Source organism: Arthrobacter sp. P1_B3 (genome assembly GCF_056406615.1).
In genome coordinates this window covers 226,973-283,053 of the sequence record NZ_JBFTZV010000001.1, presented here as the reverse complement: position 1 = coordinate 283,053, position 56,081 = coordinate 226,973, and the positions used below count along the sequence as shown (strand labels likewise).

Sequence of the window (56,081 nt, the reverse complement as noted above, 5' to 3'; positions counted from 1 at the left end):
CTGGCTGATCCGGGTGGTGCCGCCGGAGCGGCCGGAGAGCACGTAGGAGACGGTGGTCAGGGAGACCCCGGCCGTCTCCGCGACGTCGCGGATGGTGGGCTTGGATCCATGCCGCACGAATTGCTCCCGGGTACTTCGGCGCCGCGAATGCGCGGCGGTTGAGGCGATACTGGCACGGCGCGGAAGTCGCGCCGGCCTGTTCTGCACTCTATCGCCGGGATGGCCCCCGGCGTGACCCTACGGGCAGGTCCTTGGTGAATGCCAGCGGTCCGATGGTTTCCGGGTCCGCGGAGAGATCAAACTGTGCCTCGTAGCCGGTGTTCAGGTAAAGGTGTTTCGCCTCCGGCTGGCGGGGGCCGGTGGTCAGGTAGACCTTCCGGTAGCCGCGGCGGGCGGCCAACGCCTCCAGTTCGGCGAGGACAAACCGGGCCAGTCCGCGGCGGCGATGTGCCGAATGCGTCCAGATCCGCTTGAACTCGGCGGTCTGCGGGCTATGCCGGCGGAAGGCACCGCCCGCCACGGACTCGCCGTTCTCGCGCACAATCAACAGGGCCCCGCCCGGGGCGGCGAATTCCTCGGCCGGGTAGCGGTTGAGTTCCTCCGCGGCGGCTCCCCTGCCGAAGAGGTTGCCGTAGCGGGTGTCATATTCGAGCGCGAGCTCATCCAGGAGCGGCCGGACCCTGGGATCGCTCATGGGGAGATTGAGGACCGTCAGCGCGGCGTTGTCCACGGGCGGGGTTTCCACGGGCGGGGTGTGTAGTGGTGACGGGGTCATGACTGGTCCTTTCCGCCGGCGGCGGCCTCGGGCACCGCCTGGCCGCTGTTGGTCTGGCCGGTGTTGGTCTCGGCCAGGAGGTTCAGGATGCGCCGGGCCAGGGCGTCGTTTTCGCGGAACGCCGCGGCGTTGGTGCCGGGCCGGGCGAAGGCGCCGGCGCCCCAGCCCGAGGTACCGGGCCCGACGCCGAACAGCCGCTCGCGCCGCTCCCCGACCGGACTGATCAGCTCGTTGTGGGCGGACACCAGGAGCCGCCCCGTCGCGTGCGTGCCGTCCGCGGTGAGGAGCTGCTGTTCGGTGCCGAGCCCGGAGCTGTGCAGCTGGCGCAGCAGCGGGTTCGCGGAGCGGGCCACCGACGGCGCCGGGAGCCGGGCCTCGATCAGCGCAGCCGCTGACACGGTGATCCCGGCCTGGGCCGAGCGGGCGACGAACCGGCCCGAGTACTCCGCGGCCTCGATCTCCAGCCCCGGGCCAATGAACTGCAGCAGCCCGGCCCGGTGGATGGCCAGCATCTCCCGCAGCCTGCGCGGCGGCGGCCCGGAATCGACGAAGCTAAAGAAGCCGTGCCACCAGCCCTGGACATCGCGCTGTGAGCGCACGTTGAGCCGCTCGGACGGCACCAGCCGGCCCAGGTCCATATAGGACTTGAGCAGCGAGATGAACAGGGCCAGGGTCTCCGAATGGTCCGGCCCGGTGCGCAGCTCAAGGTCGCGGCCGATGTACGCCGCCACCGCGGCCTGGGCGTCCGCGTGGCCGGCGAAAACCCGGCCCGCGAAGGGATGGTCCAGCCGTTCGAGGTCCAGGTGGAGCTCTGCGTCTGGGACGGACTCAGTGACCAGCCGCTGGCGCTCCTGGCTGTACCACTGGGCGGCGGAGAACCGCTCGGCGAATTCCTGCCAGCCAATCCGGACCCGGCCCGGGTAGCCGGTGAACAGCTCGCGGTAGTACGCGTAGCCTGCATCCTTGGCAATCAGGGGCCAAAGCTGGGCGCGGAAGTCCAGCTCGCCGGGCCCGTCCAGCAGCGCCGCGACGGCGTCTGCGGTAAAGAACGCCGGTTCCCCCGCTGCGTCACCGCGCAGGGTGGACGTGATCTTGGAGTGGTAGGGCACGCCGCGGCGGGAGCCGGCCCACAGCCGCGGCTCAGCACCGGAGGGCCGGTAGCGCAGGCCGCCGTCGGGCAGCTCCTCGAACCTGCCGCCGCGGCCCTCCATGAGCAGGACCAGCAGGTCCACGAAGGCCAGGCCCATGCCGGAGACAATCACGTCCTGGCCGGCGGCGAGCGGTGAGTAGTCGACGTCGGTCGTGTAGCTCGGCGCCGCGTGGAATGCGCCGTGCCGGGCGGCAAAACCGGCCCACGCGGCAGACTCCGGTTCGGGCAGCGAATCGGTGTGCCCCAGGGAGGCGATCACGACGTCGGCGCGCAGCATCGCGCCGCTGGCCAGCCGGACGCGGTAGCTTTCGGCGCCGGGTTCCGGTTCGCCCTCTTCGAGTTCGACGGCGGACGCGGTGTCCCGGTGCACCGTGACGGTGACGTCCTGTCCGAGCGCGGCGACGGCGCGGCGGAAGAACCATTCCAGGTGGACACTCTGCAGCTGCCGGGTGGGAAAAGTGGAGCCGGTGAGGGCAGCCAGCTGGCGCCGGAGTTCCTGCGGCAGCTCCGGAACATCCACGATTGAGCCGTCCAGGACCCCGGCGGCCCAGTCCGCCAGGCCGGGGCCTTCGATGGCCGGTCCCTCGCATTGGACGGAGGCATCGGTGAACATCGTGACATCCGCCGCGGCGGAGTTGAGCATCAGCCCGGGATGCTGCTCGTAGCGCCAGATCCTGCCCGCACCCGGAGCGTGCGGCTCCACCACGTGGACCTGGAGCGTACCGGCGAACAGTTCCGGCCGGTTTGCGGCGAGGCGTTCCAGCAACCCGGCCGTGCGCGGGCCGCCGCCGATGAGGACCACGGATGGGGCATTCACTTGCATGACGGTCTCCTGGCTCTGGTGCGGAGCCCTCATGCTAGGCACCCGAAACGGGGCCGGTCGAGGCGCCGGTCACAGCCGTTCACCCCCCGTAATGCGGCGTAAATCGAGGCAAGAAAACGTCGTGTGACGCCGTGCGAACCTGCGTGAACGTATGCAACTTGCCGCCTTGCCGCGCGTTTTCGCACGCCCCTAGATTGGCAGCCAACCGTACCCCCACAGCAACTGGAAGAAGCGAGGTGGCGCATGAGTTCAACAGCAACCCCGGTGGCACAGTCCGCCCCGGAGCCGGCGTCCGCCAGCATCGAATCCGCACCCGACACTGCACCGGCCGGAGCTGCCGGCTCCGGTTCAGCGGGCCGCAAGGCCGCCACCGACTATGCCGACTACCGGCTGGTCCCGGCCCGCCACCCGTGGCGCTGGGTGGGCACCGCCGTCGTCGCCCTGGGCGTGGCCGGCATTGTCTGGTCCCTTGCCACCAACCCGCGCTGGGAATGGGGCGTGGTGGCGCAATGGTTCACCGCCCAGTCAATTGTGAATGGCCTGCTCGAGACGCTCAAGCTGACGGCGATCTCCGGGGCGCTCGGGTTCATCCTGGGGTTCATCCTGGCACTGATGCGGCTCTCCGCGTCCCCGCTGCTGGTCTCGGTCTCCTGGACCTTCTCCTGGATCTTCCGCTCCACGCCGCTGCTGGTGCAGATGCTGCTCTGGTACAACCTGGGCTACCTCTACGAGAAAATCAGCTTAGGGCTCCCGTTCACGGACGTGCGCTTCTTCGAGGCGCAGACCACCACCCTGATCAGCCAGTTCGCCGCGGCCGTCCTCGGCCTGACCCTGAATCAGGCCGCCTACTCCGCCGAGATCATCCGCGGCGGCATCCTCTCCGTGGACCAGGGCCAGCTCGAGGCCGCAACCGCCCTGGGCATCCCGGCATGGCGGCGCTCCACCCGGATCGTCCTGCCCCAGGCCATGCGGGCCATCCTGCCCACCGCCTTCAACGAGGTGATCGGCCTGGTCAAGGGCACCTCGATTGTCTACGTCCTGGCCTATTCCGAGCTGTTCTACACCGTCCAGGTCATCTACAACCGGACCCAGCAGGTCCTGCCGCTGCTGCTCGTGGCCACCCTCTGGTACGTCGTGATCACCTCGGTGCTGAGCGTCTTTCAGTACTACATCGAGCGGCACTACTCCAAGGGCGCCGTCCGCACGCTGCCCCTGACCCCGTTGCAGAAGGCCCGCAAATTCCTCGCCACGCATGCGCCCGCTACCGGGGAAACTACCCAGGAAAGAGGCACCCGATGAGCGCTCTTGCCACTAACACCCCCGCGGCGCCTGCCGCCACGGACGCCGAAACCACCCGCGGCCTTGTCGAGATCACCAAGGTCCGCAAGTCCTTCGGGGCCACGGAGGTTCTCAAGGGCATCACGCTGACTGTCGAGCCAGGCGGCGTCGCCGTGATTGTCGGCCCATCCGGGTCCGGCAAATCCACCCTCCTGCGCACCATCAACCACCTGGAAAAGGTCGACGCCGGGTTCATCGCGATCGACGGCACGCTGGTGGGCTACGAGGTCCGGGGCCGCCGGCTCCACGAACTGCGCGAAAAGGAAATCCTGAAGCAACGCACCGAGATTGGCATGGTGTTCCAGAACTTCAACCTCTTCCCGCACCTGACCGCGCTGGAAAACGTCACCGAGGCGCCCGTCGTCGCGCCGCGGGCAGGAAGACCCCGCTCTTCGCAGGCCGAGGCCCGCGCACGCGGGCTGGAGCTGCTGGACCGGGTGGGCCTTAAGGACCGCGCCGGCGCCTACCCGCGCCAGCTCTCCGGCGGCCAGCAGCAGCGCGTCGCGATTGCCCGGGCCCTGGCCCTGGACCCCAAGATCCTGCTCTTCGACGAACCCACCTCGGCCCTGGACCCGGAACTGGTCAACGAGGTCCTGGACGTCATCCGCGAGCTCGCCAAGTCCGGCACGACACTGATCATCGTCACGCATGAGATGGGATTCGCCCGCGACGTCGCCGACACGGTCGTGTTCATGGACCAGGGCCAGATCGTCGAGCAAGGCACACCCCAGGAGATTTTCACCAACCCGCGCGAAGAACGCACCCGGAGCTTTTTCTCCAAAGTGATCGAACCCGCCTTCAACATCTAAGGAACACCCCCATGGCAAGCAGCCCCACCCTCCGCACCGCCCTTCCCAATACTGGTCCCCGGCGGAAGCCTGCGGCGTTCCCCGCCGTCGTCCTCATCGGCACCCTGTCCGGCACGCTGGCGCTGAGTGCTTGCGCAGATCCCGGCGCCTCAGCGGCTGCCGGCGGGCAAGCGGCCACGACGGCGGCACGCAACGGCGTCGTCTACAACACCTCGCCGGACCAGCAGCGCATCAGGACCGAGAAGGACGCGGCCCTGGCCGCGAAGGTCCCTGCGCTGATCGGCAAGGACGGCAAGCTGACCGTGGCCACGACGGCGGGCGCGATTCCGCTGTCCTTCCATGCCACAGACGACAAGTCCCCGATCGGCGTCGAGGTGGACCTGGCCCAGCTGGCCGCCGACAAGCTGGGCCTGGACCTGGATGTCCAGGTGACCTCCTGGGAGAACTGGCCCCTGAAGACGCAGTCCGGCGACTTCGAGGCCGTGTTCTCCAATGTGGGCATCAACGCCGCCCGCGTGAAGCTCTTCGACTTCTCCACCTACCGCGCCGCGTACATGGGCTTCGAGGCGAAGAAGAGCTCCAGCTACAACATCAAGGACTCCGCCGACATCTCCGGCCTGAAGATCTCGGTGGGCTCGGGCACCAACCAGGAGAAGATCCTGCTCGCCTGGAACAAGGAACTGGAGGCCAAGGGCAAGACACCGGCGGTGCTGCAGTACTACTCCTCCGACGCCGACACCATCCTGGCGCTGTCCTCCGGCCGCACCGACCTGAACCTCGCGCCCTACCCGTCCGTCACGTACCGGGAAAACACCCGCGACGACCTCAAAGTGGTGGGCAAGGTCAACGCCGGATGGCCCTCCGAGACCTTGGTCGCGGCCACCACGCTCAAGGGCAACGGCCTGGCCCCGGCCATCACGGACGCACTGAACTCCGCGATCAAGGACGGCTCCTATGCCAAGGTCCTGGACCGCTGGGGACTCTCCGAAGAAGCCCTGCCCGAGTCCACGACCGTCACGGAGGCCAACTTCGGTACCGCCCCCGCAGGGAAAACAGAGGCAGGAAAAACACCGTGAAGTTCCAGGTCCTCGACATCATCCCGCACCTGAAGAACCCCGTCACCGGGGCAATCGTCTCCACCGCGGACCGGCTCAACCAGGTGTTGGAAACCGCGCGCCGGGCGGAGGAACTCGGCTACGACAGCTTCTCGGTCGGGGAACGCCACGCGGGCGAGTTCATCTCCTCCTCCCCCACCACCGTGCTCGCCGCCATCGCCGCAGTGACCACCAGGATCCGGCTGCAGAGCGGCGTGACGGTACTGTCCGTGCTGGACCCGGTGCGGGTCGCGGAGGACTACGCCACGATCGACCAGCTGAGCCGCGGCCGGCTGGAACTGGTGATCGGCAAGGGCAATGAGGTGCTGCAGTACCCGCTGTTCGGCCTTGACCTGGCGGATCAGTGGGAGCTCCTCGCGGAGAAATACGGCCTGCTCCGCCGGCTCTGGACCGAAGAGAACCTCACCTGGTCCGGGACGTTCCGCACCGCGCTGACAGAGCCCACCACCACCATGCCCCGGCCCTTCTCCGGCGCGCCGCGCGTCTGGCACGGTTCCGCCACGAGCCTGGCCTCGGCGGCCCTCGCGGCGCAGTGGGGCGATCCGCTGTTCACGGCCAACGCGATCCAGCCGCGGGAAAACTACAAGGTCCTCATCGACCACTACCGCGAGGAATATGCACGCCACGGCCACGATCCCCGGCACCAGTACCTTGGCTCCGGATCGGGCGCCGGCGGGGTGTTTATCGCGGACACCACGCAGGAGGCCAAGCGGCAGTTCGGCCCGGTCTACGAGGCCCTCACGACCGGCAGGAATGTTCCCGGCAACAACTCCCGGTACCGGGACATCGACCACGCCGTCGCCGAAGGCCCTGCCCTGGTGGGCAGCGCGGAGCAGGTGATCGACAAGATCCTCAGCTACCACGCGCTCTACGGCCACGACCTGCAGTCCATCTCGCTGCCCACCACGCTGCCCTTCGACCAGCAGCTGGAAATCCTGGAGCGGTTCGCCCTCGAGGTCATTCCGGCCGTCCGCGCCGCCGCGCCCACCACCCTCTGGGCCGACGGCGACCCCTATGCCGGCCGCCCGCAGGCCAGCCTCGCCGGCAACACCGGCGGCGCCACCGAACCCGACGCCGCCGCCCGCGTCACAGCCGACCGCACCAACCACAGGAGCTCCCATGTCTACACCCACTGACACCGACGGCCGCTCCGACCCGGAATTCCTGGCCGCCGGCAGCCAGGACCGCCGGACCAGTCCGGGTCGCAGTCCGGGCCGCAGTCCCGACCCGGAGTTCCAGGCCGCATGGGCGGACTGGCATGCCGCGCACGAACGCCACCGCGCCGACCCCCACGGCTTCCTCGCCGTCACCCACCTGCACTGGCTCGCTTCCTCGCCCGCCCGCCTGGACGGCGCGCCGGGCACGTGGAGCGTGGAGGACGGCATTGTTCGCCTGGATTTGCGGGCAGGCGAACGCGTCCTGCGCGACGGGCAGGAACTGAACGCCGACGGGATCGGAGCCACGGTGTTCCTGGGCCCGATTCCCGAGCGCGAAGGCCTGAATCTGCGCGTGGAAGATGCCGGCGCCGGTCATACCGTGGTCGAGCTCGCCAAACGCGGCGGCCGCTATGTGGTGCGGCCGCGGCATCCCCTGAACCCGCTGCTCACCGGCTACCGCGGGACACCCGCCTACGCCCCAACCCCCGAATATGCCATTTCAGGAATATTCATCCCGTTCGCCGAACCGCGTCCCACCACCGTGGGCGCGGCGGTCGAAGGAATCCACCACGTCTACGAGGCCCCGGGGGAAATCCGTTTCCGGCTCCGCAGTAAGGACCTGAGCCTCACCGCCTTCAACGGCCACACGCCGGGCACGCTGACGGTGCTCTTCACGGACGCGACGTCGGGCAAGAGCACATACGCGGCCAACCGTTCCCTCACCGTGCCGGCTCCGGGCGCCGACGGCGCAGTCTGGCTCGACTTCAACCGGGCGGTGAACCTGCCGTGCGCCTACACGGATCTCGCCACTTGCCCGCTGCCGCCGGCCGAGAACCGCCTGCCGGTGGCCATCGAAGCCGGCGAACAGATCCCCTACGAACGACAGGACGCATCATGAGCACACCTCCCGCCCACGACGGGCCCCTGGGACACGGCCTGCTGCTGCTGGAGCTCGACGGCGCCGGCAGCCACCCGGCCGCGTGGCGGGTTTCCCGCACAGCACCCGCGTCCTTGCTGGCCCCGGAACACCTCCGCGGCGCCGTGCTCGCCGCCGAGTCTGCCGGGTTCCATGCGGTGACGTTTTCCGACCCCGGCCTGCCGGACCCCGATCACCCGCACCCCGATCCTTCGGGCCCGGACGCCGCGGCCCGGCTCAACGCCTTGCAGCGCGCGGCGTTCGCCGGTCCCGTGACGCGCTCCCTCGCCTTGATCCCGGAAGTGGACACCGTCTACACCGAGCCATTCCACGTCTCGACCCAGCTGGCCAGCCTGGACTACGTCTCCGGCGGACGGGCCGGCTGGCTGGTGGCCGCCTCACCAAGCGCAGCCGATGCCGCCGCCGTCGGACGGGACACCGCGCGCGGGGAGCGGCTTTCCCGGGAGGCCGCCGATTCGATCGAGGTCAGCCGCAGGCTCTGGGACTCCTGGGAGGACGACGCCGTAATCCGTGACGTCCCCACCGGTCGCTACCTCGACGTCGACAAGCTGCACTACATCGACGCCGAGACCGGAAGCTATTCCGTCAAGGGTCCGTCGATCATTCCGCGGCCACCCCAGGGCCAGCTCCCTGTGCTCGCCCCGGCCGGGCTCCTCCCCCCGGAGGCCGTCGCGGCCGGGGCGGCCGACGCGCTCCTGGTCTCGGCCCCGACCCCCGAGCTCCTGGCCGCCGAGCTCGGGGCGACGCGGGCAGACCTCGCCGCCGGCGGGACCGGGCCCGCGCTGATCGCCGAGCTCGACGTCGTGCTGGACTCCCGCGGCCAGGCCGCCGCGGAGCGGCTGGACCGGCTGAACGGCCACGCAGCGTGGCAGAGCCCGCGGGCGCGTTTCGTCGGGACGGCGGCTGAGCTGACCGAACTGCTCGCCGAAGTACTGGCCTGGGCCGACGGCGTCCGCCTGCACCCCGCGGTGCTGGAGACGGATCTGGAGGAACTGTCGCGGCTGGTGCTGCCGGAGCTGCGCCGCCGCGGACTCCTGGCGCCCACCACCCCGGACGCCACCTTCCGCGAGCAGCTGGGACTGGCGCGGCCAGCAAGCCGGTATGCCGCCGTAACAGCCGGAACAACTGCCCCCGGCACGGAAAACTAAGGAGTCCACCATGAGCCACATCAGCCACCCCGCCGCTGAATTCACCCCGTCAGGTCAGCTCCAGCTGGGCGTGTTCTTCCAGGGCGTCAACTCCGGAACTGTCTGGAAGAGCGCCGAGTCCGGCTCCCAGACTGATTTCGAATCGTTCCGGCGTATCGCCCAAACCGCCGAGCGCGGCCTGTTCGCGGCGTTTTTCCTCGGCGAAGGCCTGCGGCTGCGCGAGCACCTCGGCCGCCCGCACGCGCTCGACGTCGCCGGCCGCCCCGACGCACAGACCGCGCTGGCCGCCCTCGCGGCCGTGACCACGAACATCGGCCTGGTCGCAACCCAGAACACCACCTACAACGACCCCGCAGACCTGGCGCACCGGCTCTCCACCCTGGATCTGCTCTCCGGCGGCCGCGCGGCCTGGAACATCGTCACCACAGACAACGCCTGGACCGGCGCGAACTTCCGCCGCGGCGGCTACCTGGCCCACGCGGACAGGTACACCCACGCCGAGGCCTTCGTGGATACCGCCAAGCGCATCTGGGACGCGTGGGGCGACGCCGCCGTCGCGGGCTCAGCCTCCGCGGCCCGGTGGTCGGCGGAGGGGGCGGTCCGGCGGGTGCGCCACAGCGGCCAGCACTACTCCGTGGACGTCACTCCGCGGCTGCCGCGCAGCGCCCAGTACCGGCCGGTGCTGTTCCAGGCCGGGGATTCGCCCGAGGGCCGGGACTTCGCCGCCCGACAGGCGGACGTCATCTTTTCCGCGCACCCGCAGCTCGATAACGCGCTCGAATTCCGCCGCGACATCGTGGAGCGCACGCTCCGGGCCGGCCGGGGCGCCAACGACGTGAAGATCATGCCCGCCAGCGAGTTCATTCTCGCCGCCACACCGCGGGAGGCGCTCGAAAAGAAAGCCTGGGTCCGCAGCCTGCAGATCGGCCCGCAGCAGGCCATCGCGTACCTCGAGCAGTTCTGGGGCCGGGAGCTGCAGGGCTACGATCCCGACGGCCCTTTGCCGGACATCGACCCCGTGGTGGAAGAAACCTCCGAAACCCGCGGCAGCGGCTTCCATGGCGCCAAGGCCCGCCAACTGGCCGACCAGTGGCGGGCCGAGGCCAAGGAGAAGGGCCTGTCCATCCGCCAGTTCGTCTCGGCCAAGACCAGCCGGGGTGACTCCACCTTCACCGGCTCGTACGCCGAGGTCGCGGACCGGCTCACCGAGTATGCCCGGACCGGCGCCGTCGATGGGTTCAACATCTCACCGTGGCTCATCCCGTCCGGACTCGATGACATCGTCAACCACCTAGTGCCGGAACTGCAGGAGCGCGGCGTGTACCCCACGGAGTACGCGGGCAGCACGCTGCGGGAGAACCTCGGCCTGGCCACCCCGGTGCGCACAGCTGCCGGCGTCGAGGCGGACTCCGTCACCTCACAGGCCTAAGCAAGCACCATCGATTGCTCCGTAGCCGCCCTTTTCGAGACTCAGAAGGGCGGCTACGGAGCAATCGACGTTCCGGGCAATGGGCTACTTCTTTGGCAGGCCCGCCGGGTTCAGTTCCGACGTCGCTACGGCCTCCTCAGACAGCCCCCAGCGGTCCAGGATCTTGGCGTAGCTGCCGTCCTGGATCAGGTGGTTCAGTCCGGACTGGGCCGCGGCGGCGAAGCCGTTGTCCTTCTTGGTCGTGACGGCGATGCTGGCCTTCAGCGGCCAGCCGCCGTCCACCAGACCCACCAGCTTGGTCTTGGCGTCCGTGGCGGCCTTGTAGGCCGCCGTGGCGTTGGGGCCGAAGGTGAGGTCCGCGCGGCCGGACTGGACGGCCAGCTGGGAGGCGGAGTCGTCGTCGAAATACTGGAACTCCACAGGCTTGAGGCCGTTCTTCTTGTTCTCTTCATCCCAGCGCAGCAGGATCGCCTCCTGGTTGGTGCCGGAGCCGACGATCACGCGCTTACCGGCGACGTCCGGAGCCGATTCGACCCTGGTGACGCTGCTGTCCGCCTTGGCGTAGAAGCCGAGCTTGTCCTCGCGGTAGCTGGCGAAGTCGAACTTGAGCTTGCGCTCTTCCGTGACGGTGACGTTGGAGAGTACTGCCTCGTACTTGCCGGAGTCGACGCCGAGCGGCCAGTCGGCCCACGCGGTCGGGACAATATCGGCCTCCAGGCCCAGCGACTCGGCCAGTGCGACGGCGAGATCCACCTCATTGCCCACCGGGGTCTTGTTGTCCGTGGCGTATACGGCCAGCGGTGCTGCGAACGGACTCACCGCCACGGTCAGTTTCCCGTCCTTCTTGATGGCGTCCGGGACCAGCGCGGTGGCCGCGGCATCCACCGTGGCCTTGATGCGGTCCTGCTGCGGGGAGAGGTTGAACTGCTTGACGCCGGAGGAGGACGACGGCGCCGCCGACGTGCCGCCGTCCGCGGCGGCGCCGGGATCGGAGCAGGCCGCGAGACCTAGGGCAGTGGTGGCCGCCAACGCGACGGCGACGCCTGATTTGAACGAAAGACTCGACATGGTTTCTCCTTGAAAGTGGTGGTCTGCGGTGCTGGTGCCAGCAACTATCCGGGGCGCGCGAAAGCCGGTCAAAGCGCCGTGAAACCGGGTGAAACCAAGGGATACAGGCGGTAATACCCGTTCATCCGGCGTCCGCGGACGCGGCCTGCGGACGCCCAGTGTTACCGAAGATTGCCCTGCGTGACGTGGCGGGAAGGAATTGTTCACGGCGGGCCGCAACTGGCCTAGCCTGCATAGAAGACCTGCAGGGTGACAGCACGACACAGGAGGGGTGAACTTGTCAGTGAGCACGCACCAGAGCACGCACCGGACCACGCACCGGCTCGGCATCAACGCCCAGGCGGACCTTGTCTTCAGCATGCTGCGGGACGCCTCACACTGGCCCTACCTTGACGGCTTGACGGTGTACTCGGAGCGCGTCAGCGGCGACGACACCGCGCACGAGCTCCGCACGTCGGTGGTTTCCAACGGTTCGTTGAGTTCGAGCCACGGCTGGCGCGTCTTTGATGCCGCCAGCCACCGCGCCGAGTTCCACCAGTTGGACCTCGAACCCCCGCTCCGGGAGCTCGGCGGCGACTGGGAGATCCGGCCGGCGGACGGGCTCTCTCTGGTCACACTGACCCACGAGTTCGAGGTCGACGACGAGCACCTCGCCGAGCGCATCAACGCGATCATCGAGGACTACAGCCGGCGTGAACTGGAGGCGCTCAAGGTCAGCTGCGAACGGTTGTCACTCCTCCTGCAGCACCACGCCCCGCAGACGCACCCAGCACCGCATCCCACAGCAAAGGAGGCCTGAATGTCGGAGGCCAGGTTCACGACGGAACGGGACAGTTTCGGCCGGCTTCTCGCGGACCGCGAAGTCTGGCGGCAGGCCACCACCATCCCCGCGGCAGGCGAGCTGACCGCCCGCTGGCTGGAGGGCAACAGCGAATACCAACCGGGGGTTTTCTCGCCCGGGTTCGACGACGAGACCACGTCCATCGCCGGAGAGCTCGCCCGGCTCAACCGCAACGGGCTCTTCACCAAGGAATCGCAGCCGGGCGTTCAGGCCGGGGGCCTCGCGCAGCGCGCCTACGTGACGGCTTTCTGCAGCCCGGAAACAGCGTCGGCCCTCCTGGCGTTGTCCACCCGGACCGGACTGGTGACGGTCGCGCACGCCCCCGGTGAGACGAGCAGCGCCTCTATCCCGGCGACCGTCCAGGACGACGACGTCGTAACCGTGCTCGGAAGCAGCGAGGGGCCGGTCGGGGAAGACCAGCTCAGGGACTGGGCGGCCGAGACCAACGAGACATTGGCCCTCGTCCTGGCGGATGCCTGGTACGTGGAAATCTTCGATCCCGTCTGGGGTCGGAACGATGTCCTGCTGACTGCGGTATTTGAGGCGCTGCAGGCCGAATAGCATGTGTCGCCGGGCAGCCGGCGGCTACCCGGCTCCCGGAAAACTCACATATCGGTCGCGTCCCAGCCGATGCTGGCGGCCTCGTCCAGTGTGCGCGCCTCGAAATGCTCCAGCATGTCCTTCATTGCCTCGACGCCCTGCTTGAACAGGGCCGAATCCCGCCACTGCTCAATCTGTTCCAGGGATTCCCAGGGGCCGGTGCTGATGAACCGGTTCTTGACGTCGCGGTCGTGCATCAACACGGCTTTGGCGTTGGGAAAATCCTCCTTCGTTTTCCTGGCCAGGTCCCGCCAGGCCTGCACAAAATCGTTCTCGCGGCCGGGATGCACCAGCCAGATTCCGAGCGTGTAAACAGACACGTCGATCGCCTCCATTGTCCGTACGGGGTTGATAGGGCGATTATGTTCCAGTCCTCCGGCGGGCGGTAGGGCCGGATAGCCCGGCGGGCGCACTCGGGGCCCGCCAATAAACCGTTGTATGGGTGGAGCGGAAGGCCTAGCATGTGGGCAGGCCCCACTCTGGGACCAGCCCCGGACCTTCCATTATTGGGAGCGGGCACGCTTCGGAGGCCGATGTCCTGGGCGTCACAGGATAGGAAAAACGATGAGCAAATATCTGTTCGAAGCGAACTACGTTGGCGACGGGATCAAGGGCCTCATGCGTGAGGGCGGCACCAAGCGGCGTGATGCGGTCGTCGAGGCCCTCAAGTCCGTGGACGGTTCACTCGAAAGCTTCTACTACGCGTTCGGGGAGACGGACGTCGTGGGGGTCTTCGATATCCCCGACCAGGCCAACGCCGTCGCCCTGTCGCTGATGATCAATTCCACCGGCGCCGTGAACCTGCACCTGAAACCGCTCATGTCAGCCGAGGACCTCGACGCGGCAGCCAAGAAGACGCCGTCGTACCGGGCCCCGGGGCAATAGATCACGAACGCTGGGCGCGTTCTGACGGATCCCCGCCGCTGTGAACCATAGGACTAGACTCGTCCCAGCTACGTGAGAAGGGGGACTCGTGGGGTTGTCTGCGCAACAAACGCGCCAGGGCACGAACTATAACCGACTGGCCATTGTGTCGCTGGCCCTTGCTGCATTGGCCGTGATCGGCACCGCTGTCGCCAGTGTGGCGGTTCTCGCTGTCTTCGCCGTCGGAGCCGGCCATGCATCGCTCAGCCAGATCAAGGCACGCGGTGAGCGGGGACGCGGGCTGGCCCTCACCGCCCTCGTGATCGGCTACGGCGTCGCTGCCCTGGCCCTCGTATCCACGATCTACTTCGCTGCAGTCTTCGCTGTTCACCAATAGCCAGTTCACCAATAGCCGGTTCACCAGCAGCCCGTTCACCAGCAGCCGACGGCGGGCGCCGCTCGGGCGTGCCCGCTGCCTTGCCCGCGCGGCGCACCAGCGGCGACGCGTGAGTGCCCGCATGTCTGCCAGTAGGCTCAGGGCATGTCACTGAGCAAGTCACTCCACCGGGGAAGACATTGGATGCGCGGCACCGCGCTGCTGTTGGCTGTGGCCGGCGCGGCAGCAGGCCTGGCCGGGTGTGAATACACCGATGACCTGTCAGATCCGACGGCGGCGCCCACCAGGTCCGGACGGCCGGCACGTTCGCTGCCGCCACCGGTGGACCCGGGAGTCGCCACCGCGGAGAAGCGCAACCTGGATGACCTCGGAGCGGTCCTCGGCGCCCGGCCGGGCGGGATCGTCCTGGAAGGCGTCGGCGGGATCGGCGGCGGCGGATTGCGCAAGTCGGTCAAGGCCCTGGCGAAGGGGACCTACACGGTCACCGCCGCCTGCGTCGGTGCACCGACCAGCTACATTTCCATCTCCCAGGACGGCCTCCGGAACGGAGGGAAACTCGAACTGACACTCGACTGCGGCAAGGCCACCCAAGCACAGGTGGAGCTTGCGGCCGGCCCGGTCCAGGCCCAGGCCGACCGCCGTATGACCGGGCCCGGGGCCGGCGAAGTCGCCGGTTTCTGGATGGTCCCGGCCGCGCCCGGGTCCTAGCCGGGCACCGTTTCAGCGTCAAAACTTCGGGGTCAACGGCTTAACGGCAACCGCCAGAAGGCCGCCGGCAGCTGGCCCGCCAAGCGGGGCCCGTCCCCTCGCAGGCGGCAGGGCCCCGCACCGGCAGTACCGGAGGTTTTAGCGCAGCTGTGTTATTTGGTGCCGTTGTATTCCTCGTCGGTCACGAGGTCACCCCACTCGGACTCCGCGCCGCCCTCGGCGGGGGCTTCCCACATCGCAAGGTGGGTCATGAAATGGTCCGGCGCGGCACCGTGCCAGTGCCATTCGCCCGGCGGCGTGTAGATCGTGTCGCCGGGACGGATCTCCGTCACCTCTCCGCCGCGGGCCTGGACCAGGCCGACGCCTTCGGTGACGTGCAGGGTCTGCCCAACGGCATGCGAGTGCCAGGCCGTGCGTGCGCACGGGGCAAAGTGCACGGCGTTGACGCGCATGCGGGACGGTTCGGGCTGCGGGGCCGCGATGACGTCAAACCAGACGTCGCCGGTGAACATCTGCGCCGGTCCCTTGACGCTTGGCTTCTTTGCTTGGATTTCCACTGTCATTTCCTCACAGGGTGTTTGTCTGGGTGTTGACTGGCTGGCGCGACCGGAGGCCGCGTCCCGGGGCTCGGAGGCTGGTTCGGCGTCCTAGTTCAGGGTCGCGGTGTCAATCACGAAGCGGTAGCGGACGTCGGAGGCCAGGACGCGCTCGTAGGCGTCGTTGATCTTCGCGGCCGGGATGACCTCGATCTCGGCGCCCAGACCATGCTCAGCGCAGAAGTTGAGCATTTCCTGGGTTTCGCGGATGCCGCCGATGGCCGAGCCGGCGAAGGAGCGGCGCCCCATGATCAGGGAGAACACGTTCACCGGGAGCGGTTCCGCGGGCGCGCCGACGTTGACCAGGGCGCCGTCGAGGGACAGCAGCTGCAGGTAGGCGCTGATGTCGATCGCGGCACTGACCGTGTTGATGATCAGGTCAAAGGTGCCGGCGAGTTCCGCGAAGGTGTTTTCGTCGCTCGTGGCGTAGTAGTGGTCCGCGCCGAGGCGAAGACCGTCTTCCTGCTTCTTCAGCGACTGGGACAGGACGGTGACGTCGGCGCCCATGGCGTGGGCGATCTTGACTGCCATGTGGCCCAGGCCGCCCAGGCCGACGATCGCGACCTTTTTGCCAGGGCCTGCGCCCCAGTGGTTCAGCGGCGAGTAAGTGGTGATGCCGGCGCACAGCAGCGGCGCGGCGACGTCGAGCTCGATGCCCTCAGGAATGGTGACCACGAAGTCTTCGGCCACCACGACGTGGGTGGAATAGCCGCCCTGGGTGATGGTGCCGTCACGGTCGACGGCGCCGTAGGTGCCGGTCATGCCCTTGAGGCAGTACTGTTCCTCGCCGGCCAGGCAGTTAACGCACTCGCCGCAGGAGTTGACCATGCAGCCGACGCCGACGCGGTCGCCGACGGTGTGCTTGGTCACGGCGGAACCGACCTCGGTGACGATCCCGGCAATTTCATGGCCGGGGACCAGTGGATAGGTCTGCGGACCCCAGTCGCCGCGGACGGTGTGGATATCCGAATGGCAGATCCCGGCGAACTTGATCTCGATCAGGACATCGTGCGGGCCCACGTCGCGGCGCTCGATGGTGGTGGGGGCGAGCGGCTCGATCGCGGACGGTGATGCGTAAGCGTTGACGGTAAGCAATGAATCTCCTGCTTGTTGATCGTTGGGGTTGTTCAACGGAACACCATCCATCAAACCCGTCTTCGCAACGCTGAGGGAGTCCCTGCTGATAGGGGTACTGGCAGGGTCTCCCTCAGCGGGCCGTAAGGCCTAACGTTGATGGCATGGACAATCGAGACGCGACCCGCGAATTCCTTGCCTCGCGCCGGGCGAAGATCACCCCCGAGCAGTCAGGGCTGCCGGTCTACGGCGCCAAGCGCCGCGTGCCGGGGCTGCGCCGCGGGGAAGTCGCGATGCTGGCCGGCGTCAGCGTCGAGTATTACACCCGGCTCGAGCGGGGAAACCTGTCCGGCGTTTCGGAGGGTGTGCTGGATGCTGTGGCAAAGGCGCTGCAACTCGACGACGCCGAACGGGCCCACCTCTTCGATCTGGCCCGGGCGGCGGCCCCGGGCAGCCGGACCCGCCGTCGCCCCCGTCCCGCGGAGTCCGTCCGACGGAGCGTTCAGCTGACGCTGAACGCAATCACCAACGCGCCCGCATTTGTGCGGAACGGACGCATGGACATCGTTGCGGCCAACCCGCTGGGCTATGCCCTGTATTCGGACATGTATGTGGGTCCGGCCCGCCCGGCCAATCATGCCCGTTTCATCTTCCTGGATGGCCGCTCGCGCAGCTTCTATCCGGACTGGGAGCGTGCGGCGAACGACACCGTCGCGATCCTGCGCACCGAGGCCGGCCGCGACCCCTACGACCGCGGGCTGACCGACCTGGTGGGCGAACTATCGACCCGGAGCGAGGAATTCCGCACCCTGTGGGCCGCGCACAACGTGCGCCAGCACTACACCGGGCTCAAGCACCTCCACCACCCGGTGGTCGGGGATCTCCACCTGATGTACGAGGCCATGGATGTCTCGGCCGACGCCGGGCTATCCCTACTGGTCTACAACGCCGAGCCCGGCTCCGCGTCGGAGGATGCGCTGCGGCTGCTGGCCAGCTGGGCCGCGACCAACCGACAGGTCAAGGAGGCCAAGGCAGCTTCTACGGTGGACAAGGCCTAACCGCACGGAGCAGGCCGGAACGCTCACGCCAGGGCGGAAATGCCGTCCGCGTATCCATCGGGCTGGCCGCCGTTGGAGGTGAAGTTGTTCAGCCAGGCCATGGCGTCGTCCCTGGAAGTGAAGAACTCATGGGGGTACCGGGTGTGCCGGCTCATTGCCGCCGCAATCACGCGATCCACAGTGCTGGATCCAAGCACGGCGATCGCCAAAACCCCTGTTGTCTGCGCGAACTCGTACCTGGCGGCCGCGCTGATCTCCACATCCGTCATTTCGGAGAGCATCGGCATCGGTGTTCCGCCGCTGACCTGCGCTACGGCCCGCATGGCGTCCCTGGCGTCGTGGACATCAACAAACGAGCCGGGCTGCCAAACCGATCTGATGATGCCCGCGCTGACGCTCAGCACGTTCTTTCCATCAGCAGCTGCAATATGTCCTGGCATCATCGAAACCATTGTAGGTCCGGCCCTGCCAAGCCAGGGCTTTGGGCACGGTGTGCGTGGCGGAGCGCAAACGGTGGCCGGTTGCGGCTGCACTGGGCCCGGCTCCCCCCGGAATGGACATGCCCCACGGCGCGGAGGGCATGCCCCTTGGTCCGGCGCCACGCGCCAGCCCGGGACATGCTCTGTTGCTCTGTACGGTGCTGCCTTGCAATGAGCATGTCCCCAAAGGCCTGCGTTGACTGGACATGTCCCCCTCCGGCATTTGGACATGCCCCACGGTGCGGCCCAGGGATGGACATAGTGGGCTTATGTCCATCCCTGGGCGCCGGAACAGGGCATGTCCCCCGGAGAGAAACAGCGGAACCGGCCCAACCCCTGACCGGCTCCGGGATCAGGACTCCAGGACCAGCAGCTGGGCCTTGTCCGCGTCCCAGCCCACCCACAGCTCCTCATCCGGCAGGATCCGGGTGCCCCTGTCTGAGCTCAGCTCGCGGAGCTGGAGTTCGTGGCCGCCGGCCGTGAGGCGGTGGCGGACCGTGGCGCCCAGATTCGTGGAGGACACCAGGGTCGCGGCGCATCCGTTGCCGGCCGAAGCCCGCGTCCTGAACTTGAGGTGCTCCGGGCGGATCGAGACGGCGTAGCTCTCGCCGCTGGCCCCGCGGTCCCGGACCTTTGCCAGGCCAAGTCCGCCGAGGTCCACAACTGCCTCCTCGCCGTTTCGCTCCACGATGGTGCACGGGATGAGGTTCGTGTCGCCGAGGAAGCTGGCCACCCAGTCGGTCATGGGGTGGTTGTACACCTCCTCCGGCGGGCCGGACTGCACGATCTTCCCGTCCCTCATCACCACGATCCGGTCCGACATGGCCATGGCCTCGTCCTGGTCGTGCGTCACGAACAGCACGGAGATGCCCAAGCTCTTCTGCAGGGTCTTGATTTCCTCCTGCATCTGCTCGCGGAGGCGCTTGTCCAGGGCTGCCATCGGCTCATCCAGCAGCAGGGCCGCCGGGTTGAAAACCAGTGCCCGGGCCAGCGCCACCCGCTGCTGCTGCCCACCGGAGAGCTGGCGGGGCTTGCGGTCACCCATCTTGCCCAGTCCCACCCGGTCCAGAGCATCCGAGGCGCGCTGGCGCCGTTCCGCCCGCGGCACCTTCCTCATGCGGAGCGCAAACTCCACGTTTTCCAGCGCGCTCATGTGCGGGAACAGGGCATAGTTCTGAAACACCACACCAAGGTTGCGGTCCCGGGGCGGCAGCGAGTCCACAGGCCTGCCGTCAATGAGGACGGTTCCGGCGGTGTGTTCTTCAAACCCCGCAACCATCATCATGGTGGTCGTCTTGCCGGAGCCGCTGGGGCCCAGGAGGGTCACGAACTCTCCGGGCTGAACCGTCAGGTCCAGCCCGTCCACGGCAACGACGTCGCCGTAGTGCTTGCTGACCTGGCGGAGCTCAATGGCGCCCTGGGCGGCTCTCCCCGTCCCGGGAATTGACTCCGCGGAAATCACTGATGCGGTCATCGACTTTCCTTACGTTTGTGCGGACACGGCCAGCGGCAGCATCCGGGTTGAAGAACGGCGCTTGAGGACAAACAGGACCTGGAGCAGCAGCCCGATTGTGGCGACGCTGACCAGCAGCGCGGACGACACCGCGATCTTCGGGGTCAGGTTGAACTGCATATCCGTGAACATCTTGACGGGCAAGGTGGTGGCACCCGGGGACTGCATGAACAGGGACATCACCGTCTCATCGATGGAGACCGAGAACGCGAAGAGCGCCCCGGAAATCAGGCCGGGCAGGATGATGGGCAGATACACGTGCCGCAGGACGGAGAGCGGACCTGCCCCGAGGCTCTGCGCCGACCGGACCAGGGCCGGGTTGAGCCCGGCGAGGCTGGCACGGGTGGTCAGGTACACATAGGGGGTCGCGATGACTGCGTGCGCCAGGCCGATGGGAACGATGCTGCCCACCATGCCGATCGAGATGAAGAACTGGTAGAAGGCCAGCGCGAGCACCACGGTCGGCACGATCATCGGCGCGAGGATCAGACCCACTACTGCGGGCTGGCCGGGGAACTTGCGCCCGTGAAGGCCGATCGCCGCGGTGGCGCCCAGCAGCACACCGATCACGACAGCGATCGCCGCCGACTGCAGGCTGGCCGTCAGGGCGGAGGTCCAGGCCCGGTCGGCGAAGAATCCGGCCACGGCGGCGAAGGAGATCCCCTCCGGCGGGAAGGTGATGTAGCGGCTGTCGTTCAGCGCGACCGGCACCACAATCGCCGTCGGAATGACGAGGAAAAGGAAGGCCGGGATGGAAAGAAGCGCCAGCAGGCGGTGCTGCGGATTAGTTGTCTTCATGTTGGCCTCCTGCCTTGAGGACGCGCTGGTAGACGGCCACGAGGATGCTGACCATGACCGTCAGGATGACGGCCAGAGCAGCGGCCCCGGAGAAGTCCGTGAGCTGTCGGGCGTAGTAGTCGATCTGGTTGGCGATCATCATGTCGCCTGGTCCGCCCATCACCACGGGCGTGATGAAGAAGCCCGTGCTGATGATGAAGACCAGCAGCCCGGCGGCGGAAATGCCGGGCATGCTCAGCGGCAGCGTGATCCTGCGGAACACGGCTCCTTCCCGTGCGCCAAGCGAGCGGGCCGCCAGCCCCAGCCGGTCATCGATCGAGGCCAGCGAGGAGAAGATCGGGAACACCGCGTACGGCAGCAGGCAGTGCACCATGCCGACGATCACGGCGAACCGGTTGTGCAGCAACGGGATCGGCGCACCCGTAAGCCCGATTCCCTGCAGGAAGGCGTTCACCATGCCGTTGTCCTGGAGCAGGACCGCCCAGGCGAAGTTTTTCACCAGGATGCCGGTCCAGAACGGCAGGAGTACGACGGCGAACAGGATCACCCGGGTGACGGTTCCGGCCCGCCACAGGACCATGGCGATGATGTAGCCGAGCACCACAGTGACGACGGTGCTCGCCAGGCTGATGGTCAGGGTGTTGACCAGTGCGCGCACCACCAGCGGGTCCTCAAGGACGCGCTGGTAGGCGTTGTCGGCGAAGCTTGCGCCGACAAGTTTGCCCAACGGCGTCAGGAACAGCACGACGTCGAAAGCAAGGATCGGGGCCAGCAGCAGCCACCAGCCGCTGCGCCGCCGTCGGGGTGCGTCAGCAGAAGGTGGCGCACCGCGGCCGCGTGGCCGCGTCCGTTCGAGGGTTGCGTTGCTCATCTCAGCTGGCCTGCCAGAGCTTAAACTGCTGCTCGGTCTTCTTCAGGTTCTGCGACCACCATTTGTCGTCGCGGACCAGGATCTTGTCCGCGAGCCGGGGGCTGGTGGGAAGCGTGTCCGCGATTTCCTTCGGCAGCTTGGACAGCGCCGGGGTGTTGGCCAGGGTCAGGTTGGTGACCTTGTCGAACGCTGCGCCGGCCTCCGCGTCGTTGGACATGAAGTTCATCAACTTGAAGGCGGCTTCCTTGTTCTTGGCGCCCTTCGGCACCACGAAGTAGTCGCCGGCGAGGACGGCGTTTTCGGCGGAGAAGTTCAGCTTGGCGCCGTCATTGCGGGCTGCGTTAATGCGGTTGTTGAAGCTGGTGGAGAGGGAGACCTCGCCGGAGGTGAGCTGCTGGATGGGCTCCTGGTTGGCGGCGTGGTAGAGCAGCCGGTCCTTGCCCGGGTGCTGGCCCAGGACCCTCAGGGCCCGGTCGACGTCGAGAGGGTAGACCTGGTCGAACGGGACACCGTCGGCCAGCAGGGCGGCTTCCAGGACGGAGCTGTCGGACAGCTGGTTGTACACCGAGCGCTTGGTGTTGTACTTGCCCTGGTCGAAGAACTGGGCCCAGTCCTTCGGGGCCTGCGCGTCAGAAATGACCTTCTGGTCCCACGCCATGACGAACAGGAAGCTCAGGTACTTGATGCCGTATTCGGCCTTCGCGTATCCCGGCAGTCCCTTGTCACTGATGATGTCGTAGTCGAACTTCTCCAGCAGCCCCTCGGCCACGGCTACCTCATACTCCGGCGCCGTGATTTCCACGAGGTCCCACTGCACGTCGCCGGACTGGACCTGGGCCTTGAGCGCGGCCAGGCTGGTGTTGGCCAGCAGCGTCGTCTGGATCCCCGACTGCTTGGAGAACGGGTCCAGGATCGTCTGGGTCAGCTGGTCGTTGTAGGAGCCACCGTAGGACGTGACCGTCACCGTCTTGTTCGCGGCGGCACTTTCGGCGGGCTTGGCCGCGCAGCCGGAGAGCGCCAGACCCGCAAACGGCGTCAGTGCTGCCGCCTTGAGGAGCTGCCTGCGGTCAAAGGGAGTGGAACGGAATTCTGTCATGGGGGACAGTGCCTCTCATGTACGCGGGCACGCCGAAAGAAGGCGCGCCGGATTGCGGGCGTGGTGGGGTGCGGTGCGTGTGGTTGCGTGTAGCGCAGGGAAAAGAGGAAGGGACAGCGGCGGTTCGCGCGCGCCATCCATTCCACCTGGAGATCTCGAGTCCGCCTTCCGGCGGCTTTTCGGTTTCGCAACTCTAACTGTGAAGTTGCTCACTAGTCAACAGTTGTATTGCTTTAAGAAACAACGGGATTTCTGTCCCGCGCGCTCCCCTAACGCCGACTTCCGCTGCCCTCCCGGGCATCTCCAGATCCACGGACCGCCCCTGGCCGGATCATGAAGAATGCGCCTGAACCGGCCGGGGACGTGAAGACCACGCTCGATTCCTCGATCGGCGGCTTGGAACACCTCATGGTCCACCCGACACCCGCCGCGTGAGCCGCGGGGATCACTGAATGATGCGGCCGTCGTGGATAACAGTCCTCGGCCTGTCCTGGTCCCAGAGAACTGCCGGGTCCGCAAAGGGGTCGCCGTCCAGGATCACGGCATCGCCTGCCATCCCGGGTCCGATGCGCCCGATGCTTGGGTCCTGAAGAAGTTCCGCGTTGACCGAGGTCAGCGACCTCAGCGTCTCCAACACCCCCGCCGCCTCGATCTGCAGCCGAATGCCGACGAGCTGATCGTCCTCAAGGTCCCCCATCAGGTCAGACCCGAAGCCCACTTTGACTCCCGCCTGCAGGGCCAGTTCCACAGCGACCTTTCCAGCCTCAAGCACCTCGGCGTTCTTGGCCTGGGAAACGGGGTTCAGACCCAGCCCCGCTCCCCTTCGGCTCATGGCATCGTAGGCCGCAAGCGTCGGCACGAGGAAGCTTCCGTGCCCGGCCATCATCTGCGCCGTGTCCCGGTCCAGGAGGTTCCCGTGTTCTATGGAACGTACCCCGTTTTCCACGGAATGCCGGATTGCCTCGGGTGAATACGCATGGGCCGCAACGTAGCTGTTGCGCCGGGTGGCCTCGTCCACCACCGCCCGGACTTCTTCTGCTGAATACTGCGGTAGGCGGATGGGATCGGTCAGGGAGACGACGCCTCCGGAAGCCATGATCTTGATGGCATGGCTTCCCGTGCGGAACCGGTCACGGACTGCCCGGCGCAGGTTGTCCACACCGTCCACTACTGCGCACATGTGACCGTGATCGAAGCAGACGTCCAGATCCGCGGACCGGGGATCCCCATGGCCACCAGTCTGGCTGAGAGCCGGACCCGTGTAGTAGTACCTTGGAGCCGTGACCAGGCCGCTGCGGATGGCGCGGGCGAGCCCGCTGTCCCCGCCGGCCACGTCGCGGACGGTTGTGAATCCCCGCTGCACCGCGGCGCCCAAGCGGCGCGCCCCCACCAGGGCTGTGTAGCTCAGGAGCGAGCGCTCAACCTCAAGGCCGCCCAGACCAACGGCGTACGCATGAAAATGGGCATCAATGAGCCCGGGCACCACTACACGGCCGCCGGCGTCGATCACCTCGCCGTCGGGGATGACGTCCCCGGTCTCCTGAATGACCCCGTCCCGGAACAGGATGGATCCGCTTGCCAACTCGGGCGAATGTCCGTCAAAGATCCGGGCGTTCTGGATGGTCAGGGCGGCTGCGTTTGTCATGCTGACAACTCCTCGGTGAGACGTTCGCGGTTGGGCTCAGTCCGATTTTCTAGGTGCTGGCCGGTTCCGTGGAACCGCGCACCATCAGCGAGCCCTGGAGGATCAGCTGGGGCTGTTCCAGGGCCTGGCCCTCCATGAGCCTGCGGAGCTGCTCGCCGGCCTTGGCCCCGAGGGCGTCGCCCGGGAGGTGGACGCTGGTCAGGCCCGGGTTGGACGTGGCCGAATAGGGCAGGTCATCGAAGCCCGCCACGGCGAGCTCCTGCGGAATGCGGACGCCGGCCACCCGGGCTTCCTGCAGCACCCCGTAGGCATGGGTATCGGTGGCGCAGACGACGGCGGTAACACCGTCCCACTGCCAACTCGGCCACGCCGCGGCGAATGCTCCGGCGGCGGCGCCGACGTCAATGGTGGTGCCGATGACATGGTCCGCGGCCACGGTGATGCCCACCGCCGCGGACTCCTCCAGGAATGCCGCCCGCCGGATATCGAAGGTCGCCGTGCCGGTCACACTGTCCATGTACGCCGCCCGTTTGTGTCCGGCCCCCGCCAGGTGCCGGGCCAGCTGCCGGGCGCCGTGCCCGACGTCGAGGTTCACCGACGGGGCGAAGGACTCCAAGCCGGGTGCGTCCAGCAGGACCAACGGCCCGGCTGCGGAAAGTTCCTGAAGGAACGCCGCGCTGGGCGCATCCACCAGCAGCCCGGCCGGCCGCAAAGCCAGGAGCTTGCGGACATCATCGACGCGCGGGGACTCGCCGGCGTCCGTGACGGAGAGCAGGAGCTGGTAGTTGGCGCCCAGGGCGCCGCGGACACCGGCAATGACCTTGGCGAAAAATGGGTTGGAGATGTCCGGTGCCACCAGAATCACGATCGAGCTGATGCCCTTGGCCAGCGAACTGCCAATGCTGTCCACCACATAGCCAAGTTCGGCAATGGCTTCCCGCACCCGCGAAATGTTGTCTTCCGACACCCGCCCCTGGGTCTTCCCGTTGGCCACCAGGGAGACCGTTGCCGTGGAGACCCCGGCCCGCTCGGCCACCATCGCCGCGGTGACGCGCGGGGTGCGCCCCCGAAGTTCGTGCACTTGTTCGCCGGATTCCATACCTCGATCGTAGCCGGGAGGGGTGCGTCGCACCCGCCGCAATACATCAAGCGCTTGACGTAATGAACGTTAAGCGCTTGACGTTGACTCCGGGACAGTGTCAAACTCACTCTGAACGCTTTATCGCACCGCCCCGGCGGACCCCCAACGACGTGGAGATATTTACGTGGATCCCATCACCCTGAACCCGGAACGCAGGAAGATCATCCTGGACTGCGACCCGGGCCATGACGACGCCGTGGCCATGCTGCTGGCTCACGGCAATCCGAACATTGAGTTGCTCGCCGTCACGACGGTCGTCGGCAACCAGACCCTCGAAAGGGTCACCCGCAACGCCCTGTCCGTCGGCACGATTGCCGGCATCACCGGCGTCCCCTTCGCCGCCGGCTGCGACCGGCCCTTGGTCCGCAGCATCGAGACCGCCCCCGACATCCACGGTGACAGCGGCATGGACGGCCCCGCCCAGCCCGAATCCAGTATCGAACTGGACCCGCGCCACGCCGTCGATCTCATCATCGACACCGTCATGGCGCATGAGCCCGGCACCGTGACGCTGGTGCCGACGGCAGGACTGACGAACATCGCCATGGCGGCCCGCAAGGAACCGCGCATCGTGGAACGCGTGAAAGAAGTTGTCCTCATGGGCGGCGGGTACCACGTAGGCAACTGGAGCGCCGTTTCCGAATTCAACATCATCATCGACCCCGAGGCCGCACACATTGTGTTCAACGAACCCTGGCCGGTGGTCATGGTCGGCTTGGACCTCACGCACCAGGCCCTCGCGACCCCCGAAGTCGTGGAAAAAATCGCTGCCGTGGGGACCAGGCCGGCCCAGTTCGTGCTGGAACTGATGGAATTCTTCACCAAGACCTACAAGGACGCCCAGGGCTTTGACTACCCGCCCGTCCACGACCCCTGCGCCGTGGCCTACGTCATCGATCCCACGGTCATGTCCACCCGCAAAGTGGCGGTGGACATCGAGCTGCAGGGCCGGTTGACGCTTGGCATGACCGTGGCCGATTTCCGGGCCCCGGCACCGGCGGACTGCCACACCTCCGTGGCTGTGGACCTCGACCACGGGAAGTTCTGGGACCTCGTCACCGACGCGCTGGTGCGCATCGGCGACGTGGACCCGTCCGCTGCCGTCAGCATCGGCGCAGGGACCGGAGGAGCCAACTCATGAGCACCCTGACCTACGAATCCAAGACCACGCGCAGAAGTGTTACTGCCCTCACCGCCGCATTGTTGACGGCCTGCGTTGCTTTCCAGCTCAATGCCTCAATGCTCAGCCCTGCCCTGGTCACGATGGGCAACGAACTCAACACGGATCAGGCCGTGATCGGCCTGTCGCAGACCTGGTTCTTCACCGCGGCGGCATTGTTTTCCCTCTTCCTGCCGCGCCTTAGTGACATTGTGGGGCGCAAGAAGATCCTGCTGGGCATGATGGTGATGATGGCTGTCGGCTCCCTGATCGCGGCTATGGCCCCTGACATCACCTGGCTCTTCGTCGGACGCATCGTCCAGGGAGTCAGCGGCCCCACCGTCCCGCTGTGCCTGATCATGTTGCGGTCGGCCGTCAGCGACCCGCGAAAGTACGGCGCCCTCATGGGCCTGATCACCGCCGTCAACGGCGGGGTTGCCGGTGTGGACTCGTTTGTCGGCGGCTACTTCGCCGAACACTTCGGGTTCCGCAGCATCTTCTGGCTCATGGTCGCACTGGCCGTCGTGGCGGCAGGCCTCGTCGCCCTCCTGGCAGGTGAAAGCAAGCCAGCGATGGGCACCAAAATGGACTGGCCCGGCGTGGTCTTCATCGTCATCGCGGTCGGCGCCCTGCTGACAGCCCTCAACGAGGCCTCGAAGCTGGTCGGCGCGTTTTCTCCCGGCACACTTGCGCTGGCCATCGGCCTGATCGCCGTTGCCGCTATCGCCTTCTGCGGGTTCTGGATCGTGGAAAAGCGCACGCCGCAGCCTATGGTGGAGACCGCCCACCTGCGTCAGCGCTCGACGTGGGCGCCGCTGTTGACCACAACACTGACCATGACCGGCGTCTTCGCGGTCATCAACGGCATTGTCCCCGCCTACGTGCAGGCCACGGCCCCGGGCTTCGGCGTGGGACCCACCGAAATGTCACTCATCATCCTCACTCCCTATGCCCTTCTGGGGTGGGTGGTCGGCCCCATCAGCGGCCGTCTGGCCCCGGTTCTTGGCTACACCAAGGTGCTGCGGATCGGCATGGCCGGCAGCGTCGTGGCCCTGGCCGTCATTGCCTTCTACGGTCTCAGCAGCCTGCCGATGATGATTGCCGGAACAGCGTTGCTGGGCATCATGTACGCGGGGACGGTCAACATCATGCTGAACGGCCTTGGCGTTGTCCTCTCCCCCGAAGGCAACCCCGGCTTCCTCCCCGGCATGAACGCCGGCGCGTTCAACCTGGGCGCGGGCCTGAGCTTCCTGGTCCTGCCGGCGGCGCTCGTGGCCTCCTCCGCACTGGGCGATGCCCAGGCTTCCTACCTGGCCGCGATCGTTGTGGGACTTATCATCACCGTGGCGGCATTCGCTGCATCACTGCTGATTCCCAAGCCCGTAGAAGCTGAGGCAAAATGACCATCCCGACCCCGCCCCCGATCGTCGTCGTCGGATCGCTGAACGCGGACCTGACCATCTACTGCGACAGGCTCCCGCTCCCCGGCGAAACAGTGCACGGGAACGGTTTTGCGGTCAACCCCGGAGGGAAGAGCGCCAACCAGGCCGTCGCCGCGAGCAAGCTCGGGGGACGGGTCTTCCTGATCGGCGCGGTCGGCGACGACAGCAACGGGAACATGCTCCTGGCATCCACCGCCGGGGCGGGCGTGGATATTTCCCACGTCCGCCGCGCTCCCGATACCGCGACCGGCGTCGCCGTCATCTCCGTAGACGCGAACGGTGAGAACAACATCATCATCTCGGCCGGGGCCAACGGCACGCTGACGCCGGAGGATGTTGCCGCCTCCATCGAAGTGTTCCAGGGCGCGTCCGTGGTGTGCCTGTGCCTCGAAGTCGGCCTCGCCACGGTCGAAGCCGCGGCCCGGTTGGGCCACGACGCCGGCGCGACAGTTCTGCTCAACCTCTCGCCCTACGCCGAGATCCCGGCGAGCCTCGCAGATCTCTGCGACGTTCTGCTCGTGAACGCGCATGAGGCGTCGCTGTTCCTGGGCGGCACCGCCGTACCCGACGCCGACGCGGACACCGCGGCATGGGCGCCGGTCCGGGCCAAGTTCGCCGATCGCGGACTGCACCGCGTTGTGGTCACTTTGGGGGCCAACGGCTCCGTCGTCCTGGACTCCGGGACCGGGGCCGGGGCTGGGGCTGGGGACCACATCACCCGCATTGAACCCACCAGGGTTGAGGCCACGGACACCACCGGAGCGGGTGATGCGTTCACCGGCGCCGTGGCTGCGCGCCTTGCCGCCGGCGCATCGCTCCCGGCCGCTGCCGCCTTCGCATCCGTTGCAGCGGCCTTGGCAGCGACCAGGAAGGGCACGCAAACGGCGTACCCGGAAGCGGCCGACGTTCAGGAAATGCTGGCGTAACGGCCACCCCCACCAGTTGGGACCGCCACGGGAGTGGGCGGCGCTGCAGATACTGTCTGTGGCGCCCACTACCGGTTAAGCTCCGGACATGCCCGGTGGCCATGTCATGGCAGCAAACAATATGCACAGCAGATTCACAGCGAGGCGCTATTGAAGTTACCGCCGCAAGGCCGAGAATGGTTCGACCTGACAGGAGTATTTGCCGGGCGATGGTGGCCGCGACTTACTGGAGCATCAGTGGCGAGCGTCTTGACTAATCGAGCCGAAATCAAGCGAACGTGTACCGACTAGTGATGGGCTCCCAGCATGATCACTCTGCGCAAGCATGTACTTCCCTCGCTCCTCGCCCTGGTCCTGCTATCGACGTCGGCCTGTACGTCCGGGACAGCAGCCGGCTCCCCGTCCGGTGCCGCGCCGAGCCAATCCGCCAAGCCCGCCAAGTCCGCGAGCCCCAGTGTTGCCGTGCCGCAGCTGGCGCCCGTCAGCACGGTGGACGCGCGCACCGTGCTGGCGGCTTTCAAGTCCCGGGACATGGCGGGGCACATGCAGGCGCTGCAGCGGGTGGCCGATGCCAATGGCGGCAACCGCGCGTCGGGCACCTCCGGATATGAGGAATCGGCCCGCTATGTCGAGGAGCAGCTGCGGGCAGCCGGGTATGCGCCGGTGCGGCAGGCCTTTCACGTTCAAAGAGGACGGCCGGCGCGGGAAGACGGTGGAGTCCTTCAACATCCGGGCCGACACCGGCGGCGATGCCGGGCACACCGTGGTGGTCGGCGCGCACCTGGACTCCGTGCAGGAGGGCCCGGGCATTGACGACAACGGCAGCGGGGTGGCGGCGGTCCTGGAGACCGCGCGGTGGATGAAGGAGGCCGGGATCACGCCGGTCAACCGGGTCCGGTTCGCGTTCTGGGGCGGGGAGGAGGACGGCCTCTACGGGTCCCAGCACTACGTCGACGAGCTCAGCCAGGCCGAGATCAGCCAGACCGCGGTGAACCTGAACGTGGACATGGTGGCCTCGCCCAACGGCGTGCGCTCCGTCCATGACGGGGACGGCACGGACTTCGGCCACGCCGGTCCCGCCGGGTCCAAGGCGATCGAGGACATCTTCTTCCGCTACTTCGAGGAGAACGCGCTGCCCGCCGAGACGACGCCCTTTGACGGCGGGTCCGACTACGACGCCTTCCTCTCGGCCGGCATACCCGGCGGCGGGCTGTTCACCGGCGATGAGAAGAAAAAGACCCAGGCCCAGGCCCAGACCTATGGCGGGGTGGCCGGCAAGGACCTCGATCCCTGCTACCACGAAGCCTGCGACACCATCGCCAACACCAACCCGGAACTGCTCCAGGAAATGTCGGGCGCCCTGGCCTACGGCACCGTGGCCTACGCAATGGCGAAGACCGGCTAACTGCCCCGGTTGCCGATGAGACCGGACGTCCACACAGGAAGGTCCCCGGAACGGCACCTTCTGGTGAGGGGCCGTGCCGGGGACCTGTGCTTCCTGGGGCCAAACTGTGCCCTAGATTTCGGCCCCGCGTCGCGCCGGGGCTCCTTGGGGCTGCCGCACGGCGGCCGGCGTGAACCGTGCGCCGGTGTCCGGGAATCCGGGCACGGCAACGCGGGCATGGGTGTGGATCTCCTCGACTGAGTCGCGCGTGTGTTGCGCGATCTTCTCCATGGTGGTGACCCACATGCCGTCCATGGATTTAACCCGGTCCATCAGCTGTTCCAGGGCCACGGCCTTGGACGGCCGGCCGGAGATGAAGGGGTGGTTGGTCAGGACGAAGCAGCTCCCGGCAGCGTGGTGCGCTTCGGCCTCCAGCGTCCACATTTCGAGGACCTTGGCCGGGCTTTCGATGACACCGCTTCCGGTGACGCCCGGGTAGAAGGCGTACTGCTCCCAGTCGTCCAGAGCCCAGTCGACGGGGATTTCCACGAGGTCGCGGGGGTCCCCCTCGGCAACGCTGAAGCGGTAGGGCGCGTCGCCGTCGAGCAGGCTTGAGTCATAGAGGAACCCGCGGTCGGCAAGGAGCGTTGCGGAATGCCAGTTGAGCTCCCACCACGGTGCACGGTAGCCGGTCGGCCGGACGCCGGCGGCCTTGGCCAGGGCATCCAGGCCCCGGTCCAGGTACCGTGCCTCCGTGGCGGCGTCGATGCCCTGCATGTGTTCGTGCAGGTAGCCGTGGTGGGCGATCTCGTGGCCGCCGTCCGCAATCCGGCGAACTACGTCCGGGTAGCATTCGGCCGTGAAGCCCGGGACGAAGAACGTCGCCTGGATCTCCTGTCGCTCGAGGATTTGCAGGATCCGCGGGACGGCGACCTTGGGCCCGTAGGACTGGTGCGTCATGAGCGACATGCGCCTGGTGCTCTGCGGGTCATGGGCGATGGTGCAGGATTCGGCGTCGACGTCGAAGGTGAAGGACGCCGCGGCACGGTGGCCGTCGGGCCAGGTGATGGGATGGGCGGTGTCAGCAAAGGCGGGGAAGAAGTTCACGGGTTGATCTCCTGCTAAACGGCGGGGGTGGTTGACGTGACCGGAAGGCCGGTTGCGTCAGGTGAATCTGCGGTCTGTTCGCTGGGTGCGGGGACATCCAGGAACTTGCGGTGGAACCGCGGTCCGAGGACGGCGTAGGCGGCGGCGCTGGCCAGTCCCCCGGCGAGCCAGGACAGGTCCCATCCGCCCAGCGCGACGGCGATGGGCCCCTGCATGGCCGGCACCAGCCCGTACATGAACAGCCAGGTGGCGAAGATGCCGATGAGCAGGGAGGCGATGCCGGCCGGGTTCACGCCGGGCAGCCGCTTGGTGCCGACGGCGTCGAAGAGCCTGTCTGGGTTGCCGGGCCAGCGTTTCTCGATCCAGAAGTAGTGGACCAGCATGACCCCGCCCCAGGCAGCCACCCAGGCGACCAGCCCAATCAGCCAGGCGTCCAGTACCGTGGCGAAGTCTTCCTGGAAGATGAAGAAGATCACGACTGCCAGGGAGAAGACGCCGACGAACAGGTTCAACTTGCGCCTGCTGATGGAGATGTCCAGTGCCTGTGTGGCGACGGAAAAGGTGTAGATGTTCAAGATGTTGGTCGCGATCGGGCCGTGCAGCACCATGAGCAGCACGGGCAGAGCCAGCGCGCCGAAGTTCAGGACGATGAGTTTGCCGGGGTCTATTTCCCCTGTGTTGGTGGCCAGGCTGGCCCCCAGGATGCCCAGCCAGACGACGGGAATGAACTGGCCCAGCACCGACGCGAGGTAGACCTTGCGCTTGGGCACCGTGGTGCTGACGAAGCGGGAGTAGTCCGCGGCATAGGTGAACCAGGTGATGCCCCAGCCGATGCCGATGGCCGTCATGACCGCACTCATCGCGGCGATGCGTTCCGAGCCTTCCAGGATGTGGCCTGCAGGGCCGGCGTAGGTCCAGTTGATCTTCATGCCGAACCAGGCCACGGCGGACATCACGGTCAGGATGATGATGGTCGGCGGGACGGTCCATTTCTCGAACGCCGCGATCGCCTTGTAGCCGAACCAGGCAATGGTTACCTGCGCCGCCATGATGAACGTGGCGATGCCGATCTTCCATGCATAGTTGTGGGCCTCCGGGTCAACCCATCCCAGGGTTCCGAACAGCGCCATGACCAGATCCAGGATGATCCACGTGTTGACGGCACACCAGCCGATCACCAGAAGGGCCTGAATGGACGCCGGCAGGTAGTTTCCGCGCCGTCCGAAGGCGGCGCGGGCCAGCACCATGCCGGTGGCTCCCGTTTTTTGGCCCAGCAGGACAAAGCACCCGAAGAGCAGCATTCCGATCAGGTTTCCAAGGACGAGGACGGTGACCGTGTCCGCGAACCCCAGGCCGAGCTGGATGCCGAGCGCTCCGAGCACCCAGTTGATCGGGGCGAGGTTTGCTCCAGCCCAGATCCAGAACTGGCCGGACACTTTGCGGGTCCGCTCTGATTCGGGGATGGGGTGTAGCCACGCTTCGTGGTCTTCACCGGCTACCGGCGCGGTGCCGGCTGGGGCCGCTGGGGTTTTTTGACGCATTGGGAGCCTCCGGGGGTGTGTGGGATTCCTTCAAGATTATGTGTCGCAGGCCACATTCGACCATATACAATGTGTCCAAATAAACGTAGATCAACGCGACGGAGTGTCATGTCCATTCGTCTTGAAGACGCCCTGAACCATCCGACGCTGGCGGCCGCCGATCCCATCATCCGGGCAGCGGCAGGGGCTGCCGCCAGGACCCAGCTGCGGTGGATCCACTCCAGTGAAATCATCGACATCGCGCCCTTGCTGGCCGGCGGGGAGCTTCTGCTGACAGGCGGGGAAGCTCTCGCCCTCGCCTCTGAGGAGCGGCAGGTCAATTACGTTCGCCAGCTGGCAGAGCGGGGTGTGGCGGCCGTAGCCATCGAGACCGGGGCGGCCCTTCCGTCGCTGCCGTCCTCGATGGTGGCGGCCGCCGAAGCAGCCGGCCTTCCGCTGATCGAACTTCGCGGTGTGGTGCCGTTTGTCGGGGTCATGCAGGCCATCAATTCGATGCTGGTCAGCGACTCGGTGTCCCAGTTGCGGCGGGCAGACGAGGCCAGTCACGCGATGGCCGTCGAGCTGGCACACGGCGGCGGCCTGGACCGGATTCTCGCCGTGCTGGCCGGTATCACCCATGCCGAGGTGACCCTGACGTCCGTCTCAGGTGCGACCCTGGCCAGCGCAACCCCGGGACAGCCGGAGGCCGCCGACGCCGACGCCTCCGCCCTGGGGCCGCAGGAGCAGGCACGCCTGATCCACATCGACGTTCCGATCCGCGGCATTCTCGCTGCGCAGCTGTTGCTCCGGATCCCGCCGGGCGAGGACGAGAACCTGGCCCGTACAGCCGGGAACCGCTCAGTGGACATCCTGGCCCTGGCACTGTTGCAGCGGATGTCTCCCGGGCTCAAGGAAGTCGCCGGGGCGGCCCTGCTTCGCGCGATAGATTCCGGCAGCCAGGCCTGGCGGCTCCAGCAGCTGGCTTCCGCGGCGGGGATTCCGCCGGCTGCCGCGCTCCTGGCCATCGTGATCCGGTCCGACATGCTCCAACAGCTCCGGGCTCCCGTGGAGCGTCTTCTGACCCGCGGGGCGCAGCCGAGCGCCACCTATGTCGACAACGCCGAGCTCCTGGCGGTGGCCGTCCTCCCGGGCGATAATCCGCGCGAAAGCCGGCACGCACTCCTGGCCGGCCTGCGTGGGCTGCCCGCACTGGCCGACACGCTCGGTGCCGTTGGCCCGATGTCCGCCGGGATATCGGAAGCTCCCTGGTCCCTGTCGGAAGCCAGGCTCACGCTGGAGTTGGCGGACACGCTGGGACAGTCACCGGCGGGGGCAGCAGGCCCGCACTGTCCCGTGATCGATTCCGAGGCCTTCGCCGTCGAACGCCTCGCGGTGGGAAGCCTGGACACCGAGCAACGGCGGAACTTCGTGCGCCGGCAACTTGGCGCACTCCTGGACCATGATGCCCAACGCAATTCGCGACTGCTCGATACCCTGGCCACCTGGCTGGATTCCGGATGCAACACCGCCCAGGCGGCCAGGGAACTGCACGTGGAACGGCAGTCGATGCATCAGCGGCTGCAGCGGATCTTCGAGCTGTGCGGCGGCGACCCCCGGCGAACGGGCCGGCTCGCGGCGCTGCATTTGGCCACGCGGCTGGCCCGGCTGAACTGAGGCGGGTGGGCTGCGCTTGCCGGCCCGGCGTCAGTCGCTGCTGCGGGACGCGCGGCCGCCCAGCCGCCTGGTGATTTTGTCGGCCGCAGCCGCGCACGCTTCGCCCAGTCCCTGCAGCCGTTCGCGGGAGACGCGGAACCGGGGCGCCGAGATCAGGACAGCCGCCACGACGTCGCCGCGGTGGTCATAGACAGGAGCAGCCACGCCCACTTCGTCGATGGAGGATTCGCCATAGTTGATGGCCCAGCCACGAGCCGCCACATCCTTGAGCTTCATCTCGTAGCCGTCCAGGCCTGCGTCATCGAGTCCCGGGTAGCTGATCGCTCCGCTGCGCAGGAGCGTACGGACACGTTCGGCGGCCTCGGCAGACAGGAAGACCTGCACGGAGGCGCTCATGGCATCCGTGTACCGGGCGCCCAGCGGGGTGGCGTGCTTGATCTGGTGGTGGCTGGCGATCTGCTCCACGCACATTGATTCGGCGCCGTTCCACACCATGAGGGCGCCGGTTTCGCCGGTCTGTTCGGTGAGTTCACGCAGGACCGGGTAGGCCACACGCCGTTCTTCCAGTTCGGCCAGCAACGGTCCGGCGACGGCGATCAGTCCCAGCCCCAGCCGGAAGCGGCGGGTTTCCGGGTCCCGTTCCACCAGGTGTTCCTGTTCGAAGGTGGCCAGGATCCGGGAAACGGTGCTCTTGTGCAGGCCCACCCGGTTGGCGATCTCGGTGACGCCGAGCAGCGGTTCGTCCGGCGTGAACGTTCGCAGTACGGCGATGGCGTTGACGATGACGGAGGTGCCCTTGGTGTCGCCGGGACGTGGCGCCGCTTCTCTGTCCGTCCCTTGTTGGGGGTGTGGGGGTCAGGCGCCCACGATGTTGTATTCGGGGCCGAAGGGGAACTTCGTGATGTTCTCGGCTCCGTCTTCACCGACCACCAGGATGTCGTGCTCACGGTAGCCGCCGGCGCCGGGCTGGCCGTCCAGGACCGTGATCATGGGTTCCATGGAGACCACCATGCCCGGTTCCAGCACGGTGTCGATGTCCTCGCGGAGTTCCAGTCCGGCTTCGCGGCCGTAGTAGTGGCTCAGGACGCCGAACGAGTGTCCGTAGCCGAACGTCCGGTTGGCAAGCAGTCCGTGGCCCACGTAGATCTCGTTCAGCTCGGCGGCGATGTCCTTGCAGACGGCTCCCGGCTTGATGAGCTCGAGGCCGCGCTTGTGGACCTCCACGTTGATGTTCCACAGTTCCAGGGAGCGGGCGTCGGGTTCGCCGTAGAACAGGGTGCGCTCCAGTGCGGTGTAGTAGCCGGAGGTCATGGGGAAGCAGTTCAGGGACAGGATGTCGTGTTCCTGGATCTTGCGCGTGGTGGCCCAGTTGTGGGCGCCGTCGGTGTTGATGCCGGACTGGAACCACACCCAGGTGTCACGGATTTCCGAATCCGGGAAGGTCCGGGCGATTTCGTGAACCATGGCTTCGGTGCCGATCAGGGCGACCTCGTATTCGGTGATGCCGGCGGTGATGGCGTTGCGGATGGCTTCGCCGCCGAGGTCGCCGATGCGGGCTCCGTGCTTGATCACCTCGATCTCTTCGGCCGATTTGATCATCCGCTGGCGCATCGCGGCCTGGGCAACGTCCACCAGGGCGGCCCCGGCAAACGCCGCCTGGATCTTGTTCCGGTTGTCCAGCGGGAGCGAATCGTCTTCGACGCCGAGCCGGCGGGGGTTAATGCCGCGGGTGCGCAGCGCCTCCTGGATGGCGAAGATGTAGTTGTCCCGGCGCCAGTCTGTGTACACCACGTTGTCGCCGTAGCTGCGCCGCCACGGCATGCCGGCGTCGATGTTGGCCGTAACAGTCACGGTGTCGTCCTTGGTGACCACCATGGCGTAGGACCGGCCGAAGTAGGTGAAGAGGAAGTCGGAGTAGTACTTGATGGAGTGGTAGCTGGTCAGGACGACGGCGTCCAGGTCCTTCTCGGCCATGATGCGGCGCAGTCCGCCGAGCCGGCGCTCAAATTCGGCGTTGGAAAAGGTCAGCTTTTCCTTCTGCCCGTTGTGCAGGACTTTCAGTCGCTCCAGTTCGGCGATGGATGAAGCGTTGTTGGAGGTTGTGACGGTCATGGTGGTGGTGCCTTTCTGCGGTGCTGTTCTTTGGAGGGGAAAAATTGGGGCGTCGGCCGGCTAGTCGTGGCGCAGCGGTTCCTTGCTGGTTTCACGGGAGAGCACGACGGCGATCAGGGAGATGGCCGCGGCGCCGGCCAGATACCAGGCCGGCGCCAGGTCATTGGCTGTCGCGGCGATCAGGAGCGTCGCCATGAACGGCGCAGTGCCGCCGAACAGCGCGTTGGAGAGGTTGAAGCTGACGGCGAAGCCGCTGTAGCGGACACGGGTGGGGAACATTTCCGCCAGGAAGCTCGGAAGCGTGCCGTCATTGAGCGTGAGCATGCCGCCCAGCAGGATCTGGACCAGGACGATCACCAGGAAGTTCCCAGTGCCCAGCAAAGCGAAGGCTGGCACGGTCAGCAGGATGAAGCTCAGGGATGCGGCGATGAGTACCTTTTTCCGGCCGTAGCGGTCCGAGAGCATTCCGGTCAGGAAGATAAACCCGATGTACGTCACCAGGGCGATGGTGGTGGCCAGGAAGGATTCGGCCGCGCCGAGACCGAGTTCCGAAGACAGGTACGTGGGCATGTAGCTCAGGATCACGTAGAACCCGACGGCGTTGAGCAGCACGGCTCCGACGGCTTTCAGCAGCAACCGCCAGTGGTTCCGGAAGAGGCTGGATACCGGGGCCTTGATGGCCTGGTCCTCCTCTGCCAGTTCGCGGAACACCGGTGTGTCTTCCAGCTTGGTGCGGATGTAGCGTCCGATCAGGCCCATCGGGGCGGCGAGCAGGAACGGCAGTCGCCACCCCCAGCTCTGCATCGCTTCGGCGCTGAGCAGGATGGTCAGCAGGCCCGCGAGCAGGGAGCCGAGCAGCAGGCCCGCGGCCGTGCTGGCCGGAACCACCGCAGCGTAGAGGCCGCGTTTGTTGGCCGGGGCGTACTCCACCAGGAAGGCGGACGCGCCGGCGTATTCACCCGAGGCGGAGAAGCCCTGGACGACGCGGACCACCAGGAGAAGGATCGGGGCCCAGATGCCGATGGCGTTATACCCCGGGATGAGGGCGATGCAGAAGGTCGCTCCGGACATGATCAGGATTGACAGGGAAAGCGCGGTCCGGCGCCCCACCCGATCACCAATGTGGCCCCAGACGAAGCCGCCGAGTGGCCGCACCAGGAACGAGATGGCGAACAGGGCGAAAGTCAGCAGAAGCGCGGTCTGGGGATTGGACTCGGGGAAGAAGACCGCGGCGATTGTTGCGGCCAAGTAGCCGTAGACGGCGTAGTCGAACCATTCGACGAAGTTCCCGATGAAACTTGCGGCGACCACCCGCCGTCGGGTCTCCCTGCTGACCACGGGATCTTGCCCGCCCGGGCCCACACGGCCGCTCAACGTGGCCCGTCCGGAGGAAGTACTGCCATGCCCGCTATTCGACTCCGGGCCGATCGGCCCCGCAAGTGGGGCCGGGGAGGAAGTTTCGTTACTCATGTGTCCACCAAAGTGTTTTGGGGTTGCAATCAGTGCAACGCTGTTGCACCAGATTAGGCGTGACCTGTGACACAGTCAATGCTTTTTGTTTTCCGATTTACAAATTACTCCGAGGAAACCGCGACAGAGGAGTTCAGCGGACACCTGCCAGGCCGCAGAACGATAGTTGCAGTCAACGAGACTGAGTTGCATTCATTACGCCGTGCGCGCGTCAGCTTGTGAAAAGCTTGAGCCAGGCAGCGGCGCGGTTCCCTCCGGGGCGGCGCGGTGGCACACTTGGGGGACTATCGAGTGACTGGGGGGATCCACGTCAGGAGATCGTTATGGGCATTCTGGTACACGCGCGCACTTCGGACCGCCGGTCGGCGGTAAAGCCATGATGGCCGGGTGGGCCTATCTCATGGCGGGAATCATGACCGTCGACGCGCTCCTGCTTGGCTTGCTCCTGATGAACGTGAAGTGGCCGAAGCGCTGGAAGAAGAACGGCTGAGGCTTCGGGAACGGCCGCCCACGCAAAACGCCCGGCTGGAAGACACCAGCCGGGCGCGTGCGAGATCTACTCTTGACTACCTAAACACCAGCGGTGTCACAATCACCCTGACATCCGCCAGTCGAGTCCACGTTCATTGACCGCGTTTCCCGGTGCGCGGGCCGGCGGCACAGACTCGGTGCAGTCGCAGCTCAGACCCTGCGCTGCATCTCGCCGCCGGGGGCTACCGCGGCGTCAGCCCCGGAATCTTGCTCTGCGACAGATGACGCCCGCAGCGAACGGCCGCTGGTTTCCGGCAGCAGGAAAGCAGCCAGCAGCGCCGCAGCGGCAATGGCCGTGAGGTAGATGGCGGGGGCGAGCTTGTTCCCCGTACTGGCGATCAGGAACGTGGCGACAAAAGGTGCCGTTCCGCCGAAGATCGCGTAGCTGACGTTGTAGGTGATGGCCGAGGCTGTGTACCTGACGGCCGTCGGGAACACTTCCGACAAAAGGACTGCCGTCACCACGTTGGCCGTCACGGCACCCAGGGCCAACAGGAGCTGGCCGGCCAGCGCGTTGCCGAATCCCCCGGTGGAGGCGAGCAGGTAGGCGGGGACCGCCAGACCGCCTAGAAGGAGGCAGGAAGCCACCATTGTGGTTCGACGACCGACCCTGTCGCAGACCCTGCCTAGGACCGGTGCCATCGCGGCGGCAAACGCCAAGGCGATGACGTTGCTCATGAGGACCTGGTCGGCCGGTAGATGCGCAACCTCCCGCAGGAACGTGGTCATGTACGTGGAGAACGTATAGAAGGACAGCGCCGTCAGGCTGATGTATCCGCCGAGGGCCAGCATGGGATTCCATTGCAGGCGCAGGGTTTGGCGAAGGGGCGCATGTACTGCGGTTGCGCTATTGAGCACTTCCAGAAACATCGGGCTCTCGTCCAGCCTCTGCCGGATGTAGAACGCGACGAGGCCAAGCGGAACCGCCACAAGGAACGGGACGCGCCATCCCCAGCTGTCCATGGCTTCCGCCGGAAGGTTGGCCGTGAGCAGATAGCACAACAGGGCTGCACCGCAGAACGAGGCGAAGGTTGCCGCCGGCATCCAGCTGCTGTAGCGAGACCGTTGATCTGCGGGGGCGTGTTCGATCACGTAGGTGACCGCGCCGGCGTACTCGCCGCCCGCGGACAGACCCTGAACGCTGCGGGCCAAGGTCAGCAACACGGCGGCCCAGATGCCGATGCTGGAATAGGACGGCAGAAGTCCGATGGTCGCGGTTGCGCCGGACATCAGAAGGACCGTCAAGGCAAGAACCTTTTTCCGGCCAATGCGGTCTCCGAGGGCACCGAAGAAGGCGCCGCCCAGGGGTCGCAGGGCAAAGGCGACGGCGAACACGGCGAACGTCTGCAGCAGGCCGGTGATGTGGTCCCCGGCCGGGAAAAACGTTCTTGCGATGACGGGGGCGAGGAATCCGTAGATCGCGAAATCAAACCATTCAACGACGGTGCCGGCAGCGGCGGCGCCGGTGACTTTGCGGAGGGTGGTTTTACTGCTGGGGGTTGCGGTGTAAAGCGTTGTCATGGTGGCTCCCATGGTTGGAAGGGCGTAGTCATTGTTTCGCGGCGAACAGTGCAGAGCGATCCGCGTCCTGGCGTTGTTGCTTTATAGCCAAATTAGTTGGGTCTTATGCGACTGAGATGTGCCGATGTGATACGGCACCGCAAAGCCGATGAGTGCCTCCCGGCAGGGACGAAAAAGGCGGCTTCTCACTGAGGTGAAGATGGCCGCCCTTTTCGGGCGTGCGGGTGGGTTAGGGGGTGGTGGTTTCGCTGAACTTGGGGAGGTTGTTGAGGTAGTCGAGGACGTTGCTGAGGGGTTCGACGTCGCCGAATTTGGAGTCGATGTCGAAGAGGTTCCAGGCGACGGTCCCGGCGACGCGGTCCCCGACGGCTTCGCGGACCACGATGGGGCGGAAGCCTTCGGCGATGGCGTCCTCGACGGTGTGGCGGACGCAGCCGGCGGCGGTGACGCCGGTGATGATCACGGTGTCGATGCGGTTGACGGTCAGGAACTGCTGAAGGTTGGTGCCAGGGAACGCGCTGGCGCGCTTTTTCGTGATGACGAGTTCGCCGGGCTCGGGGGCGATGCGGTCATCGATCTTGACGGCGTCCAGTCCCTCGGCGAGCAGCTCGACCGGGATCTTGGAGGACCAGAGGCCCATGTCGGAGGGCTTGGAGCGGTCGGTGATGTCGTACGCGGTGGTGGTGTAGATGACCGGGATGCCCTTTTCCCGGGCGGCGTCGTTCAGGGCCTGGCAGGCCGGGATGATCGTGTCCATGTTTTCGCAGGTGAAGGCGTGGCCCTCGCGGGTCCAGGCGTTGGCCATGTCGATGTGGATGATGGCCGGCCGGCTGCCGTAGCCGACGCGGCGCTTGAAGCCGAGTTCGTGGTACTGCTCGGTGCCGGCGGCAAAGGCCTTCTCGAGCAGTTCGTTCAGCTGGGTGTTGAGGTCCTGGCTCATGGGTTTCTCCTTGGATTGATTGACGGCGATCCATCACGACTAGTGAGTTGCTTTCGAATCAAATTAGTTGCTGTATGCGCAACTGAGATGTCAGCAATGTTTAATTTGCATTTCGTGCGGAGCCTGAGTCCGGGGACTGCGGGCCCGGCCGCCGATGGAAGTGACCTGGTTCACATTTTGTTGCTGCATGATCAATATAGTTGCTCGTTCAGCAACTCCACAAGGGTTCTAGCGGATATGACGGCGGTCCGCCGTTTGAGGCAAGGCCCGCCGTCGGACCTATGATTGCTAAATTGGGCCCTCCAATGCGGGCCGCAGACAGATACGACAGACTTAGAAACGGGATGGAACATGGCAGGCAGGCCACGTCAGAGTGACGAAGCCCCTCAGGGCGCCGCGGCGTCATTGCTGAATGGGCTGGGGGTCCTCGAAGCGTTTTCGATCGAAAAACCCGTCCTCGGTGTTACGGAAATTGCCCAGCGTGTCGGCCTGCACAAGAGCACGGTCTCCCGGATTCTGGCGGGACTGGAGAAAGCCCGCTATGTGCAGCGCGATGATGAGACCGGACGTTTTCGCCTGGGCCTCGGGCTCATTGCCCTTTCGGGGCCCTTGCTGGCACAGCTTGACGTGCGCCGGGTGGCCTATCCGGAACTGGAGCGGCTCACCGAGGCCACGCTCGAGACCAGAGCGCTGGCCGTATGGAACGGATCCGAGGCCGTGGTGGTGGAGCAGATTCCCAGTCCGCACCTGGTCAAACACACGGCTGCCATCGGTACCCGGTACAGCAAGTTTGAAAGTTCTTCGGTGCGCATGTTTCTGGCCGACCTGCCAGAGCCGAAGGCAGCCAGCCTGCTCGAGCAGGGGGTGGTTACACTCAAACCAGGCAGTGACCCGGCTCCGGATTTTGCGGAACAGTTGAACGCCAACCGGGAAGCCGGCTACGCCGTCAATGACGGACTCACCACGCCCGAGGAGTTTGGCGTCTCGGCGTTGGTGCGCGATTACAAAGGCGCCGCGGTCGGCTGCATTACGGTTTCAGCACCAAAGTCCCGGGTTCCGGAATCTGTGATCGACGTGCTGGCAGCCAACGTGATGGCCGCCGCCGCCGCCGTCTCGGCCAGGCTGGGCTATCAGGCTCTGGAGCGCCCGGAGGGGGACTCCTAGAGCACCTTCCGGATGGTCTCCTCGAAGCTGGTGACGTGGTGCAGGGCGAGCTCGGCCGCCCTGTCCGCGTCGCCTTCGGCCACCGCCTTGAGCAGCTCCACGTGCTCGTTGACGTGCCCGCTGACCGAGGGGACCTTATCCAGGACCAGGCACCAGATGCGGGTGGCCAGGTTGTCGTAGCGGATCAGTGTGTCTTCCAGGTGCGGGTTGGCAGCGGCCCGGTAGATCAGACGGTGCACTGTCAGGTCGTAGCGCATCAGCTCCCGTGACTCTGCGGGGCTCGGGGCCAGTTCCGCAATGGTCTTGGCGACGTCCAACAGTTCGCGGCGCATGGCGGCGTTGGCCCGCGTTGCCGCCCGGCGCGCCGCCAGCGGTTCCAGCAGTTCCCGGATTTCCGAGACGTCGGCCAGTTCCGTGAAGTCCACGGTGGTGGCAAAGGTACCCCGGCGCGGATAGGAAACCACCAGGTGGTCCACTTCCAGCCGCTTGATCGCCTCGCGCACGGGAGTGCGCCCGAAGCCGAGCTCGGCGGCCAACTGCCCGTCGTTGATGGGTTCGCCCGGGCGGATGTCGAGCATGATCAGCCTGTCGCGCAACTGCCGGTACGCGGCCTCGGCCTGGGACAGGACTTCGTCTTCTGCGGGCGGCAAGACAGTCAGTGCATTCACAGCTCGGCTCCGTTCCTGGTTTCCAAACGGAAGCCCGGTTCCACTTGGCTTCCGGCTATTGACTCCGGTGTGATTCCAATCATAGCATTGACCTCACACTGATATATCAGTCATAACAACAGTGGTATTTCAAAGGAGCAACCGTGGTTGAGCAGTTGAACGAGCGACTTTCCGTAGTCGATCCCGAGGTCGAACAGGCCGTGGCGAGGGAACTGACGCGCCAGCAGTCCACCCTTGAGATGATTGCGTCCGAGAATTTCGCCCCTGCGGGGGTCATGGAGGCGCAGGGTTCGGTGCTCACCAACAAGTACGCCGAGGGCTACCCGGGCAAGCGCTACTACGGCGGCTGCGAGCACGTCGATGTGATCGAACAGCTCGCCATCGACCGGGTCAAGGCCTTGTTCGGCGCCGAGTACGCCAACGTGCAGCCCCATTCGGGCGCCCAGGCCAACGCCGCCGCCATGTTCGCTCTCCTGGAACCGGGCGACACCATCATGGGACTGGCCCTGGCCCACGGCGGCCACCTCACCCACGGGATGAAGATCAACTTCTCCGGCAAGCTCTACAACGTGGTCCCGTACCACGTGAGCGAGCACAACCACCTGGTGGATATGGCCGAGGTGGAGGCCCTGGCCCTCGAGCACCGGCCCAAGATGATCGTGGCCGGATGGTCCGCCTACTCCCGGCAGCTGGACTTCGCCGAGTTCCGGCGCATCGCCGACCTCGTGGGCGCCTACCTCATGGTGGACATGGCGCATTTCGCCGGCCTCGTGGCCGCAGGACTGCATCCGAACCCGGTCCCTTACGCCGATGTCGTCACGACCACCACGCACAAGACCCTCGGCGGCCCGCGCGGCGGGGTGATCCTGGGCAAGGAGGAGTACGCGCGCAAGATCAACAGCGCCGTGTTCCCCGGCCAGCAGGGCGGCCCGCTGGAACACGTGGTCGCGGCCAAGGCAGTGGCCTTCAAGATCGCCGCCTCCCCCGAGTTCAAGGCACGCCAGGAACGCACCCTCGAAGGCGCCAAGATCCTCGCGTCCCGGCTCCTGAAGGACGACGTCGCAGCAGCCGGGATCTCCGTGGTCAACGGCGGCACCGACGTGCACCTGGTCCTGGTGGACCTGCGGAACTCGGAACTGGACGGGCAGCAGGCCGAAGACCGGCTGCACCGGATCGGCATCACCGTCAACCGCAACGCCGTCCCGTTCGACCCCCGCCCGCCCATGGTCTCCTCCGGTCTGCGGATCGGCACCCCGGCCCTGGCCACCCGCGGCTTCGGTGCCGCGGAGTTCACGGAGGTGGCAGACATCATCGCCTCCGCCCTCACCGCACAGGCGCCCGGGAACGAACTCAGCGCTGACACAGCCGCCGAACTGCGCGGACGTGTCAGCGCCCTGGCCGCACAATTCCCCCTCTACCCGCACCTTGGCGCCGGCACAGCGGCAACTGGGCTTGAGGCAGAACTGATTGGAGCAGCACAATGACCACCGAGCACCTGCCGGAGCACCCGGACTTCCTCTGGCACAACCCGGACCCCAAGCCCTCCTACGACGCGGTCATTGTTGGCGGCGGCGGACACGGGCTGGCGACGGCGTACTACCTGGCCAAGAACCACGGGATGACCAACATCGCCATCCTGGAAAAGGGCTGGCTCGCCGGCGGCAACATGGCCCGGAATACCACCATCATCCGTTCCAACTACCTCTGGGACGAGAGCGCGGCGATCTACGAGCACGCCTTGAAGCTGTGGGAGATCCTGCCGGAAGAACTCGAATACGACTTCCTGTTCAGCCAGCGCGGGGTCATGAACCTGGCCCACACCCTGGGCGACGTCCGCGAAAGCGTCCGCCGCGTCGGCGCCAACAAGCTCAACGGCGTGGACGCCGAGTGGCTGGACCCGCAGCAGGTCAAGGAACTCTGCCCCATCCTGAACATCAACGACAACATCCGCTACCCGGTCATGGGCGCCACCTACCAGCCGCGCGCCGGCATCGCCAAGCACGACCACGTCGCCTGGGCGTTCGCCCGCAAGTGCGACGAGCTGGGCGTGGACATCATCCAGAACTGCGAAGTCACCGGCTTCGTCAAGGACGGCAACCGCGTGGTGGGCGTCAAAACCAACCGCGGCACCATCAACACCGAAAAAGTGGGCCTGTGCGCCGCCGGGCACAGCTCGGTCCTGGCAGAAATGGCAGGGTTCCGGCTCCCCATCCAGTCCCACCCCCTCCAGGCACTGGTGTCCGAGCTCCACGAGCCCGTCCACCCCACCGTGGTCATGTCCAACCACGTCCACGTCTATGTCTCCCAGGCGCACAAGGGCGAACTGGTGATGGGCGCCGGCGTGGACTCCTACAACGGCTACGGCCAGCGCGGCTCCTTCCACGTGATCGAGCACCAGATGGCCGCCGCCGTCGAACTCTTCCCGATCTTCGCCCGTGCGCACGTGCTCCGGACCTGGGGCGGAATCGTGGACACCACCCTGGATGCCTCCCCGATCGTGGGCACCACCCCGGTGGAGAACATGTTCGTCAACTGTGGCTGGGGAACCGGCGGATTCAAGGGCACACCGGCTGCCGGCCTGACGTTCGCGCACACGATCGCCACCGGAACACCGCACAAACTCAACAAGCCCTTTGCCCTCGAGCGCTTCGAGACCGGCGCCCTGATCGATGAACACGGCGCCGCCGCCGTCGCCCACTAGAAAGGTACGGACATGCTCCTTATTCCCTGCCCCAGCTGCGGTCCCCGCGACGAGACCGAGTTCCACTACGGCGGCCAGGCCCACGTGCCCTACCCCGAAAACCCGAACGAACTGAACGACCGCGAATGGGCCGAGTACTTGTTCTACCGCGACAACACCAAGGGCGCCTTCGCCGAACGCTGGCTGCACAGCACCGGCTGCCGGCAATGGTTCAACATGCTCCGCGACACCGTCACCTACGACATCCAGGCCATCTACCCGATGGGCACGCCCCGGCCCGCCACGGGACCCACAGCCCCCACTATCACCAGCCCCGTTTCCCCGGAAGGATCCTCCAAATGAGCGCTCAGCCGCAGCCCGCGCGTCTTAGCACCGGCGGACGCATCGACCGCAGCGTCACTTGGCGCTTCACCGTGGACGGCCGGGAGTACACGGGCCACCCCGGCGACACCCTCGCCTCCGCCCTGCTGGCGAACGGCCGGCTGGAGGCGGGCAACTCCCTCTACGAGGACCGGCCGCGCGGCATCATGTCCGCCGGGGTCGAGGAATCCAACGCCCTGGTCAAGATCGCCGCCCGGTTCCCGGGCCACGTGGCCGAGTCCATGCTCCCCGCCACCACCGTGTCCCTCGTGGACGGCCTCAGCGCCGAATTCCTCAACGGGCTGGGAAAACTGGACCCGGACGAGGACCGCGCCGAGTACGACAAGAAATACGTCCACACCGACGTCCTCGTGATCGGCGGCGGCCCCGCGGGCCTGGCCGCCGCGCGGCAGGCCGTCCGCGCCGGCGCCCGGGTCATCCTCATTGACGACCAGCCCGAGCTCGGCGGCTCGCTGTTGTCCGGATCCACCGATCCGGCCCTCGCGGAGAGCATCGAAGGCCAGCCCGCGCTGGACTGGGTGGCCAACGTTGAAGCCGAACTGATCTCCGCGGCCGACTGCACGGTGCTGAACCGCACCAGCGCCTTCGGCTCCTACGACTCGAACTACGTCATTGCGGCCCAGAACCGGACCGACCACCTCCTGACCCCGGCCGCGCCCGGCGTTTCCCGCCAGCGGATCTGGCACATCCGGGCCGCCCAAGTCGTCCTGGCCCCGGGCGCCCACGAACGCCCGCTGGTCTTCGAAAACAACGACCGCCCCGGCATCATGCTCGCCTCCGCGGTCCGCACCTATCTCAACCGCTACGCCGTCGCCGCGGGTTCCCGGGTGGTCATCAGCACCACGAACGACAGCGCCTACGCCCTGGCCGCCGACCTCCGCGCGGCCGGAATCGGTGTAGAGGCCGTCGTGGACGCCCGGCCGCAGCTGAGCGAAACCGCCGCGGCAGCCGCGGCCGCGGGAACGCGCGTGCTGATCGGCAGCGCCGTCGCCAACACCACCGCTGCTGTGTCCGGCGACGGCCGGCTCCTCGGCGTCACCGTCCGGAGCATCAACGACGCCGGCGAGCTCACCTCGGGCATCGAACACCTCGCCTGCGACCTGCTGGCCGTCTCCGGCGGTTGGTCACCGGTGGTGCACCTGCACTCCCAGCGCCAAGGCAGGCTGCGCTGGGACGAAGACCTCGCCGCCTTCGTCCCCCACAGCGTGGTTCCCAACCAGCAGGTGGCCGGATCCGGACGCGGCAGTTACGCCCTGGACGACTGCGTGGCCGAAGGCATCTCCGCCGGGGCCGCTGCGGTCATCGCCGCGGGCTTCGAGTCCGACGCGGAACCGTCTGCGCCGACGCCGCCGCGCGCCGCCGCCCCCACCCGCCAGCTCTGGCTGGTCCCCGGACAGGAAGGCGGCCCGGAAGACTGGCACCACCACTTCGTCGACTTCCAGCGCGACCAGACCGTGGCCGACGTGCTGCGCTCCACCGGGGCCGGCATGCGCTCGGTGGAACACGTCAAGCGCTACACCTCGATCAGCACCGCCAACGATCAGGGCAAGACGTCCGGCGTGAACGCGATCGGCGTGATCGCAGCAGCCCTCAAGCACGGCGGCGGGGAAACGGTTGGGGTAGGCGAAATCGGGACCACCGCGTACCGCGCGCCCTTCACCCCGGTGGCATTCGCTGCCCTGGCCGGACGCCAGCGCGGCGAACTCTTCGACCCCGCCCGCCTGACCTCCATCCACCCCTGGCATGTCGCCCACGGCGCCCTGTTCGAAGACGTCGGCCAGTGGAAGCGGCCCTGGTACTACCCGCAGGACAGCGAGGACATGGACACCGCGGTCCTGCGCGAATGCGCTGCCGTCCGCGAATCCGTGGGCTTCATGGACGCCACCACCCTGGGCAAGATCGAGATCCGCGGCAAGGACGCGGGCGAGTTCCTGAACCGCATCTACACCAACGCCTTCAAGAAGCTGGCACCGGGTTCGGCCCGCTACGGCGTCATGTGCACCCCGGACGGGATGATCTTCGACGACGGCGTCACCTTGCGCCTGGACGAGGACCGGTTCTTCATGACCACCACCACCGGCGGCGCGGCCAAGGTCCTGGACTGGCTGGAGGAATGGCTGCAGACCGAATGGCCGGAACTGGATGTGCACTGCACCTCCGTCACGGAGCAGTGGTCCACCATCGCCGTCGTCGGACCGAAATCCCGGGCCGTCCTCGCCAAAATGGCTCCGGAACTGGCAGCCGACGGCGGCCTCGACGCCGAGGCTTTCCCGTTCATGACATTCCGCGAGACCACCCTGGCTTCCGGCGTCCAGGCCCGGGTCTGCCGGATCTCGTTCTCCGGCGAACTGGCCTACGAAATCAACGTCCCGTCCTGGTACGGGCTGAGCACCTGGGAAGCCGTGGAGGCGGCCGGCGCGGAGTTCAACATCACCCCGTACGGCACCGAAACCATGCACGTGCTGCGTGCGGAGAAGGGGTACCCGATCGTCGGTCAGGACACCGACGGAACGGTCACCCCGCAGGATGCCGGCATGGAATGGGTGGTGTCCAAGGTCAAGGACTTCATCGGCAAACGCTCGTACTCCCGCAAGGACGCCGCCCGCACCGACCGCAGGCACCTGGTCAGCGTCCTCCCCGTGGACGGCACCATCCGGCTCCCCGAAGGCACCCAACTGGTGGAGCAGGGCATCACCGTCAACCCCGCCTACGGCCCCGTGCCCATGCAGGGATTCGTCACCTCGAGCTACCACAGCGCCGCGCTGGGCAGGTCGTTTGCGCTGGCCCTGATCAAGAACGGGCGCAACCGCATCGGCGAAACCCTCGTGGCGGCCGCCGGTGACCAGCTGGTGGACGTCGTCGTCGCAGAAACCGTACTTTTTGACTCTGAAGGGGCCCGTAAAGATGGCTGACACAGCAGCACTCGAAAATTCCAAGAAGATCCAGACCCTCCGGAAGAGCCCGGCGTCGGGCCTATGGGCAGCTTTTGAAGCGGGCTCCGTTGCGGGCACGGTGGAGCTGCGCGAGGTGCCGTTCCTGACCATGGCCGGGATCCGGGTCGATCCCGACGGCGATGCCGGGGAGCGGCTGGGCAAACGCACGGGAGGCCTTCCCACCGCTTCCGGGGAGGTCCGCAGCAGCGGTGACACCGCGGCGCTGTGGCTGGGCCCGGCAGAATTCCTGCTGGTGGCACCGGCGGAATCCCATGAAAGCCTGGGCGGTGAGCTCCCCCGGACGCTCACCGACGCACTCGGCGACGCCGAGGGCCAGGTGGTGGACCTCTCCGCCAACCGCACCACGCTCGAACTCTCCGGGCCCCGGGCCCGGGACGTTCTGGAGAAGGGCTGCGCCCTGGACCTGCACCCCCGCGTCTTCACGGCCGGCACGGCGCTGTCCACGGAAATCGGCGGCATCCCCGCCATCTTGTGGAAGACCGCGGAAGAGACCTACCGAATCTTTCCGCGGGCATCCTTTGCGGAGTTCCTGGGCCGCTGGCTCCTCGATGCCATGCGCGAATTTGCGTCCACCGAGGTCCCCTGATGGCACTTAGCGTCCTGGACCTGTTCTCTGTTGGCATCGGGCCGTCCTCCTCCCACACGGTCGGCCCGATGCGGGCGGCCAAGCTCTTCGCCGACGGGCTCAAGAGTGACGGGACACTGAGCTCGACTACCAGAGTGCAGGCCGAGCTGTTCGGTTCCCTGGGTGCGACCGGACGGGGACATGGATCGGACAAGGCTGTGGTCCTCGGTCTTCAGGGACAGGACCCCGAGACCGTGGACACGGGCACGGCGGATGACCAGGTGGCGGCTGCGGCCCTGGACGCGGAGCTGCAGCTCGCCGGCCACCACCGGGTGGACTTCAACTGGGACGAAGACGTGGTCCTGCACCGCCGCAAGTCCCTCCCGGCCCACCCCAACGGCATGACCTTCCGGGCACTGGACCACTCCGGCGGCGTCCTCAGCGAACGGAGCTTCTACTCCATTGGGGGCGGCTTCGTTGTTGACGGCGATGCCCAGGGCGCTGACCATGTGGTGGCAGACGACACCGTGCTGCCCCACCCCTTCACCACGGCCAACGAGCTCCTGGAAATTTGCCGCCGCGAAAATATGTCCATCTCCGACGTCATGCTCGCCAACGAACTCGTCTGGCGCAGCGAGGCCGAACTCCGGGAAAAACTCCTGGCACTGTGGGCGGTCATGCGCCAATGCGTGGACAACGGCTGCGCTGCCGAGGGCATCCTGCCCGGCGGGCTGAACGTCAAACGCCGCGCCCCGTCCCTGTTTCGGACGCTGGCAGCATCCGCCGTCAGCGCCGAGGCGGATGCCCGGAACCCTTCGCTCGTCCACGTGCCCGCTGACCCGCTGCTCGCCATGGAATGGGTGAACTTGTTCGCCCTGGCCGTCAACGAGGAAAATGCCGCGGGCGGCAGGATCGTCACGGCCCCCACCAACGGCGCCGCCGGAATCGTCCCCGCCGTGCTGCACTATTACGTCAAGTTTGTCCCGGGCGCCGACGACGACGGCGTCGTCCGCTTCCTGCTGGCAGCGGCCGCCGTCGGGATCCTGTTCAAGATCAATGCCTCCATCTCCGGGGCAGAGGTCGGCTGCCAGGGCGAAGTCGGATCGGCCTGTTCCATGGCGGCGGCTGGACTCTGCGAAGTGCTGGGCGGGACCCCGGAACAGGTGGAAAACGCCGCCGAAGTCGGGATTGAACACAACCTCGGCCTGACCTGCGACCCCGTGGGCGGGCTGGTGCAGATCCCCTGCATCGAACGCAACGCCATCGCCAGCGTCAAAGCCATCAACGCCGCCCGTCTGTGCCTCCACGGCGACGGCAGCCACAAAGTCTCGCTGGATAAAGCCATCAAGACCATGCGCGAAACAGGAGCAGACATGAAAACCAAGTACAAGGAAACCTCCCGCGGGGGCCTCGCCGTGAACGTCGTGGAGTGCTGACCATGACCACCGACCAGACACCCGACACCGTGGAGCACGTCCTGACCCTGGACTGCCCGGAAACGCGAGGAATCGTCTACGCCGTGTCCGGCTTCCTGCTGGACCAGGGCTGCGACATCCTGGAAAGCAAACAGTTCGACTCACAGCTGGACGGCCACTTCTTCATGCGGCTCCAGTTCGCGTCGGCCGGAGACCAAACCACGCTGGATGTGCTCAGGGAGGCGTTTGTGCCGGTCGCCGAAAAATTCGGCATGCGCTGGGAGCTGCGGCGGTCCGGGACCAAACGGCGGGTCCTGATCATGGTCTCGAAATTCGAGCACTGCCTCAACGATCTGCTGTACCGGGCACGCACCGGTGAACTGCCCATCGAGATCGTCGGCGTCGTCTCCAACCACCCCGATCACCGTCGGACCGTCGAATGGCACGGCATCCCCTTCTTCCACGTGCCCGTCACCCCGGACACCAAGCCCGCGGCCGAAGAGCGGCTCCTGGAACTGATCGACCGGATGGACGTGGAACTGGTGGTCCTGGCCCGATACATGCAGGTCCTCTCCGACAACCTCACCCGGCAGCTGGACGGCCGCGCCATCAACATCCACCACTCCTTCCTGCCCAGCTTCAAGGGTGCAAAGCCCTACCACCAGGCGCACGCCCGGGGCGTGAAGACGGTTGGCGCCACCGCCCACTATGTCAACGCGGAGCTGGACGAAGGGCCCATCATCTCCCAGCAAGTGGTGGACGTGGACCACACCTTCGGCCCGGACGATCTCGTGGCCGCCGGACGCGATACGGAATGCAAGGCACTCTCAAACGCCGTCCGCTGGCACTGCGAGGGACGCGTCATCCTCCAGGGCAACAGGACAGTAGTGCTGCGTTAGCCGTAACTCCTGTGGAGGTCCGGAGTTTCCCCACCTTTGCCGCCACTTGGCCGGGACCCGCCAGCGTGTTGGGCGGGCACGCCGTCGGAACCGAAGCAAAGGTGGGGAATCCGGGAACAGCCATCGTCGGCGCCGTACGGCTAGTCTTCAACTAGCTGTACCTGTCCCAAACGCCCGGCCACACAGAAACCAGGCACCATGATCCTTACCCCCGAGGACCGCGACGCCGCTGCCGCTCCCGCCTACTTCCTGCGGGGCGCCCTCCTGAGCGATGGTGCCGTTACCCCGGACTCCGTGGTGGCGGTGACCGACGGCCGGATCGCCTACGCGGGACCCAGCGGCGGCTTTGACGCCGGGCAGTTCCCTGGGGCCGAGGAGCTCCCGGTGCCGCAGGGCAGTTCGCTGCTTCCCGGGCTTGTTGACCTCCACTGCCATGGCGCCGCGGGCGGCGGATTCCCAACCGGAGATGACCGGGCCTGCCGGGAGGCGGTGGACTTCCTGCACCGCCACGGGACCACCACCCTGCTGGCCAGCCTGGTCACGGCCCCGGGCGATGAGCTGGTGCGGTCGCTCGGCGTACTCAAGGTCCTGGCGGCCGAGGGACTGATCGCAGGCGTCCATTCCGAGGGGCCCTTCCTCTCCTCCGCCCGCTGCGGCGCGCAGAACCCCCGCTGGCTCCGGGACCCCGATCCTGAACTGCTCCGGCACCTGCTGGCGGCCGCCGGCGGAGCCCTGCAGACCATGACTTACGCCCCCGAACTGCCCGGCGCCAGTGAACTGCTCCGGATTCTCACGGACCACGGAGTCACCCCCTCGCTGGGCCATACCGATGCCGATGCCCACGTAGCGGCCGCCTCGCTGGCGGAAGCCGCGGACCTCATCGGCAGGGCCGCGGCCGGTGGCGCCTTCGGGCCGCAGGCCCGGCCCACCGTGACCCATCTGTTCAACGGCATGCCTCCCCTGCACCACCGCAGTCCCGGCCCCGTTGCCGCGTGCCTGCGTTTGGCGGCGGCCGGCACGGTTGTGGTCGAGCTAGTCGGCGACGGCGTCCACCTCGACCCCGAGACGGTCCGGATGGTGTTTGACCTGGTCGGAGTCGAGGGCATTGCGCTGGTGACAGACTCCATGGCGGCGACCGGGCTGCCCGACGGCGAGTACGAACTCGGCAGCTCGGATGTTGTGGTGCACGACGGCGTGGCCACCTTGCGGAGTAACGGCGCCCTTGCCGGGGGCACGGCGACCCTGCTGGAGGTTGTCCGCGCCACGATCGCGGCGGGCGTGAGTCCTGCCGACGCCGTCATGGCGGCGACCCTGGTCCCGGCCCGTGTCCTGGGTCTGGAAACCGAGATCGGCGGGCTCCGGGCCGGAATGCGCGCTGACGTTATCGCCGTTGACCCGGGCTTCGAACTCGTGACCGTCCTTCGCGGCGGACGGATCCTGCCGGAATGCCGGCGCGTCGCGCAATAGCACCCTAATCCGGCGGCGCTGCGGAAGTTTCGAGCCGTCCGGCTTGTTGTTGTGATTGTGGGTAAAAAAATCTCCGGAAAGGAGCCCGCCATGATCCGCATCGCTATCGTGCTCGGGAGCACCCGGCCCGGACGCCTCGGAAAGGCCGTCGCCGACTGGGTAAGTGCCCGGGCATCAGAACGCGGCGATGCCACCTTTGACGTCCTCGACGTCGCCGACTTCCGGCTCCCGCTTCTCGACGAGCCGCTGCCGCCCTCCTTCGGCCGGTACAGCCAGCCCTACACCAAGGCCTGGTCCGAGGCTGTCGACGGTTTCGACGGCTACATCTTCGTCACCGGCGAGTACAACCACTCGATCCCCGGGGCGCTGAAAAACGCGCTGGACTACCTGTACAAGGAGTGGAACAACAAGGCTGCCGGGTTCGTCAGCTACGGAAGCAGCGGCGGCATCCGCGCCGTCGAACACCTCCGGGGTGTGGCGGCAGAACTGCAGATGGCAGACGTCCGGGCCCAGGTTGCGCTGCCATTGGCCACGGAGTTCGCGAATTACCGCACCTTCATCCCGACGGCGGCCGCCGAGGCGAGTCTGCAGACCTTGTTCGACCAGGTGATCGCCTGGGCCGGCGCGCTGAAGATCCTCCGCCCGGGCCACGCCCGAGGGAAAGAAGACGCCAGCGCCGCCTAGCGGCTGTGCTGACTATCTGCTGCGCAGGCGCGCGGCCTGGCGGGACGGCTGGTCGGGTGTCCCCAACTTGATAGCGCTGTACGCCTAGGCCGGGGTCCCCGTCCTGCGCCGCCGACGACGGACGGGAGGCGCGTCCCCGCCATGTGGTGCCCCTGCATAGGGACTGGGCAGGGGCTCTTTCTGGACCTGAACGGAATCGGGCACCAGGACATGGACCGTGGCGCCGGCGGCTTCCCGTGTAGCTCCGCCCGCGACGCTCCGAAGATAGTCGAGGGCTCCCTCCTCGCTGAGTCCGTACTCCCGCACCAGCGTCCGCAACGCCAGGCCGGCCAGCGCCCGGGAGAGCTGGGCCGAGGACAGATCCGCGCTGCTCCCGGACCTCAGCGCCAACTGCTCAACCAAACGCAGTGCACGGGACAGGTGGCGGGCCAGGCGAGCCGCGGCGGTGATATCTGCGCTGGTGAAGACATGCGGCCACGGCGCGTACAAGTTCACAGCGGCCTGGAATACCGATTGTGGGACCAGCGGAACGGATATGAGGGACCGGGCTCCGAAGGCTGCGGCGGCGCTGGCGTACCCGGGCCAGCGGCGCTCCAGGGAGGTGTCGCCCACGAACACAAATTCACCGCTGCGAACCGCTGTGCGAGCCGGCCCGTCGTCGAAGGATCGCTGCGCCTCATCTGCGGCCCGCGCCGGTTCGCTGCCGGCAGTAAGGGTGAGGGCCTCCGCGGACCCGAGCAGGGTGATTGCCCAGCTGATCCCGCGGCCGGGACCACCGATGTCGTCGACAAACTCACTCACGGCTTCGCTGAGGAAGGCACCGACATCCGGGTCGTTGAAGTGCAACTCCCAGAAGGAGGCATGACGATCCTGCCGGCCGTCTCTTGCAGTTCCTTGGGTCATGTTCCACGCTCGAAATCAAAGCACGCAGCTCACTGCTGAACCGATGAAAACAGCATACGTCCGGGCGGACACCGCCGCGCCATCCATCTGTCAGAGCCGACGATCCCGCCGCCTGTCGCTTGATCCTCGGCTGTTCCGGTGGGCTGTTCCGGTGATTGCAGAGCCCCATCAGCCCCGCGGCGGCCCAGGGAAGTTTTCAACGTCCTTCCCTGGACCGCCCGCCCCGGCTTCAACACCAGTCGCGGAGGACCCGTCCGCCGTGGCACAACCATTTATACCCGCGTTCACCCGGTCCCAAAAGAGCCATTTGGCCCCTGCCGGCCGGCCATGCATTTCCACCCAATTCACCCCCGGCGGATGAGGTCCGCGCCCGCGTCCCGGCGGAGGATGAATACGGCCCCCGATGCTCGGAGCCAACACCCCAGCTGGAAGAGGATCTTCCGATGTCGAAACCCCGCGCTATTCTCTTGGGATTCATCGCACTTGGGACCACCATCGCCCTGCTCACCGGATGCAGCCCAACCAGCCCGCCGGCGGCCACTCCCAGTCCGGCCGTGACCGTCTCAAGCCCCCCGGCAAGCACGTCGCAGGTCTGCGCGGCCATCGATGCCCATGCCGCAGCTCTGGCAGAGTTCAAGTCCACGCTCAAGCCTGATGCCACGATCGAGCAGGTCCGCGCGGCCCAAGATCAAGTCACGAAGACCTATGACGATCTCGTCAAGGCGAGCGAGAACCTCGCCCAGCAGCGGGCGGATGCCGTCAAGGCCGCCGAGGCCAAGTTCAATGCCGCCGTCGCGGCGGTCCCCGACGACGCCACGTTGACCCAGGCAGCTGATTCCCTCCGCGACGAGGCCTCCAACGTCGAGGCCGCGATCCGTGACCTCAGGGCTGAGGTCAATTGCTAGCTGGCAATGCCTGTGACGAAGTTCGTGTTTCAGTCGCCGGTGCGACGACCTCACAAAGGCCGGGCTGAAGGGATTGCGCCCGGTGCAGTACCGTACGCAGTCCCTTCAGCTCCGACTCCTTGGCGAGCAGGTCAGGCGGTGGGCTGGGTCACTTGTTTT

At 66.8% G+C, this 56,081-nt stretch carries 53 protein-coding genes (2 of these 53 running past the window's edge); 29 read left to right on the top strand and 24 right to left on the bottom strand.

Features of this window, described 5'->3' with window-relative positions; genetic code table 11:
* The 3 genes from AC1D2F_RS01325 to AC1D2F_RS01315 all read right to left on the bottom strand — a co-directional run.
* Nucleotides 1–117: the beginning of a LacI family DNA-binding transcriptional regulator gene (locus tag AC1D2F_RS01325; RefSeq protein WP_476966036.1), read on the bottom strand. It extends 459 nt beyond the left edge of the window; the window shows 117 of its 576 coding nt (coding positions 1–117); it begins with the start codon at nt 115–117; its stop codon lies beyond the left edge, outside the window.
* Between the two features lie 91 nt (nt 118–208).
* A complete protein-coding gene (locus tag AC1D2F_RS01320; RefSeq protein ID WP_364746850.1) occupies nt 209–775 on the bottom strand; it encodes a GNAT family N-acetyltransferase in 567 nt (188 codons plus the stop codon).
* Nucleotides 772–2,748 (bottom strand): FAD/NAD(P)-binding protein, encoded by a 1,977-nt coding sequence (locus AC1D2F_RS01315; protein ID WP_476966035.1) that lies wholly within the window; start codon nt 2,746–2,748, stop codon nt 772–774. The genes AC1D2F_RS01320 and AC1D2F_RS01315 overlap by 4 nt, the downstream gene beginning before the upstream one ends.
* A gap of 243 nt (nt 2,749–2,991) precedes the next feature.
* On the opposite strand from AC1D2F_RS01315, the gene AC1D2F_RS01310 reads away from it, so the two are divergent.
* Genes AC1D2F_RS01310 through AC1D2F_RS01280 form a run of 7 tightly spaced genes read left to right on the top strand, consistent with a single transcriptional unit; the run spans nt 2,992 to nt 10,681 of the window.
* Nucleotides 2,992–4,047, top strand: coding sequence for an amino acid ABC transporter permease (locus tag AC1D2F_RS01310; protein ID WP_476966034.1), 1,056 nt, complete (start codon nt 2,992–2,994; stop codon nt 4,045–4,047).
* On the top strand, nt 4,044–4,895 hold the full coding sequence (locus AC1D2F_RS01305; protein WP_229996147.1) for an amino acid ABC transporter ATP-binding protein: 852 nt from the start codon (nt 4,044–4,046) through the stop codon (nt 4,893–4,895). The genes AC1D2F_RS01310 and AC1D2F_RS01305 overlap by 4 nt, the downstream gene beginning before the upstream one ends.
* Nucleotides 4,896–4,906: 11 nt before the next feature.
* Nucleotides 4,907–5,971, top strand: a complete 1,065-nt coding sequence (locus AC1D2F_RS01300) for an ABC transporter substrate-binding protein (RefSeq protein ID WP_476966033.1) — start codon at nt 4,907–4,909, stop codon at nt 5,969–5,971.
* Nucleotides 5,968–7,146 (top strand): LLM class flavin-dependent oxidoreductase, encoded by a 1,179-nt coding sequence (locus AC1D2F_RS01295; protein ID WP_476966032.1) that lies wholly within the window; start codon nt 5,968–5,970, stop codon nt 7,144–7,146. Before AC1D2F_RS01300 ends, AC1D2F_RS01295 begins: the two co-directional genes overlap by 4 nt.
* Entirely contained in the window at nt 7,130–8,065 is a 936-nt protein-coding gene (locus AC1D2F_RS01290; RefSeq protein WP_476966031.1) for a DUF1684 domain-containing protein, read from the top strand. The genes AC1D2F_RS01295 and AC1D2F_RS01290 overlap by 17 nt, the downstream gene beginning before the upstream one ends.
* A complete protein-coding gene (locus AC1D2F_RS01285; RefSeq protein WP_476966030.1) occupies nt 8,062–9,252 on the top strand; it encodes an LLM class flavin-dependent oxidoreductase in 1,191 nt (396 codons plus the stop codon). The genes AC1D2F_RS01290 and AC1D2F_RS01285 overlap by 4 nt, the downstream gene beginning before the upstream one ends.
* 10 nt (nt 9,253–9,262) lie before the next feature.
* On the top strand, nt 9,263–10,681 hold the full coding sequence (locus AC1D2F_RS01280) for an NtaA/DmoA family FMN-dependent monooxygenase (RefSeq protein WP_476966029.1): 1,419 nt from the start codon (nt 9,263–9,265) through the stop codon (nt 10,679–10,681).
* An 84-nt stretch (nt 10,682–10,765) separates the two neighbouring features.
* Here AC1D2F_RS01280 and AC1D2F_RS01275 read toward each other — a convergent pair whose 3' ends face one another.
* A complete protein-coding gene (locus AC1D2F_RS01275) occupies nt 10,766–11,749 on the bottom strand; it encodes an ABC transporter substrate-binding protein (RefSeq protein WP_476966028.1) in 984 nt (327 codons plus the stop codon).
* Nucleotides 11,750–12,032: 283 nt separating this feature from the next.
* On the opposite strand from AC1D2F_RS01275, the gene AC1D2F_RS01270 reads away from it, so the two are divergent.
* The gene (locus AC1D2F_RS01270; RefSeq protein ID WP_476966027.1) at nt 12,033–12,548 is read left to right on the top strand and encodes an SRPBCC family protein; all 516 of its coding nucleotides are present in this window, start codon (nt 12,033–12,035) and stop codon (nt 12,546–12,548) included.
* The gene (locus AC1D2F_RS01265) at nt 12,549–13,151 is read left to right on the top strand and encodes a DUF6919 domain-containing protein (RefSeq protein ID WP_476966026.1); all 603 of its coding nucleotides are present in this window, start codon (nt 12,549–12,551) and stop codon (nt 13,149–13,151) included.
* Between the two features lie 44 nt (nt 13,152–13,195).
* Here the strand turns inward: AC1D2F_RS01265 and AC1D2F_RS01260 are convergent, their stop codons facing one another.
* Nucleotides 13,196–13,525 (bottom strand): antibiotic biosynthesis monooxygenase family protein, encoded by a 330-nt coding sequence (locus AC1D2F_RS01260; protein ID WP_229994887.1) that lies wholly within the window; start codon nt 13,523–13,525, stop codon nt 13,196–13,198.
* 229 nt (nt 13,526–13,754) lie between these two features.
* On the opposite strand from AC1D2F_RS01260, the gene AC1D2F_RS01255 reads away from it, so the two are divergent.
* From AC1D2F_RS01255 to AC1D2F_RS01245, 3 genes are all read left to right on the top strand, one after another.
* Entirely contained in the window at nt 13,755–14,075 is a 321-nt protein-coding gene (locus AC1D2F_RS01255) for a GYD domain-containing protein (protein WP_018774995.1), read from the top strand.
* A 94-nt stretch (nt 14,076–14,169) separates the two neighbouring features.
* Complete coding sequence (locus AC1D2F_RS01250; protein WP_476966025.1) at nt 14,170–14,451, top strand: DUF4190 domain-containing protein; 282 nt, start codon at nt 14,170–14,172, stop codon at nt 14,449–14,451.
* Between the two features lie 144 nt (nt 14,452–14,595).
* Nucleotides 14,596–15,159 (top strand): hypothetical protein, encoded by a 564-nt coding sequence (locus tag AC1D2F_RS01245; RefSeq protein WP_229994889.1) that lies wholly within the window; start codon nt 14,596–14,598, stop codon nt 15,157–15,159.
* Nucleotides 15,160–15,311: 152 nt separating this feature from the next.
* Here AC1D2F_RS01245 and AC1D2F_RS01240 read toward each other — a convergent pair whose 3' ends face one another.
* Together AC1D2F_RS01240 and AC1D2F_RS01235 are read right to left on the bottom strand one after the other, a co-directional pair.
* On the bottom strand, nt 15,312–15,716 hold the full coding sequence (locus AC1D2F_RS01240; RefSeq protein WP_364746836.1) for a (R)-mandelonitrile lyase: 405 nt from the start codon (nt 15,714–15,716) through the stop codon (nt 15,312–15,314).
* A gap of 90 nt (nt 15,717–15,806) precedes the next feature.
* A complete protein-coding gene (locus tag AC1D2F_RS01235) occupies nt 15,807–16,850 on the bottom strand; it encodes an NAD(P)-dependent alcohol dehydrogenase (RefSeq protein WP_364746834.1) in 1,044 nt (347 codons plus the stop codon).
* 143 nt (nt 16,851–16,993) lie between these two features.
* Here AC1D2F_RS01235 and AC1D2F_RS01230 point away from each other — a divergent pair, with 143 nt between their 5' ends.
* Nucleotides 16,994–17,887, top strand: a complete 894-nt coding sequence (locus tag AC1D2F_RS01230; protein ID WP_476966024.1) for a helix-turn-helix transcriptional regulator — start codon at nt 16,994–16,996, stop codon at nt 17,885–17,887.
* 23 nt (nt 17,888–17,910) lie between these two features.
* On the opposite strand, the gene AC1D2F_RS01225 is transcribed toward AC1D2F_RS01230, so the two are convergent.
* The 7 genes from AC1D2F_RS01225 to AC1D2F_RS01195 all read right to left on the bottom strand — a co-directional run bounded on the left by AC1D2F_RS01225 (nt 17,911) and on the right by AC1D2F_RS01195 (nt 25,388).
* Nucleotides 17,911–18,330, bottom strand: coding sequence for a DUF7793 family protein (locus AC1D2F_RS01225; protein ID WP_364746833.1), 420 nt, complete (start codon nt 18,328–18,330; stop codon nt 17,911–17,913).
* A 388-nt stretch (nt 18,331–18,718) separates the two neighbouring features.
* The gene (locus AC1D2F_RS01220) at nt 18,719–19,840 is read right to left on the bottom strand and encodes an ABC transporter ATP-binding protein (RefSeq protein ID WP_476966023.1); all 1,122 of its coding nucleotides are present in this window, start codon (nt 19,838–19,840) and stop codon (nt 18,719–18,721) included.
* Nucleotides 19,841–19,849: 9 nt separating this feature from the next.
* Nucleotides 19,850–20,677, bottom strand: coding sequence for an ABC transporter permease (locus AC1D2F_RS01215; RefSeq protein WP_476966022.1), 828 nt, complete (start codon nt 20,675–20,677; stop codon nt 19,850–19,852).
* The gene (locus tag AC1D2F_RS01210) at nt 20,664–21,548 is read right to left on the bottom strand and encodes an ABC transporter permease (protein ID WP_229994895.1); all 885 of its coding nucleotides are present in this window, start codon (nt 21,546–21,548) and stop codon (nt 20,664–20,666) included. The genes AC1D2F_RS01215 and AC1D2F_RS01210 overlap by 14 nt, the downstream gene beginning before the upstream one ends.
* 1 nt (nt 21,549) lies before the next feature.
* A complete protein-coding gene (locus AC1D2F_RS01205; RefSeq protein WP_364746830.1) occupies nt 21,550–22,644 on the bottom strand; it encodes an extracellular solute-binding protein in 1,095 nt (364 codons plus the stop codon).
* A 445-nt stretch (nt 22,645–23,089) separates the two neighbouring features.
* On the bottom strand, nt 23,090–24,289 hold the full coding sequence (locus tag AC1D2F_RS01200; RefSeq protein WP_364746828.1) for a metal-dependent hydrolase family protein: 1,200 nt from the start codon (nt 24,287–24,289) through the stop codon (nt 23,090–23,092).
* Between the two features lie 49 nt (nt 24,290–24,338).
* Nucleotides 24,339–25,388 carry a LacI family DNA-binding transcriptional regulator gene (locus AC1D2F_RS01195; RefSeq protein ID WP_476966021.1) on the bottom strand — a complete coding sequence of 350 codons (1,050 nt, stop codon included), beginning with the start codon at nt 25,386–25,388 and terminating at the stop codon, nt 24,339–24,341.
* A 166-nt stretch (nt 25,389–25,554) separates the two neighbouring features.
* Between AC1D2F_RS01195 and uriH the strand changes: the two genes are divergently transcribed.
* The 4 genes from uriH to AC1D2F_RS01175 all read left to right on the top strand — a co-directional run bounded on the left by uriH (nt 25,555) and on the right by AC1D2F_RS01175 (nt 30,362).
* Nucleotides 25,555–26,571 carry a uridine-preferring nucleoside hydrolase UriH gene (uriH, locus tag AC1D2F_RS01190; RefSeq protein ID WP_229994899.1) on the top strand — a complete coding sequence of 339 codons (1,017 nt, stop codon included), beginning with the start codon at nt 25,555–25,557 and terminating at the stop codon, nt 26,569–26,571.
* Nucleotides 26,568–27,992: a uridine transporter UriT gene (gene uriT, locus AC1D2F_RS01185; protein ID WP_476966020.1), complete on the top strand. Its 1,425-nt coding sequence runs from the start codon at nt 26,568–26,570 to the stop codon at nt 27,990–27,992. Before uriH ends, uriT begins: the two co-directional genes overlap by 4 nt.
* A complete protein-coding gene (locus tag AC1D2F_RS01180; protein WP_476966019.1) occupies nt 27,989–28,957 on the top strand; it encodes a ribokinase in 969 nt (322 codons plus the stop codon). The genes uriT and AC1D2F_RS01180 overlap by 4 nt, the downstream gene beginning before the upstream one ends.
* A gap of 625 nt (nt 28,958–29,582) precedes the next feature.
* Nucleotides 29,583–30,362: a M20/M25/M40 family metallo-hydrolase gene (locus AC1D2F_RS01175; RefSeq protein WP_476966018.1), complete on the top strand. Its 780-nt coding sequence runs from the start codon at nt 29,583–29,585 to the stop codon at nt 30,360–30,362.
* Between the two features lie 111 nt (nt 30,363–30,473).
* Here the strand turns inward: AC1D2F_RS01175 and AC1D2F_RS01170 are convergent, their stop codons facing one another.
* A complete protein-coding gene (locus AC1D2F_RS01170; RefSeq protein ID WP_229994903.1) occupies nt 30,474–31,448 on the bottom strand; it encodes a polysaccharide deacetylase family protein in 975 nt (324 codons plus the stop codon).
* A 14-nt stretch (nt 31,449–31,462) separates the two neighbouring features.
* Nucleotides 31,463–32,989 carry a purine-cytosine permease family protein gene (locus tag AC1D2F_RS01165; protein ID WP_229994904.1) on the bottom strand — a complete coding sequence of 509 codons (1,527 nt, stop codon included), beginning with the start codon at nt 32,987–32,989 and terminating at the stop codon, nt 31,463–31,465.
* 108 nt (nt 32,990–33,097) lie between these two features.
* Here AC1D2F_RS01165 and AC1D2F_RS01160 point away from each other — a divergent pair, with 108 nt between their 5' ends.
* Nucleotides 33,098–34,642, top strand: coding sequence for a PucR family transcriptional regulator (locus tag AC1D2F_RS01160; protein ID WP_476966017.1), 1,545 nt, complete (start codon nt 33,098–33,100; stop codon nt 34,640–34,642).
* A 30-nt stretch (nt 34,643–34,672) separates the two neighbouring features.
* On the opposite strand, the gene AC1D2F_RS01155 is transcribed toward AC1D2F_RS01160, so the two are convergent.
* The 5 genes from AC1D2F_RS01155 to AC1D2F_RS01135 all read right to left on the bottom strand — a co-directional run bounded on the left by AC1D2F_RS01155 (nt 34,673) and on the right by AC1D2F_RS01135 (nt 41,216).
* Nucleotides 34,673–35,425: an IclR family transcriptional regulator gene (locus AC1D2F_RS01155; RefSeq protein ID WP_476966098.1), complete on the bottom strand. Its 753-nt coding sequence runs from the start codon at nt 35,423–35,425 to the stop codon at nt 34,673–34,675.
* A 72-nt stretch (nt 35,426–35,497) separates the two neighbouring features.
* Complete coding sequence (locus AC1D2F_RS01150) at nt 35,498–36,754, bottom strand: aminopeptidase P family protein (RefSeq protein WP_476966016.1); 1,257 nt, start codon at nt 36,752–36,754, stop codon at nt 35,498–35,500.
* Nucleotides 36,755–36,814: 60 nt separating this feature from the next.
* Nucleotides 36,815–38,224, bottom strand: a complete 1,410-nt coding sequence (locus AC1D2F_RS01145; RefSeq protein WP_476966015.1) for an MFS transporter — start codon at nt 38,222–38,224, stop codon at nt 36,815–36,817.
* A 681-nt stretch (nt 38,225–38,905) separates the two neighbouring features.
* Nucleotides 38,906–40,276: an MFS transporter gene (locus AC1D2F_RS01140; protein WP_476966014.1), complete on the bottom strand. Its 1,371-nt coding sequence runs from the start codon at nt 40,274–40,276 to the stop codon at nt 38,906–38,908.
* A gap of 229 nt (nt 40,277–40,505) precedes the next feature.
* On the bottom strand, nt 40,506–41,216 hold the full coding sequence (locus AC1D2F_RS01135) for an isochorismatase family protein (protein WP_364746811.1): 711 nt from the start codon (nt 41,214–41,216) through the stop codon (nt 40,506–40,508).
* Nucleotides 41,217–41,501: 285 nt separating this feature from the next.
* On the opposite strand from AC1D2F_RS01135, the gene AC1D2F_RS01130 reads away from it, so the two are divergent.
* Nucleotides 41,502–42,380, top strand: coding sequence for an IclR family transcriptional regulator (locus AC1D2F_RS01130; protein WP_476966013.1), 879 nt, complete (start codon nt 41,502–41,504; stop codon nt 42,378–42,380).
* Here AC1D2F_RS01130 and AC1D2F_RS01125 read toward each other — a convergent pair.
* A complete protein-coding gene (locus AC1D2F_RS01125; RefSeq protein WP_229996124.1) occupies nt 42,377–43,048 on the bottom strand; it encodes a GntR family transcriptional regulator in 672 nt (223 codons plus the stop codon). The two genes, AC1D2F_RS01130 and AC1D2F_RS01125, sit on opposite strands and share 4 nt — an antisense overlap.
* 143 nt (nt 43,049–43,191) lie before the next feature.
* Here AC1D2F_RS01125 and glyA point away from each other — a divergent pair, with 143 nt between their 5' ends.
* The 9 genes from glyA to AC1D2F_RS01080 all read left to right on the top strand — a co-directional run bounded on the left by glyA (nt 43,192) and on the right by AC1D2F_RS01080 (nt 54,114).
* Complete coding sequence (gene glyA / locus AC1D2F_RS01120) at nt 43,192–44,532, top strand: serine hydroxymethyltransferase (protein ID WP_364746808.1); 1,341 nt, start codon at nt 43,192–43,194, stop codon at nt 44,530–44,532.
* On the top strand, nt 44,529–45,749 hold the full coding sequence (locus tag AC1D2F_RS01115) for a sarcosine oxidase subunit beta family protein (protein WP_476966012.1): 1,221 nt from the start codon (nt 44,529–44,531) through the stop codon (nt 45,747–45,749). Before glyA ends, AC1D2F_RS01115 begins: the two co-directional genes overlap by 4 nt.
* Nucleotides 45,750–45,761: 12 nt before the next feature.
* Nucleotides 45,762–46,091 carry a sarcosine oxidase subunit delta gene (locus tag AC1D2F_RS01110; RefSeq protein WP_476966011.1) on the top strand — a complete coding sequence of 110 codons (330 nt, stop codon included), beginning with the start codon at nt 45,762–45,764 and terminating at the stop codon, nt 46,089–46,091.
* On the top strand, nt 46,088–49,042 hold the full coding sequence (locus AC1D2F_RS01105; protein ID WP_476966010.1) for an FAD-dependent oxidoreductase: 2,955 nt from the start codon (nt 46,088–46,090) through the stop codon (nt 49,040–49,042). Before AC1D2F_RS01110 ends, AC1D2F_RS01105 begins: the two co-directional genes overlap by 4 nt.
* Nucleotides 49,035–49,670 carry a sarcosine oxidase subunit gamma gene (locus AC1D2F_RS01100; RefSeq protein ID WP_229996131.1) on the top strand — a complete coding sequence of 212 codons (636 nt, stop codon included), beginning with the start codon at nt 49,035–49,037 and terminating at the stop codon, nt 49,668–49,670. The genes AC1D2F_RS01105 and AC1D2F_RS01100 overlap by 8 nt, the downstream gene beginning before the upstream one ends.
* The gene (locus AC1D2F_RS01095; protein WP_364746801.1) at nt 49,670–51,085 is read left to right on the top strand and encodes an L-serine ammonia-lyase; all 1,416 of its coding nucleotides are present in this window, start codon (nt 49,670–49,672) and stop codon (nt 51,083–51,085) included. Before AC1D2F_RS01100 ends, AC1D2F_RS01095 begins: the two co-directional genes overlap by 1 nt.
* A 2-nt stretch (nt 51,086–51,087) precedes the next feature.
* Complete coding sequence (purU, locus tag AC1D2F_RS01090) at nt 51,088–51,963, top strand: formyltetrahydrofolate deformylase (protein ID WP_229995459.1); 876 nt, start codon at nt 51,088–51,090, stop codon at nt 51,961–51,963.
* 198 nt (nt 51,964–52,161) lie between these two features.
* Complete coding sequence (locus tag AC1D2F_RS01085) at nt 52,162–53,430, top strand: N-acetylglucosamine-6-phosphate deacetylase (RefSeq protein WP_476966009.1); 1,269 nt, start codon at nt 52,162–52,164, stop codon at nt 53,428–53,430.
* Between the two features lie 90 nt (nt 53,431–53,520).
* A complete protein-coding gene (locus tag AC1D2F_RS01080) occupies nt 53,521–54,114 on the top strand; it encodes an NADPH-dependent FMN reductase (RefSeq protein WP_229995457.1) in 594 nt (197 codons plus the stop codon).
* Nucleotides 54,115–54,198: 84 nt separating this feature from the next.
* Here the strand turns inward: AC1D2F_RS01080 and AC1D2F_RS01075 are convergent, their stop codons facing one another.
* On the bottom strand, nt 54,199–55,017 hold the full coding sequence (locus AC1D2F_RS01075) for a GAF domain-containing protein (protein WP_229995456.1): 819 nt from the start codon (nt 55,015–55,017) through the stop codon (nt 54,199–54,201).
* Between the two features lie 443 nt (nt 55,018–55,460).
* Here AC1D2F_RS01075 and AC1D2F_RS01070 point away from each other — a divergent pair, with 443 nt between their 5' ends.
* Nucleotides 55,461–55,922 carry a hypothetical protein gene (locus tag AC1D2F_RS01070; RefSeq protein WP_476966008.1) on the top strand — a complete coding sequence of 154 codons (462 nt, stop codon included), beginning with the start codon at nt 55,461–55,463 and terminating at the stop codon, nt 55,920–55,922.
* Nucleotides 55,923–56,070: 148 nt separating this feature from the next.
* Here the strand turns inward: AC1D2F_RS01070 and AC1D2F_RS01065 are convergent, their stop codons facing one another.
* A protein-coding gene (locus AC1D2F_RS01065) for a GH32 C-terminal domain-containing protein (RefSeq protein ID WP_476966007.1) crosses the window boundary here: on the bottom strand, nt 56,071–56,081 show its end. 2,614 nt of this gene lie beyond the right edge of the window; the window shows 11 of its 2,625 coding nt (coding positions 2,615–2,625); its start codon lies off the right edge, out of view; it ends in the stop codon at nt 56,071–56,073.

Excerpts from the sequence above, each read along its gene's own strand:
- AC1D2F_RS01320 (WP_364746850.1), bottom strand. The coding sequence starts at position 775 with ATGACCCCGTCACCACTACACACCCCGCCCGTGGAAACCCCGCCCGTG.
- AC1D2F_RS01315 (WP_476966035.1), bottom strand. The coding sequence starts at position 2,748 with ATGCAAGTGAATGCCCCATCCGTGGTCCTCATCGGCGGCGGCCCGCGC.
- AC1D2F_RS01310 (WP_476966034.1), top strand. The coding sequence starts at position 2,992 with ATGAGTTCAACAGCAACCCCGGTGGCACAGTCCGCCCCGGAGCCGGCG.
- AC1D2F_RS01305 (WP_229996147.1), top strand. The coding sequence starts at position 4,044 with ATGAGCGCTCTTGCCACTAACACCCCCGCGGCGCCTGCCGCCACGGAC.
- AC1D2F_RS01300 (WP_476966033.1), top strand. The coding sequence starts at position 4,907 with ATGGCAAGCAGCCCCACCCTCCGCACCGCCCTTCCCAATACTGGTCCC.
- AC1D2F_RS01290 (WP_476966031.1), top strand. The coding sequence starts at position 7,130 with ATGTCTACACCCACTGACACCGACGGCCGCTCCGACCCGGAATTCCTG.
- AC1D2F_RS01285 (WP_476966030.1), top strand. The coding sequence starts at position 8,062 with ATGAGCACACCTCCCGCCCACGACGGGCCCCTGGGACACGGCCTGCTG.
- AC1D2F_RS01280 (WP_476966029.1), top strand. The coding sequence starts at position 9,263 with ATGAGCCACATCAGCCACCCCGCCGCTGAATTCACCCCGTCAGGTCAG.
- AC1D2F_RS01275 (WP_476966028.1), bottom strand. The coding sequence starts at position 11,749 with ATGTCGAGTCTTTCGTTCAAATCAGGCGTCGCCGTCGCGTTGGCGGCC.
- AC1D2F_RS01265 (WP_476966026.1), top strand. The coding sequence starts at position 12,549 with ATGTCGGAGGCCAGGTTCACGACGGAACGGGACAGTTTCGGCCGGCTT.
- AC1D2F_RS01260 (WP_229994887.1), bottom strand. The coding sequence starts at position 13,525 with ATGGAGGCGATCGACGTGTCTGTTTACACGCTCGGAATCTGGCTGGTG.
- AC1D2F_RS01255 (WP_018774995.1), top strand. The coding sequence starts at position 13,755 with ATGAGCAAATATCTGTTCGAAGCGAACTACGTTGGCGACGGGATCAAG.
- AC1D2F_RS01245 (WP_229994889.1), top strand. The coding sequence starts at position 14,596 with ATGTCACTGAGCAAGTCACTCCACCGGGGAAGACATTGGATGCGCGGC.
- AC1D2F_RS01230 (WP_476966024.1), top strand. The coding sequence starts at position 16,994 with ATGGACAATCGAGACGCGACCCGCGAATTCCTTGCCTCGCGCCGGGCG.
- AC1D2F_RS01225 (WP_364746833.1), bottom strand. The coding sequence starts at position 18,330 with ATGATGCCAGGACATATTGCAGCTGCTGATGGAAAGAACGTGCTGAGC.
- AC1D2F_RS01220 (WP_476966023.1), bottom strand. The coding sequence starts at position 19,840 with ATGACCGCATCAGTGATTTCCGCGGAGTCAATTCCCGGGACGGGGAGA.
- AC1D2F_RS01215 (WP_476966022.1), bottom strand. The coding sequence starts at position 20,677 with ATGAAGACAACTAATCCGCAGCACCGCCTGCTGGCGCTTCTTTCCATC.
- AC1D2F_RS01210 (WP_229994895.1), bottom strand. The coding sequence starts at position 21,548 with ATGAGCAACGCAACCCTCGAACGGACGCGGCCACGCGGCCGCGGTGCG.
- AC1D2F_RS01205 (WP_364746830.1), bottom strand. The coding sequence starts at position 22,644 with ATGACAGAATTCCGTTCCACTCCCTTTGACCGCAGGCAGCTCCTCAAG.
- AC1D2F_RS01200 (WP_364746828.1), bottom strand. The coding sequence starts at position 24,289 with ATGACAAACGCAGCCGCCCTGACCATCCAGAACGCCCGGATCTTTGAC.
- AC1D2F_RS01195 (WP_476966021.1), bottom strand. The coding sequence starts at position 25,388 with ATGGAATCCGGCGAACAAGTGCACGAACTTCGGGGGCGCACCCCGCGC.
- uriT (WP_476966020.1), top strand. The coding sequence starts at position 26,568 with ATGAGCACCCTGACCTACGAATCCAAGACCACGCGCAGAAGTGTTACT.
- AC1D2F_RS01180 (WP_476966019.1), top strand. The coding sequence starts at position 27,989 with ATGACCATCCCGACCCCGCCCCCGATCGTCGTCGTCGGATCGCTGAAC.
- AC1D2F_RS01175 (WP_476966018.1), top strand. The coding sequence starts at position 29,583 with ATGTCGAGGAGCAGCTGCGGGCAGCCGGGTATGCGCCGGTGCGGCAGG.
- AC1D2F_RS01165 (WP_229994904.1), bottom strand. The coding sequence starts at position 32,989 with ATGCGTCAAAAAACCCCAGCGGCCCCAGCCGGCACCGCGCCGGTAGCC.
- AC1D2F_RS01160 (WP_476966017.1), top strand. The coding sequence starts at position 33,098 with ATGTCCATTCGTCTTGAAGACGCCCTGAACCATCCGACGCTGGCGGCC.
- AC1D2F_RS01150 (WP_476966016.1), bottom strand. The coding sequence starts at position 36,754 with ATGACCGTCACAACCTCCAACAACGCTTCATCCATCGCCGAACTGGAG.
- AC1D2F_RS01145 (WP_476966015.1), bottom strand. The coding sequence starts at position 38,224 with ATGAGTAACGAAACTTCCTCCCCGGCCCCACTTGCGGGGCCGATCGGC.
- AC1D2F_RS01140 (WP_476966014.1), bottom strand. The coding sequence starts at position 40,276 with ATGACAACGCTTTACACCGCAACCCCCAGCAGTAAAACCACCCTCCGC.
- AC1D2F_RS01135 (WP_364746811.1), bottom strand. The coding sequence starts at position 41,216 with ATGAGCCAGGACCTCAACACCCAGCTGAACGAACTGCTCGAGAAGGCC.
- AC1D2F_RS01115 (WP_476966012.1), top strand. The coding sequence starts at position 44,529 with ATGACCACCGAGCACCTGCCGGAGCACCCGGACTTCCTCTGGCACAAC.
- AC1D2F_RS01110 (WP_476966011.1), top strand. The coding sequence starts at position 45,762 with ATGCTCCTTATTCCCTGCCCCAGCTGCGGTCCCCGCGACGAGACCGAG.
- AC1D2F_RS01105 (WP_476966010.1), top strand. The coding sequence starts at position 46,088 with ATGAGCGCTCAGCCGCAGCCCGCGCGTCTTAGCACCGGCGGACGCATC.
- AC1D2F_RS01100 (WP_229996131.1), top strand. The coding sequence starts at position 49,035 with ATGGCTGACACAGCAGCACTCGAAAATTCCAAGAAGATCCAGACCCTC.
- AC1D2F_RS01095 (WP_364746801.1), top strand. The coding sequence starts at position 49,670 with ATGGCACTTAGCGTCCTGGACCTGTTCTCTGTTGGCATCGGGCCGTCC.
- purU (WP_229995459.1), top strand. The coding sequence starts at position 51,088 with ATGACCACCGACCAGACACCCGACACCGTGGAGCACGTCCTGACCCTG.
- AC1D2F_RS01085 (WP_476966009.1), top strand. The coding sequence starts at position 52,162 with ATGATCCTTACCCCCGAGGACCGCGACGCCGCTGCCGCTCCCGCCTAC.
- AC1D2F_RS01080 (WP_229995457.1), top strand. The coding sequence starts at position 53,521 with ATGATCCGCATCGCTATCGTGCTCGGGAGCACCCGGCCCGGACGCCTC.
- AC1D2F_RS01075 (WP_229995456.1), bottom strand. The coding sequence starts at position 55,017 with ATGACCCAAGGAACTGCAAGAGACGGCCGGCAGGATCGTCATGCCTCC.
- AC1D2F_RS01070 (WP_476966008.1), top strand. The coding sequence starts at position 55,461 with ATGTCGAAACCCCGCGCTATTCTCTTGGGATTCATCGCACTTGGGACC.